Here is a 54,803-nt window from a genome sequence, read left to right as displayed (position 1 = left end):
CGGCGCGGGTCATGTGGGGGATGTATTCCGGGAACAGCGTGTGGATCAGCGACTCGCTGCTGTCGGCGTAGCGGCGGATCAGCGCGTAGAGGTCGGCCAGGTCCTGCTCGGTGCCCTGCGCGCCGCGCACCGCGGTGTCGCCGGCGCGCAGGTTGATGTTCTTGGACTTGCCGTCGGAATAGCGGGCGTCGAGGAAGCGCTCTTCGCCCGGCTGGAACTGGAACTTCAGGTTGGGGAAGTAGAGCACCGCGCCCTGCTCCAGTTCGCGGCGCAGCGTGGCGCGATCTTCGGTGCTGACCTCGGGCGCCCACTCCGTATAGGGCTGCGGACGGATCAGGTCGAGCTGGCCGGCGGCAGACGGCCGGGCGGCGGGCGACGGGGCAAGGACAGGCGCTTCGGACATGGCATCCTCTGGGAACGGTTACCCTTGTTCGGGGGTGGCCGCCGCGACGGCGGCTGGGGATGGCGGGATTTTACTCCGTGCGCCGGGCGTGGCGCCGGCGGCACGCGGCAGCCGGACCAGCATCAAACCCGCGTTAAAAAAACCCCGCGGGCCCTTGCGGACCGGCGGGGCTTGCCGTCAGGACGGCTGACGCGGGCGGCGGCGCTTACAGGCCGGCCGCGGCGCGCAGCGCAGCCGCCTTGTCGGTGGCTTCCCACGAGAATTCCGGCTCTTCGCGGCCGAAGTGGCCATAGGCCGCAGTCTTCTCGTAGATCGGACGCAGCAGGTCCAGCATCTGCACGATGCCCTTCGGGCGCAGGTCGAAATGCTCCTGCACCAGCTCCGCGATCTTGGCGTCCGGAATCTTGCCGGTGCCTTCGGTGTAGACCGTCACGTTGATCGGCCGCGCCACGCCGATGGCGTAGCTGACCTGCACCTGGCACTGCCGCGCCAGGCCCGAGGCCACCACGTTCTTGGCCACGTAGCGCGCCGCGTAGGCGGCCGAGCGGTCGACCTTGGACGGGTCCTTGCCCGAGAACGCGCCGCCGCCGTGCGGCGAGGCGCCGCCGTAGGTGTCGACGATGATCTTGCGCCCGGTCAGGCCGCAGTCGCCCTGCGGCCCGCCGATCACGAAGCGCCCGGTCGGGTTCACCAGGTACTTGGTTTCCTTGAGCATCTCGGCCGGCAGCACCGGCTTGATGATCTCCTCGATCACGGCCTCGCGGATCTGCGCCTGGGTGATGTCGGGCGAATGCTGGGTCGACAGCACCACGGTGTCCACGCTGTGCGGCTTGCCGTCGACATAGCGCACCGTGACCTGCGACTTGGCGTCCGGGCGCAGCCAGGGCAGGCGGCCGTCGCGGCGCAGCAGCGACTGGCGCTCGACCAGGCGGTGCGCGTAGTAGATCGGGAACGGCATCAGTTCCGGGGTTTCGTCGCAGGCGTAGCCGAACATCAGGCCCTGGTCGCCGGCACCCTGGTTCAGGTAATCGTCCGAGGCCCGGTCGACGCCCTGGGCGATATCCGGCGACTGCTTGTCATAGGCCACCAGCACGGCGCAGCCCTTGTAGTCGATGCCGTAATCGGTGTTGTCGTACCCGATGCGCTTGATGGTGTCGCGCGCGATCTGGATATAGTCGACGTTGGCGGTCGTGGTGATTTCCCCGGCGAGCACCACCAGACCGGTGTTGCAAAGCGTCTCAGCTGCCACACGCGCATACTTGTCCTGCGCCAGGATGGCGTCCAGGACGGCGTCGGAAATCTGGTCGGCGACCTTGTCGGGATGGCCTTCGGAGACGGATTCCGAAGTAAAAAGGAAGTCGTTTGCCACGAACTTATTCTCCAGGTTGGCTATTGCGTGCCAGCCTGTTCGGTTCATGGCGGCGACGCTTTAGCGGTATTTCAGGCAGCCCGGTTAGAGCCGCATCGCCCCGCAAGTTGTCAGTTAACTCGGCGATACACGCTATTATACGCGCCTGCAGGCGTCGTTGCAGCGCCACAGGCGTGCGGTACGACACCTTGCCGGCATGCCGGACCAACGCCTGCCTGCCCGTCTATCCCGGCACAGACCCGGCGGCGGACTTGCCTGGACCCTTCTTCCACGCCTGATGACTTTTTTATTCTGGCTGATCTCCCGTTTTCCGCTGCGGCTGCTGCAGGCCGCCGGCGGCGCGCTGGGCCTGCTGATCGCCCGTCTGCCGGGCCGCTATGGCCAGCGCCTGCGGGAAAACTTCAGGCTCGCCTTCCCCGACGCCACCGAGGCGATGGTCGACGAGGCCGCCCGCTCGGCCGGGCGCATGATCATCGAGATGCCCTACTTCTGGAGCCGCCGCAGGATCGGCGCGAAGCTGTTCGGCTTCGACGACCACCTGTGGCCTGAACTCGCCAGGCTGCAGGCACGCGGCAAGGGCATCATCATCCTGACCCCGCACCTGGGCTGCTTCGAGGTGCTGCCGCAATCCCACGCCCTGCACCGCCCGGTGACCGCGCTGTTCAAGCCGCCGCACCAGCCGTGGCTGCGCGACTGGATCGAGAAGATGCGCACCCGGCCCAACATGCACATGGCGCCAGCCACGCCGCGCGGCGTGCGCATGCTGGTGAAGGCGCTCAAGCGTGGCCAGGCGGTGGGCATCCTGCCCGACCAGGTGCCCAGCGGCGGCGAAGGCAACTGGGCGCCGTTCTTCGGCAAGCCCGCCTATACGATGGCGCTGGTGCACCGGCTGCAGCAGCTGACCGGCGCGCCGGTGGTGGCGATCTTTGCCGAGCGGCTGCCGCGCGGCGCCGGCTACCGCGGCCATCTGCGCGTGATCAACGAGGGCGGCATGCTGCCGGACGATCCGGCCGACGCCGCCGCGGTCATCAACCGCACCATCGAGGAACTGGTGCGCCTGTGCCCGACGCAATACCTGTGGGGCTACAACCGCTACAAGCAACCCGCCGGCGCGGGCACTCCCGGCACCCCGGACACGCCGGCTACCGAGGGCACGGATTCCGAGCCGGCGACGGATCGATCGATTTCATGAGCCGTGTGTTCACGTGGCTCGGCATTGGCCTGCTGACCGTGCTGGGCAAACTGCCCTACCCCTTCGTCGCGCGCTTCGGCGAGGCGCTGGGCAGCCTGCTGTACCGGATCCCCAGCGAGCGGCGCAAGGTGGTGCAGGCCAACCTGCGCCTGTGCTTCCCGGACCGCACCGAGGCCGAGATCGACGCGCTGTCGCGCCAGAGCTTCCGCCTGCTGTTCCGCAGCTTTGCCGAGCGCGGCATCTTCTGGACCGGCAGCGAGGCGCAGATGCGCCGCTGGGTGCAGATCGACGATCAGGCCGGCCTGGTCGCACTCGACGGCACGCCGCACATCCTGGTGACGCTGCACCTGGCGGGCGTCGAAGCCGGCGCGATCCGGCTCACCATCCACCTGCGCGAGCATGTCGGCCGCTCCGGCGCATCGCTCTACACGAAGCAGAAGAACGCGCTGTTCGACGGCTTTCTCAAGCAGGCGCGCGGGCGCTTCGGCGCCAACATGATCTCGCGCAACGACAGCGCGCGCGACATCCTGCGCTGCCTGAAGAAGGGCGAGGCACTGCAGCTGATCGCCGACATGGACTTCGGCGAGCGCGACTCGGAATTCGTGCCGTTCTTCGGCGTGCAGGCGCTGACGCTGACCTCGGTCTCGCGGCTGGCGCGCCTGACCGGCGCCAGGGTGGTGCCGATCTACACCGAGATGCTGCCCGACTACCAGGGCTATGTGCTGCGCGTGCTGCCGGCGTGGGGGCACTACCCGGGCGCCAGCGTGACCGACGACACGCGTCGCATGAATGCCTTCTTCGAGGACTGCATCCGCCCGCGCGTGCCTGAGTACTATTGGGTCCACAAGCGCTTCAAGCACCGCCTGCCGGGCGAGCCCGAGATTTACTGAGCGCTACTGAGCGCGCCGGCACATCCGGCGCCGCGCCGCTACAATCCCCACCATGAAACTCAAGTTCACCAAGATGCATGGCGCGGGCAACGACTTTGTCGTGCTCGACGGCATCCACCAGCAGATCGACCTGACCCCGGCCCAGTGGCGCGCGCTGGCCAGCCGGCATTTCGGCGTGGGCGCGGACCAGATCCTGATCGTCGAGAAGCCGACGCGCCCGGACGTCGATTTCCGCTACCGCATCGTCAATGCCGATGGCAGCGAGGTCGAGCACTGCGGCAATGGCGCGCGCTGCTTCGTGCGCTTTGTCACCGAGCAGGGCATGACCGACAAGCGTTCGGTGCGTGTCGAGGTGATGAACGGCGTGATCACGCTGACGCTGCAGGACGATGGCCAGGTCACGGTCGACATGGGCGCGCCCGAGCTGGAACCGGCGCGCGTGCCGTTCCTCGCCCAGGGCCTGCCGACGCGTGCCGAGGGCGTCGACACGCTGTACGGCCTCGAGGTCAACGGCCGCACCGAATGGATTTCGGCGGTGTCGATGGGCAACCCGCACGCGGTGCAGGTGGTGGACGATGTCGAGAACTTTCCGGTGCTGCAGGACGGCCCGGTGATCGAGCACCACCCGGCCTTCCCCAACCGCGTCAACGCCGGCTTCATGCAGGTCGAGGACCGCCAAGCCATCCGCCTGCGCGTCTTCGAGCGCGGTGCCGGCGAAACCCTGGCCTGCGGCACCGGCGCCTGCGCGGCGGTGGTGGCCGGCATCCGGCGCGGCCTGCTGGATTCGCCGGTGCGAGTCCACACCCATGGCGGCGAGCTGACCATTGCCTGGGACGGCGACGCCGAACCGGTGCGCATGACCGGCCCGGCCACCACTGTGTTCGAAGGCAGCATTGACCTGGCGGCCCTGCCGGCCTGACCATAGGGGCTGCGCGCCCCTTTTTCCCTCCCCTGCAGCGCAGTCCCCGGGGCGCCCGATTCCCTGATCCCGCAGATCATCGCGAATGGAGCGCCCATGCCGCTGGACGATTTCCGCATCACCTCGGGCAAGCGATTCCGCCTTGCCGACTTCGACCCGGGCAGCAAGCCGCTGTCATGCGGCAAGAAAGAGGAAGACCTGGCCCGCATCATCGAGTTGAGCAACGCCCTCGACGCGCAGCAGGACATCTTCTATGCCGAGCACCGCCGCAAGCTGCTGGTGGTGCTCCAGGGCATGGATACCAGCGGCAAGGACGGCACCGTGCGCGGCGTGTTCCGCAGCTTCGATCCGCTGGGCATCCGCGTGGTGGGCTTCAAGGCGCCATCGCCCGAGGAGCTGGCGCGCGATTTCCTGTGGCGCATCCACCTGCAGGTGCCGAAGTCGGGCGAGATCGTGGTGTTCAATCGCAGCCACTACGAAGACGTGCTGATCACGCGCGTGCACGACTGGATCGACGCCGCCGAATGCGAACGGCGCTACCGCCAGATCCGCGAATTCGAGTCGATGCTGACCGAAACCGGCACCACCATCGTCAAGTGCTTCCTGCATATTTCGCGCGACGAGCAGAAGTCGCGGCTCGAGGCGCGCCTGGCGGATCCCGAGAAGCACTGGAAGTTCGACACCCAGGACCTTGTCGAGCGCAAGCACTGGAAGGCCTACATGGATGCCTACGAGGCGGCCATCATGGCGACCAGCACGCCCGACTGCCCCTGGTACGTGGTGCCGGCCGATTCCAAGACGCACCGCAACCTGATGGTGGCCGAGATCATCACCAAGGTCTTCGAGGACCTGAAGCCGGCTTATCCGCCGGCGCGTCCGGAACTGGCCAAGATCAAGGTCGACTGAGCCGGCGCGCGCGGGCGTGCTCAGCCGCCGTTGCCGCGATGCACGTCGTGCGTGACGAAGGGCTGCTCGCGGCTGGGCATGGCCAGCCATTGCGGATGGCGCAGCGTCTGGCGGATATCCTCCAACCCGCTGGTCCAGTGCTCATGCATGGTCAGCGGGCCGAACTGGTAGTCCTTGGCCAGGTTCTCGAACGACTTGTCGCGGTAGATCAGCTGGATCACGTTGCGGCGCGCATCGCACGACTGCTCCGCGGCACGGCGGTACCAGTCGTTGTCGCGCTTTGACTGCGGCACCAGCGCCATCACCTCGTTGAGCATGCGGCGCAGGTTCTGCTGCTCGCGCATATAGTCGGTGATGGCCCGGGTGCGGCTGGAATACTGGATGTCCTTCTGGCGCTCGGCCACGTCGATCAGGTCGTGCGGCAGCTTGCCGCGCGCGCTCCACAGGTCGACCTGGAAGATCAGCGCATCGCGCCGCGGCTGCGCGGTCAGCACCTCGGCCAGCGGCGTGTTCGAGACCAGCCCGCCGTCCCAGTAGTATTCGCCATCGATCTCCACCGCCGGGAACCCCGGCGGCAGCGCGCCCGAGGCCATGAAATGCTCGGCGCAGAGCTTGTCGCGGGTATTGTCGAAGTAGGCGAAGTTGCCGGTGCGCACATTGACCGCGCCCACCGAGACCCGCATCAGGTCCGGGCGATGGTTGATCAGGTCGAAGTCGGCAAAGCGCTCCAGCGTGGCCTTCAGCGGCTTGGTGTCGTAGAAGCTGGCATGGGTCGGGTCCGAGTAGCGCGACATCAGCGCCGCCCAGCTGCGCGGCTGGAAGAAGCCGCGCTGGCCCTCCAGCATGGCGCGCGCCGCATGCAGGCCGTCGAACCAGATCCGCATGGGCTCGGGCCAGCTTGCCGCTTCATCGGCAAACCAGGTGTACGACAGGCTGGGCAGCCACGGCTGCGCGCAGATGTGCTCCCAGAACGCACGCAGCTGCTCGACCCGGCGCTGCGGCGGATTGCCGGCGATGATGGCCGCGTTCAAGGCACCGATCGAAATGCCGGCGACCCAGTTGGGAAAGATGCCTCCGTCGGCCAGGCCCTGGTACACGCCGGCCTGGTAGGCACCCAGCGCGCCGCCGCCCTGCAGCACCAATGCGCGCACGGCGTAGGACTCGTGCGCGGGCCGGTCGGGCGCCTTGGCCGCCTGGCGCACCGGCTTGCGCGGCCGCACCTGGGCGCCGCGCTCGGCCAGCGACTCGCCGTTGCCGGCGGACTCCGCCGTCGGGGACGGCCTTGCCGCCTGCCGCACTGCCCGTTCCTGCCGCTCCTTTGCCGCCACGCCGCGCTCCCTCCCAGTCTGCAAGTCAGCCGTGTGCCTACCGGCCACGCGTTGGGCGTTGCCTGGCAGCGCCCGTCCGCTCCAACGGTGTCAGACGCCGTAGCGCTGACGATAGGCCGCCACGGCCTCGCGCGAGGCGCCCAGCGCGGGATCCTGCGAGGCATCGAGATAGGCCAGCAGGTCCTTCAGGCTGGCGATGGCGATCACCGGGATGCCGAATTCGCGCTGCACGTCCTGCACCGCCGAATGCGTGCCAACCTGCTCGGCGGTGCCGCTTTTTTCCATGCGGTCCAGCGCGATCAGCACCGCGGCGGGCTCGGCGCCGGCCGCGCGGATCAGGTTGACCGATTCGCGCACCGAGGTGCCGGCGGAAATCACGTCGTCGACGATCACCACCTTGCCCTGCAGCTTGGCCCCGACCAGCGTGCCGCCTTCGCCGTGGTCCTTGGCTTCCTTGCGGTTGTAGGCGAAGCCGACATCACGTCCCATGCCGGCCAGCGCCACCGCCGTCGCCGACGCCAAGGTGATGCCCTTGTACGCCGGCCCGAACAGCACGTCGAACTGCACGCCCGAGGCCAGCAGGGTTTTCGCATAGAATTGCGCCACCTGGCCCAGCATGCCGCCCTGGTTGAACAGGCCGGCATTGAAGAAGTAAGGCGACTTGCGGCCGGCCTTGGTGACGAACTCGCCGAACGACAGCACGCCCGCGTCGAGCGCAAAGCGGATAAAGGTCTGGCTGAGGTCAGTACCGGCTGTCGCCGCGGGCGGATTCTGCTGCGTCATCATTTCTCTCTGAATTCAAAATTTCCCCGAATGTTACGGATTATCAGCGCCAACCTCAACGGCATCCGCTCCGCGTCGAAGAAGGGCTTTTTCGACTGGATGGGCAAGCAGGACGCAGACATGGTCTGTGTGCAGGAACTGAAGGCGCAGGCCGCCGACATGACGGAAGCGTTCCTGGCGCCACACGGTTACCACGGCTTTTTCCATTACGCCGAGAAGAAGGGCTATAGCGGCGTCGGCCTCTATACGCTCCACAAGCCCGAGCGGGTCATCACCGGCTTCGGCAACACCGAGTTCGACAGCGAGGGCCGCTATGTGGAAGTGCAGTATCCGCATCTGGCGGTGATTTCGGTGTACGTGCCGTCCGGCTCGAGCGGCGAGGAACGCCAGCTGGCCAAGTTCCGCTTCATGGAAGCGTTCCTGCCGCACCTGCTGCAACTGAAGGCGAGCGGCCGCGAAATCGTGCTGTGCGGCGACGTCAACATCGCGCACAAGGAAATCGACATCAAGAACTGGAAGGGCAACCTGAAGAATTCAGGGTTCCTGCCGGAGGAACGAGCCTGGATCGGCGAGCTGTTCGACGTGCACGGCTATGTCGACGTGTTCCGCAAGCTGGACCCGCGCCCGGACCAGTACACCTGGTGGAGCAACCGTGGCCAGGCCTATGCCAAGAACGTCGGTTGGCGCATCGACTACCACCTCGCCACGCCGAAGATCGCCGACACCGCGCAGCTGTGCTCGATCTACAAGGACGAGAAGTTCAGCGACCACGCGCCGCTGTCGATCGACTATAACTTTCCGCTATGACCATAGCTTCAGGCCGCCCGGACTTCCGCTAGCAGTTCGGGGTGGCGGTCCAGCACTTTCAGCAGCTTGATCAGCGCCAGCGGCGGCATGGTTCGCCCCGTCTCATACCGAGAAAATGCATTGACGCCCCCGCCAAATATTTCGGCTGCTTCGCGCTGATCAAGGCGGAGCTTTTTGCGAACCTCAGTGATGAAGGTGGGGTCCAGGTATTTGGCGTTGACTTGCTTGTTAAAGGCGAGCATCGCTTCGCCCAGTGAATCGTCATGCATGGGCATGACTCCTTCTCCGCACCTCGGGCACCAATCCCCCCTGACATCGCGAATTACCGTGGTCTCGCCACGATATGTATAGGGCACGTCTCGGAGTCCATCCACGAGTTCGGCGCCGCCACATTCCGGGCACTTCATCTGACCGCTCCTCCTTGCGCTGCGAACTACCTGAATTTGAATGAAACGACCAACACGCCATCGGTGACTATGAGCTTCACATACAAGGCGCCATTCGGTGTGATAGGCCGATAGACATCCTGCCACACCGTGTGATCCTCATAGGCTGTCGTGCTCTTGTAAAAGTCCCGGGGGGCAAGTTGCAGAAGTATGTCACGCACACTTCGCTTATTCAGCCCCATCTGGTTCGCTCCGTCGTAAGCAGTACGAGTCAGCCTCATTCGTCCCGCCTCGAGAAGTGCACGCACTTCCGCCAGGCTGTAATGCGCTGTTCCCTTCTCCATGCAAATTAACCCATTTGGTTAATGCCCGCAAGTTCTGAACTGTGCCAAATCGCAATAATCCGATCCGTACAAACCCCTGCGACCGGCCCCCATCCCCGCTACAATGCAGGTTCCCCACAGCGCCCGGCAGGGGAGATTTCTCATATCCAAAGCATTCCCCCGCACTTCATTGAGTGAGTCAGCCATGGTTTTCAAAGTGTTCGTCGATGGTCAGGAAGGCACCACCGGTCTCCGGCTGCTTGACTATCTTTCCGGTCGTGCCGACGTGGAACTGCTGCGCATTGCCGAAGACAAGCGCAAGGACCCGGCCGAACGAGCACGCTTCCTGAACGCCGCCGACGTCGCCTTCCTGTGCCTGCCCGACGTAGCCTCGCGCGAGGCGGTGTCGCTGGTGACCAACCCCAACACCTGCGTGATCGACGCCAGCACCGCGTTCCGCACCGCCGACAACTGGGCCTACGGCCTGCCCGAACTGGCGCGCGGCCAGCGCGACAAGATCCGCGCGAGCAAGCGCATCGCGGTGCCGGGCTGCCACGCCAGCGCCTTCGTGCTGGCGGTGCGCCCGCTGGTGGATGCCGGCGTGCTGCCGGCCGACTACCCGCTGTCGGCGTTCTCGCTGACCGGCTACAGCGGCGGCGGCAAGTCGATGATTGCCGAGTTCGAAGCCGGCGGTAACCCGAAGCTGAACAGCCCGCGTCCCTACGCGCTCGGCCTGGAGCACAAGCACCTGCCGGAAATGCGCGTGCAGGCCGGCCTGGCCCAGGCGCCGATCTTCAACCCCATCGTCGGCAACTTCCTGAAGGGCCTGGCGGTGACGGTGCCGGTGTTTGCCGAGCGGCTGGCGCGCAAGGTCAGCCCCGAGCAGATCGTCGAGATCTATCGCCAGCACTATGAAGGCGAGCAGTTCGTGCGCGTGATGCCGTACAACAGCGCCGACAACCTCGACGGCGGTTTCTTCGACGTGCAGGCCAACAACGACACCAACCGTGTCGACCTGTTCGTGTTCGGCAACGCCGAGCGCCTGAACCTGGTGGCGCGGCTGGACAACCTGGGCAAGGGCGCGGCCGGCGCCGCGGTGCAATGCATGAACGTGCATGTGGGCGCCGACGAGGCCAGCGGACTGCGCGCCTGAGGCCAGCCATTTCCGCACATCAAAAAGCCGGCACTGCCGGCTTTTTTGTTGCTCGCTGCGGCGTCGGGCTACACCCGCTGCAGCGCGCGCAGCGCGTCGACCAGCCCGGCGCCCTGGAAGGCGCGCTCGCGCCCCAGGTCCGTGGCGGCGGCGCACAGGATGCTCTTGACGGTCTCGGGCTGGCCCATCAGTTCATTGTTGCGCGACAGCAGCAGCGCCGCGACCCCGGACACATGGGGTGCCGCCATGCTGGTGCCATCCATCGACGCCAGCGTGCCGCCGGGCACGGTCGAGGTGATCTTTTCCCCCGGCGCGACCAGGTCGGGCTTGATGCGGCCATCGCCGGTGGGGCCATGGCTGGAAAAGTAGGAGATGCCGAAGCGGTAAGGATCGGTGCGGTGGGTCGCGCCCACCGTGATCACGGCCCGTGCGTTGCCGGGATCGGTAATGGTCTGGCCGCGGAAGCCGGCGCCCATGTGCTCGGCGGCGAAGGCCTCGTCGTAGCCATAGTTGCCGGCCGCGGCCACCACGATCACGCCACTGGCCACCAGGCGGTCGCACTCGACGCACACCGGGGTGCTGCCGCAGGCGTAGCTGCGCACGTCGTGGCGCAACGCCACGCTCAGGTTGATGCCATGCACAGACTGCCGGTCGCGGCTCTGGTTGAGCCAGCGCACATACTGCAGCGCGCCCAGGATGCCGAACTCGTCGCCCCTGCCCTGCGCATCGAAAATGCGCAGGTCGAGCAGTTCGATGCGCGGGCAGATGCCGCTGACATCGCCGGCCTCCATCAGCTCGGGCGGCAGCGGCATGGGGTCTGGCCGCGCCAGGTAGGCCGACGACGGCCAGCCGGCGCCGATGATGCCCGCCACATGCGTGCCGTGGCTGCCGCCCGGCGCCACGTACTGCGCCGGGTCATCGTGGCTGATTTCAAGCAGGGGCTCGATCACCGACCAGTCGATGATGCGGCCATGCGCCAGGTCCTCGGCAATCGCGGCGATGCGCTGCCGCAGTTCCGCCTCGCCGGGTCCGCGCTTGCCCTTGGGCATGGGTGGCAGGCGGCCGCTGGTGATGGCCGACAGACGCGTGAAATCCAGCGTCCTGACCACGCGCGACAGGCGCGGCGCGATCAGCCCGTCGCGCACCGACAGCGGCCCGTCGAGCTTGAGCGGATCGAAGAAGGCCGGATGGCGCGCGTCGATGCCGGAATCGATTACGGCCCAGCGCACGCCCTGCCCGCCGGTATCGAACACGCGGATGGCCGCATCGGCCTTGACGGTCTTGCGTGAGGCGAACACGGCGTGCTCGGCCGGCCGGTTGACCGAGATGCGCCATAGCGGCGAGATGGCGGCGGCAGCGGCGACGTCTCCGGCGGCCATGCCGGCTGTCGGCGTGGCTGGCCCCTCCACATGGTCCTCACGCAGGCACTCCCACAGCGTCTCCAGCACCTGTCGGCTGGCCTGCGTGACTCGCCGCGTCAGGCCCCCGGGCGGGAAGCTGTCGTCGCGCAGCCCCAGCAGCGTCAGCGCGACGTACTGCGCGGCCACATTGACCAGCCGCCCCAGCGCTTGCCCGGCCGGCGCGGCGAGACCGCCGAAGCGGGTACGCGCCGCGGTGTAGCCGATGTCCTTGAAGCGCGCCAGCGCCGCCTCGCTGCCGACATGGGCCAGCACCGATTCGCCCAGCCAGCGCACCAGCGCATCGCCGGTCAGGCTCAGCGCCAGCGCGCGGCGCGCGGCGGGCGTCCACCTGATGCCGGCCATCGGCGCGCGCACTTCGCGCTGCCACCAGGCGGTCAGAGGCAGCAGGCGCAGCATGTCGAAGAAATCGATCTGCGCCAGCAGATGGGATTCATTGGCGGCAAGGAAGCGCGGGCCGGCTTGGTCCGCTGCCGGCCCGGCCAGCGCGGGCAGGCGCCGCAGCACCGCGGCACGCAGCGCGGCGATGCCGGCGCCGTGGTGCGGGGTCAGCAGCAGGCCGCGCGGCACCTCGAACGATTCGCCGGACGCATACAGCAACCAGACTTCGGAGCTGACCGGCAGGTCGCTGGTGAAGCGGTCGGGCTCGGCCTCGCAGCCGGCGAAGATCAGCAGATACGCGGCCCGCCGTTCCGACGGGCTCATGCGGTTCAGGCTCATGCGGGTCCCCCTGCGGTTGACGCATTGTTCCCGGCGCCGGCTTCAGGCCATCAAGGCGCTGTGCGGAATGCGGCGCGGCGGGCCGCGGCGCCGTTCAGCGCTTCAGCGGCTTTTGCCGGTCCTCGTCGCCGGCATCCACCGGCGCATCGCCCAGCCCCGTCATATTGGGGCGGTAGGGCGGCAGCTTGTCCACCGTGGTGTGGATCGCGCGCGCGTACAGCGGCAGCACCTCGGGCAAGTGCTTTTCCAGGTCGGCGATGCGGCTGCGCCCGGACGGATGGGTCGACAGGAATTCGGCGCCGGACTGCGAGACCTTGCCCATCTTCTGCCACAGCGACACCGCCGCGCGCGGATCGTAGCCGGCGCGCGCGGCCACATCCATGCCGATCAGGTCGGCCTCGGACTCGTCGGAGCGGGAAAAGCGCAGCGTCAGCAGGTGCGCGCCCGTGCCCAGCGCCATATTGCCGAGGTTGCCGAAGCCGAACAGCTGCGAGATCACGTTGGCGCCGAGGTTGGTGATCTCGGACTTGGCGGCGCGCTCGCGCGCATGCTCCTGCAGCGCGTGCGCGATCTCGTGCCCCATCACCATGGCGACTTCGTCATCGGTCAGCTTGAGCTGGTCGAGCAGCCCGGTATAGACCGCGATCTTGCCGCCCGGCATGCAGAACGCATTGACCTGCTTCGAGCCGATCAGGTTGATCTCCCACTGCCATTGCCGCGCGCGCTCGTTCCAGCGCGCGGTCTGCGGCAGCAGCCGCTTGCCGATGGCGCGCAGGCGCACCAGCTGCGGATGGTTGTCGGGCGCCAGGGCGCGCTTGGCGATGGCCTCCTGCTTGAGCTGCTCGTACTCCTGCACGGCCTGCTGCTCGATCACCTCGGCAGGCACGATGTTGCGCACCGCGGAGCCGCCCGGGTTGAGCCGGATGCCGCCGGCACTGCCGTCCTGCGGCTGCGCCGGCGCCGGCACGCTCCAGCCGAGCGGCAGCACGGCCGCGGCCAGCGCCAGCGCACGGGCCAGCCGCAGTCGGAAGGGACGCTGAACACCTTGCAGGCGGCGATGCATGGGCGATTCCTTGGGCGCAATCGGAGAGTGGGCAAACAGGTGGTGCAATAATACACGGCGCCCGCGCAGCCGCACGGGCGGCACACGGCTGCCCCACCCATGAATTTCCAGACCTATCTCGACATCTTTCGCAACCGCCGCATCGGCGCCATGCTGATGCTGGGCTTCGCCTCCGGCCTGCCGCTGGCGCTGACCTCCGGCACCCTGCAGGCGTGGATGACGGTCGAAGGGCTGGACATCAAGACCATCGGCTTTTTCTCGCTGGTGGGCCAGGCCTATATCTTCAAGTTCCTGTGGGCGCCGCTGATGGACCGCTACACCCCGCCGCTGATGGGGCGCCGGCGCGGCTGGCTGCTGCTGACCCAGGTCGGGCTGGTGATGGGCATCGCCGGCATGGCGTTCTGCCCGCCGCAGCAGGCGCTGTGGATGCTGGCGGCGCTGGCCACGCTGGTGGCGTTCCTGTCGGCCTCGCAGGACATCGTCTTCGACGCCTACAGCACCGACGTGCTGCGCCCGGCGGAGCGCGGCGCCGGCGCGGCAGTCAAGGTGCTGGGCTACCGGCTGGCGATGCTGGTCTCGGGTGGTCTCGCGCTATGGCTGGCCGACCGCGTGCTGGGCTGGCAGCAGACCTACCTGCTGATGGCGGCGCTGATGGGCGTGGGCATCCTGACCTTGCTGTGGGCGCCGGAGCCCGACGTCCCCGCGCGCGCGCCGCGCTCGCTGGAAGAGGCGGTGGTGGGCCCGCTGCGCGACTTCTTCGCGCGCCCCGGGGCCTGGTGGCTGCTGCTGCTGATCGTGCTGTACAAGCTGGGCGACGCCTTCGCCGGCAGCCTGTCGACCACCTTCCTGATCCGCGGTGCCGGCTTCTCCGCCGGTGAGGTCGGCATCGTCAACAAGACCCTGGGGCTGGCCGCGACCATCCTCGGCGCGCTGTTCGGCGGCACGCTGATGGTGCGCCTGGGCCTGTACCGCTCGCTGATGCTGTTCGGCGTGCTGCAGGCGGTGTCGAACCTCGGTTACTGGATCCTGGCGGTGACCCCGCCGCACCTGTGGACCATGGGCGCCACCATCGCGGTCGAGAACCTGTGCGGCGGCATGGGCACGGCGGCCTTCGTCGCGCTGCTGATGACGCTGTGCAACCGCTCGTTCTCGGCCACGCAGTATGCGCTGCTGTCGGCGCTGGCGTCGGTGGGCCGGGTCTACGTGGGGCCGACGTCGGGCTATATGGTCGAGGCCTGGGGCTGGGCGCCGTTCTACCTGGGCACCGTGGCAGTGGCGCTGCCCGGCGTGATGCTGCTCTGGGCGATGCGCCACACCGTGCACCGCTACGAGGCTCAGGCGCGCGAAGCGGTGGCCTGAGCGGGCCGGGCCTATTCCTTGTAGTAGACGATCTGGTGCGACGTGGCGATCAGCTCGCCCGCGGCGCTCCACAGCTGCGCGCGCTGGTCGAAGAAGCCTTGCCGGAACACCTGCGCCTGCGCGCTGGCGAGCACATGGCTGTCGCCCAGCGCGGCCAGCGTGGCCGCGTCGGCATGGAAATACGTGGTCATCGACACCGTGCCGGCCGGCACGAAGCCCGCGCGCTTGAGGAAGATGCGCGGGTAGAAGCTGTCGGCCCAGGCCGCCACAGCGGCGAAATCCGGCGTGCGCGCCGGCGCGTCGCGCAGCCAGAACTGGGTCAGGCTGTCCGGGTGCTCGGTCCCGGCCTCCGCGGTTGGCTTGGCGCCGCGCACCGGCCGCATGTCGTAAGCCTTGAGCCAGCGCACCGGCGCAAACCCGCCCATGGTGGGCAGCACGTCGGCGGCCGGCACGTCCGGCATCACCGCTTCGCCGCAGGCCCAGGTGTCGCGCCGCACCGCGAACATCGCGGTGGCGGTGGTGGCCACGGCATCGCCCTGGCGCAGTTCCAGGGTCCAGTGCTGGGTCGAGCGATTGGTGCGGACCGGGCGCGCCTCGATCTCGAACGGGCCCTCGGCGATCGGGCCGGCAAAGTTGACGGTCAGTGAAACCGGCTCGCCCAGGCGCTGCGGATGGTCCAGCGCCGCCTGCAGCAGCGTGGCGGCCGTGATGCCGCCGAACGGCCCGATCATGTTCCAGTACGCCGGCGTGGTGCGGCCCTGGAAGCGGTGTTCGCCGGCCGGCGCCAGCGCCAGCGCGTCGTCGAAGGGATGGAGCTGGCTGGCGGCAGCGTCGGCGTGGATCTGGGGCGCAGTGGACATGGCGGAAGCAGGCTGGTCTCGTTGGAATAGAACGATCGTTCGCTTAGCTGCCTACACTAACCGTAGTCAGCGCTACGGTCAAGCGCGGCCTTCCGCTGGCCGTGTCCTGGGCCTCATCCCTGCGCCCGCCGCCGCAACGGCAGCGCCCAGCCGAGCTGGTTGGCAACCACCCCGAGCAGCACCAGCGCCATGCCGGCCACCTGCAACGGCCCCAGCACCACGCCGAACACCATTACGTCGATGACGATCGCGACCAGCGGATAGATGAACGACAGCGTGGCAATGGACACCACCGACAGCCGCTGGAAGGCGCCATACAGCAGCGTGTACATCACGCCGGTGTGCACCAGCCCCAGCGCCAGCAGCGCCGCCCAGGTGCCGCCGCCATAGCTGCCCGCCGCCGGATGCGCCAGCGGTGCCAGCATCAGCACGCCCAGCACCATCTGCAGGCCGGCGATCTGGCCCGGCGGGATCGCCTGCAGCCGCCGCGTGGCCAGCGTGGTCACGGCGTACAGCAGCGCCGCGAGCAGGCCCAGGCCGATGCCGGCCAGCATCGACGCGCCGCCCGCGCCGTGCTCCAGCCCGGTGATCAGCATGACGCCGGCAAAGGCCAGCAGCAGCCATGGCAGCCGCGCGAACGGGAACGGCTCGCGCTGCAGCACCGACGTCAGCAGCAGCAGGAAGAACGGCTGGGTGTGGTAGACCACCGTGGCGATGGCGATGCCGCTGTACGCGTACGCCGAGAACAGCGCCAGCCAGTTGAGCACCAGCGTGATCCCGCCCAGCACCAGCCAGCCGGCCTGGGCGCGGGTCATGCGCACCCAGCCGCGCTGCAAGGTCAGCACGCCCAGCAGCGCGGCGCCACCGAACAGGCAGCGGAAGAACACCACATCCAGCGGCGGCTGGCCGCTGGTTACCACGAACCAGCCGATGGTGCCCGACAGCATCATGGCTGCCACCATGCGCCAGGCGCCGCCGGGCTGGGGTTGTTGCGAAGGCATGAGGAACTCCGGTCTAGCTAATGCCAGCATTGTTTCACTCGTCGCCAAAGTCAACAATGCAGCCCGACCTCAATTAGTATTTGACTACAGGTCAAAGACAGGGGATTCAGCATGCTTGATGCGCCACTCAATGCGATGGCGGTGTTCGCGCGCGTGGTCGAGTGCGGCAGCTTCTCGGCCGCCGCACAGGACCTTGGCATGACGCCGTCGGCGGTCAGCCGCCATGTCTCCCGGCTCGAAGCCAGGCTCGGTGCAAGCCTGCTGCAGCGGACCACGCGCGCGTTCGCGCTGACCGAGCTGGGCCAGTCGGTCTACGCCGCGTGCGCGCGCATGACTGCCGCCGCGCGCGAGGTCACCGCGCTGGCCGGCGAGCACGGCGGCGCGCCGCACGGCGTGCTGCGCGTGAGCGCGCCGGTGTCGTTCGGGCAAGCCTGGCTGGCGCCGCGGCTGCCGCCGTTGCTGGCGAAGTATCCGGGACTGGACCTGCAACTGACGCTGGCCGACCGCATGGTCGATCTGGTGGAAGAGGGCCTGGACGTGGCCGTGCGCATCGCGCGCGAACTGGCCCCGGGCCTGGCGGCGCGGCCGCTGCGCGAGGTGCGCTACCGGCTGGTGGCCTCCCCCGCTTATCTGGAACGCCACGGCGCGCCGGCCACGCCGGCCGAGCTGCCGGCCGCCCGCTGCCTGTACCTGGGCTACGGCAATTTCGGCGAGCGCTGGACCCTGCGTCCCCAGTCCGGCGGCGACAAGGTGGAGGTCCGCATCCCGCCGCGGCTGACGCTCAACAACAGCCTGGCGATCATGAGCATGGTGGAGCGCGATGCCGGCATCGGTCTGGTGCCGGATTTCTCGCTGGGCGATGCGCTGGAGCGGGGGCGCGTGGTCACCGTGCTGGGCGACTGGGACATCCTGGAGCCCTACATCGGCACGGCGTACGCGGTGTACACGCCGACGCGGCATGTCCCGCCCAAGGTGCGGGCCTTCGTCGACCACCTGGCAGGCAGCGCCGGCGACGCGCCGCGTTGACGCTCCGCTGGGGCACGGGGGTGCTAGGCGCCGGTCTGCCCCAGCACCCGGCGCAGCAGCCACAGCATCGCGTCGCGCACGCGGCCGGCATCGGCGCCGGCTTCGATCTCCAGCGCGGCACGGTCGAACGCCGCCGACAGCAGCGGCGCCACGTCGCCTGCATCGACGCCCGCTGCCTCCAGCCCCACGCGCAGGGTGCGGGCGGCGTTGGCTTCGTCGAGGGCCAGCATCTCGCGCAATCCCAGCACTGCCGGCCCCTCCACCAGCAGCAGGCGGGTGCGTCCGGGTACCGTCATCGCCTGCAGGTAAGCTTGAGCACCATCGAGCAGGGCCTCGGCCGCGTCTTGCCCCGCCGGCGTGGCGGCTTCGATGTCGGCGGCGACGGCCGCGGCTTCTTCGGCCAGCACATGGCGGAACAGGTCGCGCTTGTCGGCAAAGTGGTGGTACAGCGCGCCGCGCGTGATGCCGGCGGCGGCACAGACGTCAGGCGTCGACGTGTCGCCGTAGCCACGGCTGACGAACAGGGCACGCGCGGCCTCCGTCAGCGCCTGGCGGGTGGCTTCGGTACGCTCGCGGTTGGTTCGGGACACGCTTCGGATTCCTTGCAAACAAGCAGCCTGTATCTTAATATCTATTTACATACAGACTGCATGTATTTCATGCCGAGGGGAAGCCATCATGAAAGTCACCAGTTATTACCCGGTCATCATGACCGCCGACGTGGCCGGGACGGCCGCGTTCTACCAGGATCATTTCGGCTTCACGGCGTTGTTCGCCAGCGACTGGTACGTGCACTTGCAGCTGGCGGACGAGCCATCGGTCAACCTCGCCGTGCTCGACGGCAGCCACGACACCATCCCCGTGCCGGCTCGCGGCCAGCGCGCGCAGGGCTTGCTGCTGAACTTCGAGGTGGAAGACGCGGATGCGGTCCATGACCGGCTGCGCGCGGCGGGCCTGCCGATCCTGCAGCCACTGCGCGACGAAGCCTTCGGCCAACGGCACTTCATTACCGCCGATCCCAACGGCGTGCTGATCGACATCATCAAGCCGATCCCGCCGTCGGCGGAATTCGCGGCGCAGTACCAGGCCGGCGCGCTGCCGGGCTAGGCGCTCACCCCGCGCACCCCGCGCACCCCGCTCGACCGGCTCAGGCCGCGCAGACCCGGTACACCGCCAGGCTGCCGCGCCAGTTGCCGCCCCAGTTGACGGTCACGCCCTCGTGCATCACCACGCGGTCGATCACGCGCAGGCCGACCTTGGGCGCCAGCGCCTCGAAGTCGCTGATGGTCAGCACGCGCACGTTGGGCGTGTTGTACCACTGGTAGGGCAGCGATTCCGACACCGGCATGCGGCCGCGAAACACCGACAGCCGGTGCGGCCAGTAGCCGAAGTTCGGGAACGAGACGATGCACTCGCGCCCAACCCGCAGCGTGTCGCGCAGCACCTGCGCGGTGTTGTGGATGGTCTGCAGCGTCTGCGACAGGATCACCGTGTCGAAGCTCTTGTCCTCGAACAGCGCCAGGCCGCCTTCCAGGTTCTGCTGGATGACATGCACGCCCTTCTGCGCGCACGCCAGCACGCCTTCGTCGCGGATCTCGATGCCGTAGGCCTGCACGTCGAGCTCGTCCTGCAGCACGCGCAACAGGCTGCCGTCGCCGCAGCCCAGGTCGAGCACGGTGGAATGGGGCTCGATCCAGCGCGCGATCGCGCGGAAGTCGGGGCGCAGCGCCAGGATATTGGGATTGGCCAGGGCGTTCATGCGCCGATCTCCTCTGCGATGCGGTCGTAGTAGGCGCGCATCAGGTTGTGATAGCGCGGGTCGTCGAGCAGGAAGGCATCGTGGCCGTGCGGCGCGTCGATCTCGGCGTACGAGACCGGGCGCTTGTTGTCCAGCAGCGCCTTGACCAGCTCGCGGCTGCGGCTGGGCGCGAAGCGCCAGTCGGTGCCGAAGCTGGCCACCAGGAAGCTGGCCTGGGTCTGCGCCATCGCGCGTGTCAGGTCGCCGCCGTAAGCCAGCGCCGGGTCGAAATAGTCGAGCGCGCGCGTGATCAGCAGGTAGGTGTTGGCGTCGAAGTACTCGGCGAACTTGTCGCCCTGGTAGCGCAGGTAGCTCTCCACCTGGAACTCGACATCGAACGAGAAGCGGATGTCGTCGGTCTTCAGCTCGCGGCCGAACTTCTCTGCCATGTCCTCGTCCGACAGGTAGGTGATATGGCCGATCATGCGCGCCACGCGCAGGCCGCGCTTGGGCTTGACGCCATGCGCGTAGTAGTTGCCGCCGTGGAAATCGGGGTCCGACAGGATGGCGCTGCGCGCGACCTCATTGAAGGCGATATTCTGCGCCGACAGCTTGGGCGTGGACGCGACCACGATGCAATGGCGCAGGCGCTCCGGATACATCAGGCTCCAGGCCACCGCCTGCATGCCGCCCAGGCTGCCGCCCATCACCGCGGCGAATTGCGTGATGCCGAACGCGTCGGCCACGCGCGCCTGCGCATTGACCCAGTCTTCCACCGTCACCACCGGGAATGCCGCGCCGTAGGGCGCCCCGGTGGCCGGGTTGAGGCTCATCGGCCCGGTCGAGCCGAAGCACGAACCCAGGTTGTTGACGCCGATGACGAAGAAGCGATTGGTATCGAGCGGCTTGCCGGGCCCGACCATGTTGTCCCACCAGCCCACGTTGCGCCGGTCTTCGGCATAGACGCCCGCGACATGGTGCGAGGCGTTCAGTGCGTGGCAGACCAGCACCGCGTTGGAGCGGTCCGCATTGAGCGTGCCGTAGGTCTCGACCATCAGGTCGTAGCCGGCGATGGACGAGCCGTTGCGCAGCTTCAGCGGCTCGGCAAAGTGCATGCGCTGCGGCGCGACCACGCCGACCGAATCCGGCGGCAGGTCGAACGCGGCGGGCGCGGCGGTCGGCAGGGCGACATCAGTCATGGAATCCGGCCCGTGGCGAACGGGCATAAAAAAACCCGACCGGCATTTGCGTATCAAGCGTCGCAGCCAAGTCGGGATTCGCTGGATTCCTTGCGGGATTCCGCGTGCCGGCGCCATCCACTGCCGTGGTGGCATGGGGCGCCGACCCAACCTCTTTAGCCGCATTTATAGTGGCGAGCCATCGGGACCCTGTCCGTGGCTGCCGCGCGCCCGCAAGCCAGTCATCAAATCGGCGCGACCGGGCAATTATAGAGCAATCGGCCCGGCTGGTTGCATTCAGCCCAGCAGCACGCGCAGATGCGCCTCGGCATGGTCCGACGGTGACTTGCGGAAACCGCTCTTGGCATAGCGGTGCCACTGGCCCTGCACCGCCGCCATGATCAGCGCGGCGCGCGCGGGAATATCGGCATCCGCCGGAAACGCGGCCTGGGTCACCGCGACCTTCAGGCACTGGCGCAGCGACGCCTCGATGCGGTCCACCACCTGGTTGATGCGCTCCTGCAGCCGTTCGTGCTCGCCCACCAAGGCCTCGCCGGTCAGCACGCGCGTCATGCCCGGGTTCTTTTCCGCGAACGACAGCAGCATGCGCACGATGGCGTGCGCCTGGCGCAGGCCGTGCTCTTCCTTGTCGGTGATCTGGTTGATCAGGCCGAACACGGTCTGCTCGATAAAGCCGATCAGCCCCTCGTACATCTGCGCCTTGCTGGCGAAATGCCGGTACAGCGCCGCCTCGGACACGCTCAGGCGCGCGGCCAGCGCCGCGGTGGTGATCTTCTCCCCGCGCGGGTGCTCCAGCATGGTCGCCAGCGTCTGCAGGATCTGCACGCGGCGCTCGCCGGGGCGCGGACGCTTGCGCGCCGGCAGCGCCGGCTGCTGGTCGGCGTCCGGCTCGCTGCCCGTGATGACCGCCTCTGGTTCGCGCCCGTTGCTTTGCGTCATGACCCGGTTCTCCGCATTCGTCGTTGGAGTTGATGCATCGATTGTACTTTTATGTCCACATAGGCCGGCCGGTTCGGCACGCGCGCGCGCACGCGCGGCACGTTGCCGGGCTGCGCCTGCGGCGCCTGGGTCTCGGCGGCCACCAGCGTCACCGAGCGCTCCTGCACGGCGTGGCCGGCATGGCGGCGGTCCTCGGCCTGCAGCGTCGAGCGCACCGCGGCGTCGCGGCGGCTGCCGTCGTCATGCGCGGCGGCGGGCGCGGCGGGCACCATGTGCGGTCGTGAAGGCGCGACCGTGCGCAGGTAGCCCGTCACCCACGCGGTGCGGATGCCGGTGCCGGCGTAGCGCTTGAGATGCGACACCGTGTCCTCGACCAGCACCGCGCGATGCGGCGCGATGCGGGCCTGCGCCAGCAGCCGGCGCAGCATGCGGCGGTCCGGCTTGGGCCGCAGATGCCCGTGCACCCACATCTGCTCGATCGCCACCACGCGCTCGAAGCAGTGCCGAATGCCGGCGATGTCCAGCACCGCGCGCGCATAGTCCTGCGGCGCGTTGGTGACCAGGATCTTGCGCCCGGGCAGGCGCCGCAGGTGCGCGGCCAGGCCGCGCCGGACCCGTACCATCTCGGCCAGCGCGGGGAACTCATGCGCGGCGCGCAGGAAGTCCGCCGGGTCGACGCCGTGGTGGCGGATCATGCCGAGCAGCGTGGCGCCGTAGCGCTGCCAGTAGTCCACGCGCACGCGGCTGGCGGTGGCTTCGTCGCAGCCGAGCACGCGCGCCACGTACGCGGTCATCAGCCGGTTGATCGCCGGGAAGATCGCGTGCGAGGCATCGTGCAGCGTGTTGTCGAGATCGAACAGCCAGACCGTGCCGCCCGAGGTATCGCCCGCGGGACGGCGGCGGAGGCGAGCGCGGACACGGCGCGGTGAGGAAAGACTGGAAGGCACGCCGGGCAACTCGGAAGGTGGTGGGATATGCCGGAGCGGCCGGCCGTGGCCGGCGCCGCTCCGGGGCTCCGCTCAGTGCGAGCGGATCATGGTGCCGAAGGCCTGCTCGGTCAGGATTTCCAGCAGCAGCGAATGCTCGATGCGGCCGTCGATGATGTGTACCGAATGCACGCCGCTCTTGGCCGCGTCCAGCGCCGACGAAATCTTCGGCAGCATGCCGCCCGAGATGGTGCCGTCGGCGAACAGTTCTTCGATCTCGCGCGCGGACAGGTCGGTCAGCAGGTTGCCCTTCTTGTCCATCACGCCCGGGATGTTGGTCATCATCACCAGCTTCTCGGCCTTGAGGATCTCGGCCATCTTGCCGGCGACCACGTCGGCGTTGATGTTGTAGGCCTGGCCGTCGTCGGAGAAGCCGATCGGCGAGATCACCGGGATGAAGGCGTCATCCTGCAGCGCCTTGACCACCGCCGGGTTGATCGCCTCGATGTCGCCGACGTAGCCGATGTCGATGAACGCGCCCGGGTTCTCGCGGTCGGGCATCTGCAGGCGCTTGGCGCGGATCAGGCCGCCGTCCTTGCCGGTCAGGCCGACGGCCTGGCCGCCGTACTGGTTGATCAGCATCACGATGTCCTGCTGGACTTCACCGCCCAGCACCCACTCGACCACTTCCATGGTCTCTTCGTCGGTGACACGCATGCCCTGCACGAAGGTGCCGACCTTGCCGACCTTCTTCAGCGCCTCGTCGATCTGCGGGCCGCCGCCGTGCACCACCACCGGGTTCATGCCGACCAGCTTGAGCAGGATCACGTCGCGCGCGAAGCCGTGCTTGAGCTTCTCTTCGGTCATGGCATTGCCGCCGTACTTGACCACGATGGTCTTGCCGTGGAACTTGCGGATATACGGCAGGGCCTCGGCGAGGATCTCGGCCTTCAGTGCGGGAGCGATGGCGGCCACCGCGGTCGCGGCAGGCCCAGGGTTGTCGGCGTTCATGGGGGACATCCGTGAGAATCAACAGGTATGATGGCTAAGCCGCCGCGTCCCCGGGGGGAAGCCCGACGGATCGCCCCCGGGGATCGCCCGAAAGTGCGCCATCCGGCCACGGCAGGCGCCGATTTTACAAGAAACCGCGCGGGGCGAAAGCGCGCCGGCCCAACCGGGCACGGCGAAGCGGCTGCAAGCGGCCTGCGGGGCACCGGCGCGTTCCGTCGATGCAACAAGCGCGGCCTTGCCGGCCGGCCTTCTCAGCCATTTGGCCTGCACCGCGGCGCAGTGTTCCCCGCAGTGTTCCCGAATCCTGACCCTCATGTCCGCAGCCATCTGCCGCTCGCCCGACCGAATCCCGTCCATGCCGCCAGCCCCGCGGAGGCAGCGATGAGCAACCCCGCCGCGGTGCTGACAGGCCAGCTGCGCCCGGTCGAATCCTGCAGCCGCTGCGGCGCCGGCTTCGTCTGCGGCTACGTGGCGGGGTTGCCCGAGTGCTGGTGCGCCAGCCAGCCGCTGCTGCCGGCACGGCACATCGTGCCGGGCCAGCACTGCCTGTGTCCGGCGTGCCTGGCGGCGCGGCGGGCTGGTCAGACGGCGGAATCCGCACCCGCTTCCGTACCCGGTCCAGCGGCCGGCTGACGCGCCGGCGCAACGGCCGCACCGCTGTCCCACTGCATCGCCAGCATCCCGGCCACGATCAGCGCAGCGCCGGCCATCCGCGCCGGGGTCAGCGCGCGCACCGCAAACCCGGCCAGGCCGAACTGGTCGACCAGCAGCGCGGCCAGCACCTGCCCGGCCACCACCGCGGCAATGAAGCCGGCGGCGCCCAGCCTGGGCGCCATGATCAGCGCGGCCGAGATATAGAACACCCCCAGCACCCCGCCGCTCCACAACCAGGCCGGCGCCTGCGCCAGCGCCGCCGGCGACGGCAGCGGCACCCGCATCAGCCACAGCACCGGCAGCAGCGCCACCAGGCTGACCAGCAGCGACACCAGCGTGGCCGACAGCGGATGCCCAAGCATGCGCCCGAGCGTGGCGTTGGCCCCGGCCTGGAACGGGATCGCGGCACCGGCCAGCACGGCGGTGCCAAGCGGCAGCCACAGCGATGACGGGATCGAAAACGACAGCTGGGTGCCTGACATGGCGCGCTCCATAGGGCAAGATGCGATGCCAGCAGTTTGAAATATCGCTTTGCGAATTTCCAATTCTGCTTTCGTACGTTTAATATTCGCCGAATGAATAGCCTACGCGGAATCGACCTCAACCTGCTGGTGGTGCTGGAAGCGCTGCTGGCGGAGCGCCATATCTCCCGCGCCGCGCTGCGGCTGCACTTGAGCCAGCCGGCGGTCAGCCATGCGCTCGGGCGGCTGCGGCAGCTGCTCGACGATCCCATCCTGGTGCGCGGCAAGGGCGGGCTGGTGCTGAGCGCGCGCGCGCACGAGCTGTCGGGGCCGCTGGCCGAGGCGCTGGCGCAGGTGCGCATCCTGCTGGGGCCGAGCGGCTTCCAGCCGGCCACCGCGCGGCGCAGCTTCCGGCTGGCGATGTCCGACTACGGCGCGCTGGTGGTGCTGCCGCGGCTGCTGCGCGCGGTGCGCAGGGCCGCGCCCAATATCGACCTTGTGGTGTCGCAGGCCAGCCGCGAGGGCATGACCGCGCAGGTGGCCGATGGCGAGATCGACATGGCGCTGGGGGTATTCAGCCACCAGCCCGAAGGCGTGCAGTCCGCCGAGCTGTTCCGCGAAAGCTATGCCTGCGCGGTCGATGCCGCCACCGTGCGCGATACCGGCCGGCTCGACCAGGTGGCCTACCTGGCGCGCTCGCACGTGCTGGTCGCCACGCACAGCGAACGCATGGATGCGATCGACACGGCCGTGGCCAAACTGGGGGGACGGCGCAAGATCGCCTGCGTGGTGCCGCACTGGAGCGTGGCGCCGGCGCTGATCGCCGGGACCAACCTGGTGCTGACCACCGCGCGGCGCAGCCTGGCCGCGCTGGAAGACGATCCGCGCTACGCCGTGTTTGCGCCGCCGTTCGCGCTGGACGACTTCACCTTCAGCATGATCTGGCACCAGCGCACCGAGGCCGATCCCGCCCACGCCTGGCTGCGCGAGCGCGTGCTGGCGGCGGCGTCGAGCCCGGAAGCGGACGAGCCGATCAGCCTGCGCGGCTGACGCCCCGGCGCGGGCCGGCCGCCGGTCAGTGCTTGTGCTCGCCGTGGCCGCCGCTGGCGGCGCCCGGCACCATGCTGCGCACCTCGGCCGTGACCTTCTGCTCGATCACCTTGCCGCCCTGCTCGATCTTCAGCGTGATGGGCACGGTATCGCCGGGCTTGAGCTGGGCCTTCAGGTCCATCAGCATCACGTGGTAGCCGCCCGGCTTCAGTTCGACGTTCTGCATCCTGGGCAGGTCCAGCGACTTGATCTGGCGCATGCGCATCACGTTGCCTTCCATCTTCATCTCGTGCAGCTCGGCCGACGCCACCGGCGACGAGACGCCGACCAGCTTTGCGTCCTGGTGCGCGTGCAGCACCATGAAGGCGCCCGAAGCGGTCTGGGTCGGCACCGTGCCGCGCACCCAGGCGCTGCTGACATCGACCTGCGCCAGCGCGGCGCCCGATGCCAGCGTGGCGGCCAGGGCAAAGGAAGCGGCCAGCGTGGCCGGGCGGAATTTGGCTTGCATCAAAGGCTCTCCTGAAAGCAGACATTAGACCATGCGGGGACCGCCCATGCCCGAGCCCGCCGTAGCCGCCCGGCACGCGCGATCGACAACGCAACCAGCCAGTCTGGCAGCCGGCGCGGCAACGCGCCAATGCGGCAAGGTGTCGCACGCGCCGGCGCCCCGCGGCGGCATTGATACACTCGCGCCATGCGCCCCGCCCCAGCCGTGACCCGCCTGCCTGACTTCCCGTTCCTGTCGCCCCTGCCGGCTGGCAGTTCGGCACGCCATGGCCAGGTGACGCTGCGCCGGCTGTTCTGGCTGCGCTGGGCGCTGCTGGGCGGACAGGCGCTGACCGTGCTGGTGTGCGAGCCGATTGCCGGCATCCGCCTGCCCTACACGCCGCTGCTGGTGGTGCTGGGGCTGCAGGCGCTGTTCAACCTGCTCACCGGCCTGCGCCTGCGCCAGCACACGCGGCGCAACAGCGCGCCCGGCGAGGCTGAGCTGATGGGCCAGCTGCTGGTCGACCTGACCGCGCTGTCGGCGATCCTGTTCTACACCGGCGGCGCCACCAACCCGTTCGTCTCGTTCTACCTGCCGGGGCTGGCCATCGCCGCGGCCATCCTGCCGTGGCGCCAGGTGATTGCGCTGGCGCTGTACGCGCTGGCCTGCTACACGGTGCTGCTGATCGAATACGTGCCGCTGGACCTGCACAACCCGGACAACGCGGTGACCTACCACCTGGCCGGCATGTGGCTGAACTTCGTCGCCAGCGCGGTGATGATCGCGCTGTTCGTGGCGCGCCTGTCGGGCGTGCTGCGCCAGCGCGAGGCGCAGCTGAACCTGGCGCGCGAGCAGCTGCTGCGCGAAGCGCGCGTCGAGGACCTGAACGGCCAGGCCGCCGCGGTGGCGCATGAAATCGGCACGCCGCTGGCGACGCTGGCGGTGATTGCCGGCGAGCTGCGCGCCGATGCCTCCGACGCCGGCCGCGGCGCCGCCGCCATCAGCGGCTATCTGCCCGACCTGCAGACCATGGAGCAGCAGCTGGCGCTGTGCCGCTCGACCCTGGCGCGGCTGCGCGAAGATCCGGCCACGCTGGCGCCGCAGCGCATCGACGGCTGGCTGCCGGCGTTTGCCGAGCGCTGGCAGCTGCGCCATCCCAATGCCAGCCTGCAGGCCGTGGCCACGCCGGGCGCCGGCGCGCAGGCAGTGGAAGCCGCGCGCGTGGGCCAGATCCTGACCATCCTGCTGGACAACGCCGCGCGCAGCCAGCAGGCCGCCAGCCGCGGCGCGCAGCCGTTGCAGCTGCAGATCGCCATGGCCCCCGGCAATACCGCGCCGTGGCTGTCGTTCCGCGTTGCCGACCACGGCGACGGCATCCCCGAAGCGCTGCGCGGCCAGCTCGGCGAAACCCCGGTGGCCAGCCAGCACGGCGGCCAGGGCATCGGCCTGTACCTGGCGCAAAGCGCCGCCCGCCAGATGGGCGGCGAACTCGCCTGGCATGACCGCCCTGGCGGCGGCACCGTCGCCGAACTGCGCCTGCCCGCGCTCTCCACGCTTTCCACGTCGGCGGCCGCCACCGCCACCATGCCTTCTGCGTTATGACCGAACCCCTTACCCCGGTACCCGAAGCCACCGCACCGGCCGGCACGCCCTTCCTGGTGATCGACGACGACGAAGTCTTTGCCGGCACGCTGGCGCGCGCGCTGACGCGCCGCGGCTATGCCGTGGCGGTGGCGCACGACGGCCGCACCGCGCTGGCGCTGGCGGCGCGCACCGACTTTGCCTACGTCACGCTGGACCTGCACCTGGAGCCGCCGCCCGAAGCCGGCAGCACCGCGCCCGCCGAGTCCGGGCTGCAGCTGGTGGCGCCGCTGCGCCAGGCCCTGCCCGATGCGCGCATCCTGATCCTGACCGGCTACGCCAGCATCGCCACCGCGGTGGCGGCGGTCAAGCAGGGCGCCGATGAATACCTGGCCAAGCCGGCCAATGTCGATTCGATCCTGACCGCGCTGATGGCGGGCGTGTCGGAAGACGCGGCGCAGGCCGCGCTGGAAGAACCGGTGCCGCTGTCGGTGGCACGGCTGGAGTGGGAGCATATCCAGCGCGTGCTGGCCGAGCATGGCGGCAATATCTCCGCCACCGCGCGCGCGCTGAACATGCACCGGCGCACCTTGCAGCGCAAGCTGGGCAAGCGGCCGGTATCACGCTGAAGGCGCTGAACGGGGTTCCCCAATGCAAAAGGCCGCGCACGTGCGCGGCCTTTTGCATGGCGTGGCATGGCGCCGCGTTACAGGCGCAACTGGACGTAGTCCCAGTCCAGGCCGTCGGCACCGTCCGGCGGCGCACCGCTGTCGGCGATGCGCATGGCATCGCCGGCATGGCGGTCCGCCAGCGTGAACAGCGCGCCCGAATCCAGCGCCAGCGTTGCCGCCGCGGCGGCGGCCGCGCCGAGGGTGCCCGATTGCGCGGCCTCGGCCGCCGGCATCGCCGGACGGATGCAAAGGAAGGCCGTGGCGGCGGCCAGCGCGGCCAGCAGGCCGCCCGTGGCGAGCACCACCCGGCGGGTCTTGTAATGGACCATGTGATTTCTCCTGCCAGTGGGTTGAGGGGGATGCGGTGGCTCCCGCACCGGTCAATCGACCGTCAAGGTGCGCAAGGGTCGCATCGCCCGGCCACGCCGGCCAGCGGGCTTACCATTGCTTACGAGCCTTACCGCGATGTGGCAGGTGGAAACGCACGGACATGAAAAAAGGCGCACCGCAGTGCGCCTTTCGTTTTGCCATGCCGCGCACTTTACAGCACGTAGCGCGACAGGTCCTCGTTGCCGGCGAGGTCGCCCAGGCGCTGGTCGACGTACGCGGCGTCGATGGTCACGGTCTCGCCGGACGACTTGCTGGCATGGAACGACAGGTCCTCCAGCAGCCGCTCCATCACCGTATAGAGCCGGCGCGCGCCGATGTTCTCGACCTTCTCGTTGACCGAGAACGCGATCTCGGCAAGACGGCGGATGCCGTCCGGCGCGAACACCAGATTGACCTCTTCGGTGTTCAGCAGCGCCTGGTACTGCTTGGTCAGGCTGGCATCGGTCTGCGTCAGGATGGCCTCGAAGTCCTGCACCGACAACGACTCCAGTTCCACGCGGATCGGGAAGCGGCCCTGCAGTTCGGGGATCAGGTCGCTCGGCTTGGACAGGTGGAACGCGCCCGAGGCGATGAACAGGATGTGGTCGGTCTTGATCATGCCGTACTTGGTGTTCACCGTGGTGCCTTCGACCAGCGGCAGCAGGTCGCGCTGCACGCCCTGGCGCGACACCTCGCCGCCGCCGATATCGCTGCGGCTGGCGATCTTGTCGATCTCGTCCAGGAACACGATGCCGTTCTGCTCGACGTTGGCGATGGCCTTGTGCTTCAGTTCCTCGTCATTGACCAGCTTGGCGGCCTCTTCGTCGATCAGCAGCTTGAAGGCTTCCTTGACCTTCATCTTGCGGCGCGCCTTCTTGCCCTGGCCCAGGCCGGCAAACATGGTGCGGATCTGCTCGGTCATGTCTTCCATGCCCGGCGGGCCCATGATGTCCATGCTCGGCATGCCGGCGGAGACCTCGAGCTCGATGTCCTTGTCGTCGAGCTGGCCTTCGCGCAGCTTCTTGCGGAACACCTGGCGCGTGTTGGAATCCTTCTCTTCCGGCTGCGAGAAGCCGATATCGCGCGGCGGCGGCAGCAGCACGTCGAGCAGGCGGTCCTCGGCGGCGTCCTCGGCCTTGGTGCGCACCTTCTTCATCTCGGATTCGCGCGTCTGCTTGATCGCCATCTCGGCGAGGTCGCGCACGATGGTGTCGACGTCGCGGCCGACATAGCCCACCTCGGTGAACTTGGTGGCTTCGATCTTGATGAACGGCGCATCGGCCAGCTTGGCCAGGCGCCGCGCGATCTCGGTCTTGCCGACGCCGGTCGGGCCGATCATCAGGATGTTCTTGGGGGTGATTTCCTGGCGCAGCGGCTCGGCCACCTGCTGGCGGCGCCAGCGGTTGCGCAGCGCCACCGCCACGGCCTTCTTGGCCTTGTTCTGGCCGATGATGTGCTTGTCGAGTTCGGAAACGATTTCCGACGGGGTCATGGTGTGCGACATGGTATCCGTTCAGTTGGGGCGCGGTGCGCGGGGGGCGTACGCCGGCCCCCGCTGGTGCCAGCGGCTTATTCCAGCGTCTCGATGACGAAATTGGTGTTGGTATAGATGCAGAGCTCGCCGGCGATGGTCAGCGCCTTCTCGACCACGTCCTTCGGCGCCATCTCGGTGTTCTCGATCAGCGCCTTGGCCGCCGACTGCGCATACGCGCCGCCCGAGCCGATCGCGGCGATGCCGCCTTCGGGATCCAGCACGTCGCCGTTGCCGGTGATGACCAGCGTGGTATCGCGGTCGGCGGTGATCAGCATGGCCTCGAGCCGGCGCAGCGCGCGGTCCGAGCGCCAGTCCTTGGCGAGGTCGACCGCGGCGCGCGTCAGGTTGCCCTGGTATTTCTCCAGCTTGGCCTCGAAGCGGTCCAGCAGCGAGAAGGCGTCGGCGGTGCTGCCGGCAAACCCGACCAGCACCTTGCCGTTGTAGATGCGGCGCACCTTGCGCGCGGTGCCCTTCATCACGATATTGCCGAGCGTGACCTGACCATCACCGCCCAGCGCGACCTGATTGCCGCGGCGGACGCTGACGATGGTAGTGCCGTGATACTGTTCCATGGTGGCTTCCGTGAATATGTCAGGACCGTAGTTGGCGACGCCCCGGCACGGTTTCAAGGCCTGTCGCGCACCTCGCCGGCGGCGGCAGTCTGACCAATATAGGATGCCCGCCACCGCTGGTTGCGCCGCCCCGCAAACAAAAAGGGCCATGCGCAAGGCATGGCCCTTCGGCACAACGCACCGGCCGGCAGGCCAGCGCGCCGCATGAATCACTCCATCGGCTTAGTCCGATCGATCAGTCCGCATAGACGCCGGCCTTCTTGATCACCGGGGTCCACTTGTTGATTTCGGCGCTCAGGTAGGTGCGCAGCGATTCAGGCGTGGCGCGCTGTGCCGTCACCGCTTCGGCGCCGAGCTCGGCCATCTTGGCGCGGAACGCCGGGTCGGCCACGGCCTTCTGCAGGGCGGCCGACAGCTTGTCGATCACCGGCTTGGGCGTGCCCTTGGGCGCGTACATGGCGTGCCAGACCTTCACTTCCACGTTCGGCATGCCCTGCTCGGCTGCCGTCGGGACGTCCTTGAACGCTTCCACGCGGCGCGCCTGCATGGCTGCGTACGGCTTGACCGAGTGGGCCTTCAGGTGGCCCGCCAGGTTGGTGGTCTGGTCGCACAGCAGGTTGACCTGGCCGCCCAGGATATCCGTCAGCGCCGGCGCCGCGCCCTTGTACGGCACGGTGGTCAGCTCGGTCTGGATCGCGCTCTGGAACAGCAGGCCGCACAGGTGCGAGGCCGAGCCGATGCCGGCGTTGGCCAGCGACAGCTTGGCGGCGTTGGCCTTGATGTACGGCAGCAGTTCCTTGAACGTGTTCGGAGGCAGCTGCTTGTTGCCAACCAGGATCATCGGCACGTCGGCGATCTCGCCGACCATCTCGAAGTCCTTCAGCGGATCGAAGCCCAGGTTGCGGTACAGCGCCGGGGCCGTGGCCATGCCGATATGGTGGATCAGCACGGTGTGGCCGTCGTTCTTGGCCTGGGCCACCTTCTTGGCGCCGATGGTGCCACCGGCGCCGCCCAGGTTTTCGATCACGATGGTCGAGCCCAGGTGCTTGGACATGATCGCGGTCAGCTCGCGCGACACCTTGTCGGTCGGGCCGCCGGCCGAGAACGGCACCACGGCCGAAATGGGCTTGCCGCCCGGGAATTCCTGCGCGTACGCGCCCGCCGCAACGCCCATCACGCCGACTGCCAGCGCGGCCGCGATCGTCTTTGCCACTCGTTTCATGCTCTTCTCCTGATTCCTTCGATACCCGTCATGCAATGCCTTGCCGCCGGCCGGGCCCCTGCTCGCGCGGGGCGCTCTGGCGCGGTCTCACTAGCCGCGTTTGGACCAAGGCCGGCTGGCGCCGCTGCCCCTGCCGTAAACCGCAAGGGCGGGGGATGATGTTAGCAACACCAGACAATGCACAGGTATAGGGGCTAACCCGCCTGCAATCCACGGCATATGGCGCAAGATAGGGCAGCAATCGCCCACAAACTCCGCGTTTCGCGACAGCCGCCGCCGGCTAGCGGAAGAAACCAAGCATTTCCTCCAGCAGCGGCTCAGGGGCTTCCTCGGGAATGTAATGGCCGCAGGGCAGCGCGCGCCCGCTCACGTCGGCGGCCACCTCCTGCCACAGCGCCAGCGGCTCGAAACAGCGCGCCACCACGCCGTGCTCGCCCCACAGCACGCACAGCGGCAGCGCCAGGCGGCGCCCGGCCTCGCGGTCGGCGCGGTCGTGCTCGAGGTCGATGGTAGCCGCCGCGCGGTAGTCCTCGCACATGGCGTGCACGCGCGCCGGGTCGCGCATTGCCGCGGTGTAGGCGGCCATCGCATCGGGCGCGAACGCGGCCAGGCCGGCGTGGCGCAGGCCCATCAGCTTCTGGATATAGAAATCGGGCTCGGCATTGATCAGGGTCTCGGGGAACGGCGCCGGCTGGATCAGGAAGAACCAGTGCCAGTAGGCCGCGGCAAATGCCATGCTGGTGCGTTCGTACATGGCCAGCGTGGGCGCGATGTCGAGCAGCATGGCACGGCTGACCGCGTCGGGATGGTCCAGGCACAGCCGGTGCGAGACGCGCGCGCCGCGGTCATGGCCGCACAGCGCAAAGCGATGGAATCCGAGGGCCGCCATCAGCGCCACCTGGTCCTGCGCCATGGTGCGCTTGCTGTAGCGCTCGTGGCCGGCATTGCCGGGCGGCGCCGCACTGCTGCCATAGCCGCGCAGGTCGGTGGCGATCACGGTAAAGTGGTCGGCCAGCGCGGGCGCCACCCGGTGCCAGATCAGGTGGCTTTGCGGGTGGCCGTGCAACAGCAGCAGCGGCGGCCCCGAGCCGCCCCGCACCCCGGCGATCTCGACCTCGCCGACCTGTTGCCGGAACGGTTCGAAATTCGGGAACAGCAGCGCGCTCGCGTCATTCAGCATGAGGGTCTCCGCTCAGGTGGTCCTGTGCCGATCATAGGCGCAATCCGCCGTCGCGGCTGACGCAACTGAATTGCAACAACCGTGGGGCTATGGTTAAATCCGGCCATGACCCGTCCCAGTCCGGACCGGCCGGCCCTGGCGCCGGAACCGGCAATCCCGACCCCGGCGGCCCTGGAGGCCGCCCATGAGCGCCTGCGCCGGCTCGGCGCGCGCGTGACCCAGCCGCGGCTGTGCATCCTGGCGTGCCTGATCGGCAGCGACGAGGCGCTGACCCACCAGGCCGTGATCGACCGGCTGCCCGAGGCCGGCGAAACCATCGACCGCGTCACCGTCTACCGCGTGCTGGACTGGCTGGTGGACCAGGGCGTGGCGCAGAAGCGCGCCGGCAACGACCGCGTGTTCCGCTTCAGCCTGGTCGAGCACGAAGCCGCGCGCGCCCAGGAGCATCGCCAGCACAGCCATTTCCACTGCACCCGCTGCGACCGCACCTTCTGCCTGGACGATGCCGCCGCCCCGGCGCAGCCGGCCGCGCCGCGCGTGCCCAGCGGCTTTGCCATCGAACATGTCGAGCTGACCGTGAACGGCGTCTGCGCCGAGTGCGGCAAGCGTTCGCGCACCGCCCACTGACCGGCACTCATTTCCCGGAGAAACAACAATGTCCAAACTGATTCCGGTCACGATCCTGACCGGCTTCCTCGGCAGCGGCAAGACCACCCTGCTCAAGCGCATCCTGAACGAGCAGCACGGCATGAAGATCGCCGTGATCGAGAACGAATTCGGCGAAGAGAACATCGACAACGAGATCCTGGTGCAGGACGGCCGCGAGCAGATCGTGCAAATGAGCAACGGTTGCATCTGCTGCACCATCCGCGGTGACCTGGTACAGGCGCTGTCGACGCTGCTGACGCGCCGCGACGCCGGCGAGATCGCCTTCGACCGCGTGGTGATCGAGACCACCGGCGTGGCCAACCCCGGCCCGGTGGCGCAGACCTTTTTCATGGACGAGGAAATCGCCTCGCGCTACCTGCTCGACGCAGTGATCACTCTGGTCGACGCCAAGCACGCCCACCTGCAGCTGGACCAGCAGGAAGAGGCGCAGCGCCAGGTCGGCTTTGCCGACGCCATCTTCATCACCAAGTCCGACCTGGTCAGCGAAGGCGACGTGGCCGAGCTGCGCCACCGCCTGCTGCATATGAACCCGCGCGCGCCGATCCGCCTGGTCAATTTCGGCGAGGCCCCGATCGACACCATCTTCGACCTGCGCGGCTTCAACCTGAACGCCAAGCTCGAGATCGACCCCGAATTCCTGCGCGCCGAGGACCACGACCACGACCATGACCACGAACACGGCGAGCATTGCGGCGCCGACTGCGGCCATGATCACGGCCACGACCATGGGCACGCCCACGGCCATGCGCACGACCACCATCACCACCATCATCACACCGACCGCATCGCCTCGTTCGTGTTCCGCAGCGACAAGCCGTTCCACTACGGCAAGCTGGAAGAATTCCTGTCCGGAATCCTCGCGGTCTACGGGGAAAAACTGTTGCGCTACAAGGGCGTACTATATATGGAGGGGGTGGACCGCAAAGTGGTGTTCCAGGGCGTTCACCAGCTGATGGGCAGCGACATCGGTGCCAAGTGGGAAGACGAAACCCCGGGCACGCGCATGGTGTTCATCGGCGTGGACCTGCCCCGCGACGCCATCCTCAAGGGCCTGGAGAACTGCCTGGCCTGAGTGCGCCTGCCGTCCCATGGGCGGCATCCCTTCCGACACCGCCGCGCGGCTGCCCCCCGTTCGGGGTACCGGGGAAATACCGAAGCGCCAGCCGGTTTTCCCCATATCTCCGAAAAATTTGTTCAAGTACAATAGGCCGGATTTGATACCGGTGGCGCACCTTTTTCCCGCCGCCGGTGTCCGGTCCACCGCTTGCCGGTGGACTTGCAGGGCGGCGGTTGTCGTCAGCATGAGGCAGGCCGCCAGCAGGTGCGGTCGCAGTGCTTCGTGCGGAGACCGCCTGTTCCGCTTGGGGTGCCCCGACGCGCGCCGTCACTGACTGACGCGAGAGAGAGGTGTCCCCATGACAGCCGCAACGAAGACCAAAGAAAGCCGCAGCAAGACTGGTAGTGCAGCGGCAGAGACGCTCAAGGCGCAGCCTGTGAAGGCCGCGCCCGCTCCCCGCGGCAGTACGGCGAACGCCGAAGCGGGCGCAAGGAAGGGAGGCCCGCGAAGCAGCAAGACTGCAGCCAGCCAGAGTGAAACAACCGTGGCGCGCAAGCGCGCGGACAGCGCACCCGCGCGGACTGAGACGCCGCCGGCCGCATCAACAAGAGAATCAGCAGCAACCATGAGCAGCAACAAACTTCTGACTGAAGCTGAAATCCTGAAGATGAGCGACAAGGATTACATGAACGAAGCGCAGCTCGCCTTCTTCAAGCACCGCCTTGAACAGCTGCGCGACGAAATCCTGAAGAACGCTGACCAGACCACGGAGCACCTGCGCGAAACCGTGATCGTGCCGGATCCGGCCGACCGCGCCACCATCGAGGAAGAACACGCGCTGGAACTGCGCACGCGCGACCGCGAGCGCAAGCTGCTGAAGAAGGTCGAACAGTCGCTGCAGCGCATCGAGTCCGGCGACTACGGCTGGTGCGAGGAAACCGGCGAGCCGATCGGCGTGCCGCGCCTGCTGGCGCGCCCCACCGCGACGCTGTCGCTGGAAGCGCAGCAACGCCGCGAACTGCGCCAGAAGCTGTTCGGCGACTGAAGCACGGCGCGCCGGCCAGCCGGCGCAGCCTGCGCAACATGACGGCCCGGGTATCCGGGCCGTTTGTTTTTGGGCCGCGCACCAGCCCTTGTCGCGCCAGGGCCACGGCCTGACATTGAGAATCATCCGGCTGTTGCCGCCGCGGCCTTTCTGGTAAATTCGCAACCTTGTTGCAACAACGCGCCCGCGACCTTTGCGCGCTGCGTTGCCTCCTCCACATTCCCTGCTGCTGCCATGGCTGATCGCCTGCCCGTCACCGTGCTGTCCGGTTTTGCCGGCGCCGGCAAGACCTCACTGCTGAACCACCTGCTCGCGCATGGCGCCGGCGGGCGTGTCGGCGTGCTGGTCTGCGGCGCGCAGGACGGGCAAGCACTGGCGCCCGTGCCGCCCGGTTGCGAGGCCACGCTGCTGCCGTCGGGCGAGCCGCTGCTCGCCGAAGCCGCAAGGCTGGCCGCCACGGGCCGTTTCGACGCGCTGCTGGTCGAGGCCGACGGCCTGGACGAGCCGCTGGCGATCGCCGAAGGCTTCCTGTTCGAGGCCGAGCATGGCGCGGGGCCCGACGCGGCCGTGCAGCCCGACACGCTGGTGACCGTGGTCGATGCCGCCACCGTGCTGCGCGACCTCAACGAAGCCGAATTCCTCGCCGACCGTGGCCTGGCGCAGGGCCAGGACGACGACCGCACCGTGGCCGAAGTGCTGGTGGCGCAGATCGAAGGCTGCGACGTGATCGTGCTGAACAAGGCCGACCTCGTCGGCGCCGCGGACCTGGCGCGGCTGCGCGCGGCGCTGCAGGCGCTGAACCCGCGCGCCGACATCGTCGAAGCCAGCTTCGGCAAGGTGCCGCCCGGGCGCGCGCAGGGTACCGGCCGCTTTGATTTCGAAGCCACCGCCGATGGCGCCGGCTGGCTCGCCGCGCTGCGTGGCGAAGTATCCGCGGCGGACGCGGCCAGCGGGGTTTCCACGCTGGTCTACCGCCGCCGCCGCCCGTTCCACCCGCAACGTTTCGCCGACCTGATCCATACCGAATGGCTGCGCGAGCACGGCAGCGTGCTGCGCTCCAAAGGACTGTTCTGGCTGGCCAGCCGCATGGAGACCGCGGGCGACTGGAACCAGTCCGGCGGCGTCTGCCGCCATGGCGGGGCCGGCGCCTGGTGGGCCGCGCTGGATCCGGCCGAATGGCCGGCCGACGCCGACGAGCGCGCGGAAGTCGAAGCCGACATGCACGACGGCGGCGCCCCGGCGCCGTTCGGCGACCGCCGCCAGGAACTGGTGCTGATCGGCCTGGACCTGGACCACGCCGCGCTGCAGGCGCGTCTCGATGCCTGCCTGCTGAGCGATGCCGAGATCGCCGCAGGGGTGGAGGCCTGGGCCGCCTATCCGGATCCGTTCCCGGCCTGGGTCGATGATTTCGACGACGACCACGATCACGGCCACGATCACAGCCATGGCGATGACTGCGGTTGCGGCGATCCCGCCGACGATCACGGCCACCCGGGCGGCCACCCCCATGCGCACTGACTGGTTCGCCCGCCTGCGCGCGCACGGCCCGGGCCTCTGGTCCGCGCTGTGGCTGGCGCTGTGCCTGCTGCTGGCGCAGCATGCCGGACTGACCCACCGCATCGTCCACGGCGGCCTGCTGGCACCGGCTGGCGCCCCGGCGGTTGCCGACACCACCGCCGCGTCCGACACTGACCCGCACACGCTGGCGCAGGCCTTCAGCGGGCACTCGTGCGTGCTGTTCGATGGCGCCACCGTCGCCGACACGCATTGCGGCAAGCTGCCGCCATTGCAGCTTGCCTTCGGCAAGCCGGTCAAGCCGGCCAGCCTGGCCTGGCGCTGGCCCGACCTGCCCTCGTCCCATCCGTTCCAATCGCGCGCCCCGCCGGCGCCGGCCATCGCCCTCGCCTGATCCGGGACGCGGCCAGCGCCGCGCACCCGCCGTCTTACGCATTCCGAGCTGAACACGCGCCCTTCCGGCCGCGCCGCCACGCCCCTCGCGGGCGCGCCGTGCCTGGCCGGACGCCGCCGTGCCAGCCGGGCCGATCGCCACTGCATTGCTCCGCGCGCCATGTCGAAGAACCGTTACACCGCCCGCCGTTACACCCAGCCTGCCGCCCCGCGCCTGACCCCGCTGGCGGCGCTTGCCGCCTCCCTGACCGCCACGCTGGCCGCCGCTTTCGCAGCCCCCGCCGCGCTCGCGCAAACCGCCGCGGCGCCGGCCGCCGATGCCGCTCCCGCCGCCGCTCCAGCCACCCCGGCCGGGGCCACGCTGCGCGAAGTCGTGGTCACCGCCAACCCGCTGGGCAGCGACCTGAACGACATGGTAGCGCCGGTCTCCACACTGGGCGGCGACGCGCTGGCGGTGCGCCAGGCCAGCACGCTGGGCGAGACCCTCGACAAGCTGCCCGGGGTATCGTCGACCTACTTCGGCCCCAACGCCAGCCGGCCGGTCATCCGTGGCCTCGACGGCGACCGCATCAAGGTGCTGCAGAACGGCGGCACCACGGTCGACGCGTCCACGCTGTCTTACGACCACGCCGTGCCGGTGGATCCGCTGGTGGCCGAGCGCATCGAAGTCGTGCGCGGCCCGGCGGCGCTGATGTACGGCGGCAATGCCATCGGCGGCGTGGTCAACGTGATCGACAACCGCATCCCCAAGGAGCCCATCGAAGGCGTAGGTGGCGCGGTCGATGCCAGCGCCACCGCCGGCGGCGACCAGGCCCGCAACGCCAGCGCGTTGATCGAGGCCGGCAACGGCAAGTTTGCCGTCCACGCCGACGCCTTCGCGCGCAAGACCAGCGACCTGCGCATCCCCGGTTACGCGCGCAGCGAACGGCTGCGCAACACCGAGCCGCTGCCCGAAGGCGAGGCTGAGCCCTACGGCCGCCTCCCCAACACCAGCGCCGACCAGCAGGGCGGCTCGCTGGGCGGCTCCTACACCTGGGCCGATGGCTTCCTCGGCGCCAACTACAGCGCCTACCGCAACGACTACGGCACGCCCGCCGAGGACGCGGTGCGGCTGAAGATGAAGCAGGACCGCTTCGCGCTGGAAGGCGAGGCACGCAACCTGGCCGGCAACACCGGCGGCTGGCTCGAGTCGGTCAAGGGCAAGGTCAGCTTCACCGACTACGAGCACCGCGAAATCGAGGACGGCGAAACCGGCACGATCTTCAAGAACCGCGGCTGGGATGCGCGCTTCGAGGCCCGGCACGCCAAGATCGGCAACCTGACCGGCGTGGTCGGCACGCAGTTTGGCCACACCAACTTCTCGGCGCTGGGCGAGGAGGCCTTCGTGCCCAGCACCAACACCGACAATGCGGCGCTGTTCGTATTCGAGGAACTGCCCCTGACCGCCGGCGGCGACCTGAAGCTGAACTTCGGCGGCCGGCTCGACCACAGCAGCGTCAAGGCCAGCGCCAACGGCAACGACCGCTTCGCCGACGCCAGCCGCAGCTTCAACGCCACCAGCGCCTCGGCCGGCCTGCTGTACAAGATGAACACGGCGTGGTCGCTGACCAGCAACCTGTCCTACACAGAACGCGCGCCGACCTTCTACGAGCTGTACGCCAACGGCCCCCACGTCGCCACCGGCGCCTGGGAAGTCGGCGATCCCAATGCCAACAAGGAGCGCGCGACCTCGATCGACCTGGGCGTGCGCTTCAAGTCAGGCGCGCACAGCGCCGGCGTGTCGGGCTACTACAGCCGCTTTGCCAACTACCTCGCGCTCAGCGCCACCGGCCGCGCGCGCGACGAGGCCGGCGACGTGGTCGCGGTCGGCAGCCCGGATGCGCTGCCCGAATTCCAGTACCTGGGCGTGCCCGCCACGCTGTACGGCTTCGAGGCCGAAGGCAAGACGCGCCTGCTGCAGAAGATGCTGACCAGCAGCGACACGCTGGACTTCGAGGCACGCGCCGACTACGTGCGCGGGGAAAACCGCGACACCGGCGAGCCGCTGCCGCGGCTGGCGCCGCTGCGCCTGGGCGGCGCGCTGGTGTATGGCGCCGGGCCCTGGGGCGCGCGCGTCGATGTCACCTACGCGGCCAAGCAGACGCGCGTGCCGTCCAACGACACGCCGACCGATGCCTACACGCTGCTGAGCCTGGCGCTGACCTACAAGTTCAAGGTGGCGGGCACGCAGACGCTGGTGTACCTGCGCGGCGACAACCTGACCAACCAGGACGCGCGCAACTCGGCGTCGATCCTGCGGGATATCGCGCCGCTGGCGGGAAGAAGTGTGAAGGTGGGGTTCAGGACGTCCTTCTGACCGGCCTGCCGCCGGGCGACGCATCCCGATTGCGTGCTCCCTCTCCCGCTTGCGGGAGCGGGGAGCAAACCACCATGGGCGACGGCTTCCTCGCCATTAGGCGCGGCGTCGGGGGCAATCAATCCCGATTCACCACCCACTCCCCCTCGACCTGCGCCGCCCCCACCCGCGCCAGCGCTCCCACCGTCTGCGCGCAGATCTCCGCCATCTGCTGCTCCGGCATAAAGCGCTCGCGCATGTGCGCCATCAGCGGCGCCGCCTCCATCCACGCGGCCAATGCGGCCAGCGTCATCCGCTGCGCCTCGAGCAGCTTGAATTTCACCAGCACCTTGACCGCATGCGCGGCATTGCGCGCAGGGTCGGCGCTCAGGTACGCCAGGCGCCCCTGCGCGCGTTCGACCGCCGCGGCGACGTCGGTGAACACGCTGCCGTGGCCGGGAATCACCACGCGCACGTCGAGCTGCTCGATGCGCGCCAGCACGGCCGCCTGTTCGGCGAAGCCGCTCTCGCCCTCCAGTTCCGGAAAGATCACGCCGAAACCGTTCTGCCACAGCGCATCGCCAGAAATCAGGATGCGCTCGGCGGGCGCGAACAGCATCACCGCGTGCGGGTCATGGCCGGGGGCCGCCACCACCTGCCAGTCGATGCCGCCCAGGCGCAGCGTGTCGCCGTCGTTGAGCACGCTGTCGAAGGTAAAGCGGTCGCACTGCTGGCCGGTGGCCTTGTAGCTGAGCGCATCGGTATCCCACGCCGCCACGGCCCCGGCCTCGGCCGCGGGGATCGCGGTGCGCGGCTGCCAGCGTGCCTGCAGCGCGGCATTGCCGCCGCAGTGGTCCGAGTGCAGATGGGTATTGATCACGCGCGCCAGCGGCCGGCCCTGCAGCGCCGAGGCCACCAGCGCCACCGTCTGCGGCGCGTGGGTGACGTAGCCGGTGTCGACCAGCGCGGTATCGTCGCCGTCCGCAAACAGGATGTTGTTGGCCGACAGCCAGCCACGCTCGAACACGCGCATGGTGGCCGGCAAGCGCGGCACGGTGCTTTCGCTCACGACGATGTCTCCTCGCCCGCCAGCCATGCGGCGCGCCGCGGCAGCTGCGCCCAGGTGCGGCGCTTGTCCTCGTCGCCGGCCGACGACCAGCCGGCAATCTCTTCGATGGTGCGCAGGCAGCCCTCGCAATAGCCGCTCGACGGGTCCATGCGGCAGACGTTGCGGCACGGCGACGGCACCGGGGTGGCTTGCATCGCGGCGTCGGCCTGCCTGGCCAATTCCGCGGCGAGCGCACCGGGCGAGCGGGGCATCGTAGCCATGGCGTTGCGCGCGCTCGCCACTCAGGCCGCCGCGCGCGCGGCCTTGGCCGCGACCTTCTGGTTGAAGCGGCCGGCGTCGATCAGGTGGCGCTCGTGCACGCCCTCGGAGATCTTGTCCTCGCCGTCCCACGCGCTCAGCTGGAAACGCAGGCGGCGCCCGTCCACCTCGACCAGCTCGCCCCTGACCGTTACCGTCATGCCCGGCGGCGTCGGCGCCAGGTGCGAGAAACTGACCAGCGTGCCGAGCGACTGCTCGCGCGGCCAGTCCAGGTGCTCGCGCAGCATCTGCAGACAGGCGCACTCCATGATGCCGACCAGGTAGCCGGTGGCCAGCACGTCGGGCATCTCGGCGCAGCCCGGGATATCGTCATACAGGCGCGGCACCGTGGCCTTGGGCGGCACCGTGTATTGCCAGGTGAAGGCCAGGCCGGGGCGCAGGTCCGGGCTCATGCCGCGGCTCCGGGCATGGCCGCGAGCGCGACATCGGCCACTTCGGCCCCGGTCATCTGTTGCAGCTGGTGCGGGGTCAGGTTGAACACCGCGTGCGGATGGCCGGCCGCGGCCCACAGGCTGTCATAGCGGAACAGGTCCTGGTCCAGCAGCATCACCGGCGCCACCGCATGGCCGATCGGACAGACGCCGCCGATGGCATAGCCGGTCTTCTCGCGCACGAAGCGCGCGTCGGCCTTGCCCAACGCGCCCACGCGCGCGGCCACCTTGGCCTCGTCGACGCGGTTGCTGCCGCTGGCGATCACCAGCACCGGCGCATCGTCGGCAACGCGGCGGAAGATGATGGACTTGGCGATTTCGGCCACGCTGCAGCCCAGCCCGGCGGCAGCCTCGGCCGAGGTCTTGCCGGTCGCGGGCAGCATCACCACGGGCCGGTCGTGGCCGAGTCCGGCCAGCAGCCCGGCCACGCGCTGCGCGGACTCAGGCAGCGCTTCATCAGGCATGGTCATGCGTTCTCCTGTTTGCCGCCGCGCTTTACACGCAGGCCGGCGCCGCGTCGCTGGCGGCGGCCCATTTGGTCAGCAGGGCGCGGCCCACGCGCGAACTGTTGGCGCGGCCGATCGCCTGCGAGATGTAGTCGCCGGCGCGCACCACCGCTTCCAGGTCGATGCCGGTGTGGATGCCCATGCCATGCAGCATGTAGAGCACGTCTTCGGTGGCGACGTTGCCGGTGGCGCCCTTGGCATAGGGGCAGCCGCCCAGGCCCGCCACCGAGGCGTGGAAGATCGCGACGCCCACTTCCAGGCTGGCCAGGATGTTGGACAGGGCCTGGCCGTAGGTGTCGTGGAAATGGCCGGAGATCCGGTCCAGCGCAAACTCCGCCGCCGCGGCGCGCATCACTTCCTGCACGCGCACCGGCGTGCCCACGCCGATGGTGTCGGCGATGTCGATCTCGTCGCAGCCCAGTTCGCGCATGCGCCGCACCACGTCGACCACCGAACTGACCGGCACCTCGCCCTGGTAGGGGCAGCCGAGCGCGCACGAGATGCTGCCGCGCAGGCGCACGCCCTGCTCCTTGGCCGCCGCCGCCACCGGCGCGAAGCGCGCGATCGACTCGGCGATGGAGCAATTGATGTTCTTCTGCGAGAACGCCTCGCTGGCGGCGCCGAAGATCACCACCTCGTCGGCCCCGGCCGCGATCGCGCCCTCGAAGCCCTTCATGTTGGGCGTCAGCGCCGAATACAGCGTGCCGGCGCGACGCTGGATGCGCGCCATCACATCGGCGCCGTCGGCCATCTGCGGCACCCATTTGGGCGACACGAACGAGGCGGCCTCGATATTGACGAAGCCGGCGTCGGTCAGCTGGTTGATCAGCGTGACCTTCACGTCCGTCGGCACCATTGCCTTCTCGTTCTGCAGGCCGTCGCGCGGGCCCACTTCAACGATCTTCACGTAGTTGGGCATGGTCATGGCTGTCTCCTGTCGTTTATCCGGTGGGGTATGGGGCGGGTATGGCGGGTCAGTAGCCGCGCTGCAGGTCGACCACGCCCGCGATCGGCTGGCCGGCGCGCAGCGCGCGGATCTTGCCGGCAATCTGCGCGATGCTGTCCTCGCGCAGCGTCAGCGCCGAGATATGCGGCGTAATGGTGATGCGCGGCTCCTGCCAGAACGGGTGGTCGGATGGCAGCGGCTCGGTGCGGAACACGTCCAGCGTGGCACCCGCGACCTGGCCGGCCTGCACCGCCGCGAGCAGGTCGGCTTCGACCAGGTGCTGGCCGCGCGCGACGTTGATCACGTAGGCGCCCTGCGCCAGCTTGCCGAACAGTTCGCCGTTCAGGATGTTTTCGGTCTGCGGCGTCAGCGGCAGCACATTGACCAGCACGCGCAGGCCGTCCAGGAACGGCGCGTGGCCGGCATCGCCGTGGAAGCCCACCACGCCCTCGATAGCGCGCGCGGTGCGGCTCCAGCCGCGCACCGGGAAGCCGAAGCCGGCCAGCGTGCGGGCGATATGCGTGCCGAGCGTGCCGACCCCCATCACGCCGATGGTGAAGTCCGCGCGGCTGTGCGGCTTGAGGAATTTCCACTTGCCGGCCTGCGCCTGGGCGGCGTAGTCGTCCAGCCGGCGGAAATAGCGCAGCACGGCCGAGGTGACGTATTCGGCCATCTGCGCCGCCATGCCGGCGTCGTCCAGCCGCACGATCGGCACGCCGGCCGGCAGCGCCTGCGGATCTTCGTCGCGCAGGCGCAGGATGCCATCGACCCCGGCACCCAGGTTGAACACCGCCTTCAGGTCGGTGCGGCCGCGCAGCATCTCGACCGGCGGGCGCCAGACCACGGCGTAATCGGCGGATTCGCCGCGGCTGTCGTCCCAGGTCACGCAGGTGGCTTCGGGCAGCGCCTCGGCGAAACCTTCGATCCAGGGATCGTAACGGCCATCGGGAACGTACAACTGCAACTTCATGATGTCTCCAGCGACTCTGGTGGTGCAAAGGGCTATTTTGGCAGAGGAATGCGCTGCGGGGGCGCATGGCGGAGCACGGCGTTCGCGCGAGCGAGACCGCACCGGCGGATGCCTTGCCTGCGCACCGCCCAAAGTCATGAGCGGTGCCGCGCCGTGACGCGGCGCGCGCCGCCGGATGCCGTTGGCTGCCTGCCTAGTTCCGTTCGAACGCCAGCAACTGGGCCCCTTCCGCCACCTGTTCGCCCACGTCGTAGAGGATTTCGCTGACCACCCCGTCGGCCGGCGCGCTGATGGTGTGCTCCATCTTCATCGCCTCCATCACCAGCAGCGGCGCGCCGCGCGTAACCGTGCTGCCGGCCTCGACCAGCACGGCGATGACCTTGCCCGGCATCGGCGCGGTCAGCTTGCCGCCCTCGCTCTCGGCTTCCCCCGCGTGGGCGAGCGGGTCGAGCCACGCCAGGCTCACATGCCGCCCGGCGTAGAAGACGTGGAAGGTATCGCCATCGGCATGCACCTGCCCGTGCGTGCGCCGCGTGCCGAGGTTGACGCGAAGATCGTCGGCCTGGCAGGTATAGGCAAAGGGCGCGGCCTGGTCGGCGTAGATCAGGGTGCTGCCACGCGCATTGCTGTCCAGCTTCACGTCGAGCACCTGCTCGCCATAGCCGAAACGCAGCGTGCGCGACACGCCGCCATTGAGCCGCCACGCGCCGGCGTGGGTCCACGGCGAGTGCGGATCGGCGGCATCGATGCGCAATTCGCGCGCCTCGCGATGCAGCAGCGCCGCCACCGCCAGCGCGATCAGCTCCATGCCGACCGGCGCGGGCGGCGGGAACAGGACCGCCTCGTTGCGCGCGATCAGTCCGGTGTCGAGATCGGCGGTGCGGAACGCCTCCGACTTCACCAGCCGCTGCAGGAACGCCACGTTGGTCGACAGCCCGACCACGTGGTACGCCGCCAGCGCCTGGCGCATGCGCGCCAGCGCTTCGTCGCGGTCCTTGCCCCAGACGATCAGCTTGGCGATCATCGGATCGTAGAACGGGCTGATGGTGTCGCCCTCGCGCACGCCGGCATCGATACGCACGCCGGCCGGGCCGTGGGCATCCTCGCCGCGCATGAACTGCACCGCCGGCGGCGTGCGCAGGAAGCGCAGCGTGCCGGTGGACGGCAGGAACTGCTTGTCGGGATTCTCGGCGTAGATGCGTGCTTCCAGCGCATGGCCGTCGATGCGCAGTTGCTCCTGCGCCAGCGGCAGCGGCTCGCCCGCGGCGACGCGCAGCTGCCATTCGACCAGATCCTGGCCGGTGATCATCTCGGTCACCGGGTGTTCGACCTGCAGGCGGGTGTTCATCTCCATGAAGTAGAACGATCCATCCTGGTTGGCGATGAACTCCACCGTGCCGGCGCCGACATAGCCAACCGCCTTGGCCGCGGCCACCGCCGCCTCGCCCATGGCGCGGCGGCGCTCCTCGGTCATGCCCGGCGCCGGCGCTTCCTCCAGCACCTTCTGGTGGCGGCGCTGCACCGAGCAGTCGCGCTCGAACAGGTAGACGCAGTTGCCGTGGGTATCGGCAAACACCTGGATCTCGATATGGCGCGGACGGGTCAGGTACTTCTCCACCAGCACCTTGTCGTCGCCGAAGCTGGCGCTGGCCTCGCGCTTGACCGACGCCAGCGCGGCCTCGAAACCGTCGCCCGACTCGACCACGCGCATGCCCTTGCCGCCGCCGCCCGCGCTGGCCTTGAGCAGCACCGGGTAGCCGATGCGGTCGGCCTCGCGCCGCAGCAGCGCCGGGTCCTGGTCCTCGCCGTGGTAGCCCGGCACCAGCGGCACCGCCGCCTTCTCCATCAGCTGCTTGGCCGCGCTCTTGCTGCCCATCGCGTGGATGGCGGACGCTGGCGGGCCGATGAAGACCAGCCCCGCCGCGGCGCAGGCCTCGGCGAACGCTTCGTTCTCGGACAGGAAGCCGTAGCCCGGGTGGATGGCCTGGGCGCCGGTCTCCTTCGCCATCTCGATGATATGGTCGGCGCGCAGGTAGCTGTCGCGCGCGGCGGCGCCGCCGATATGCACGGCCTCGTCGCAGAAGGCGACGTGGCGCGCCTCGGCGTCGGCATCGGAATACACCGCGACGGTGCGGATGCCCAGCCGGCGGCAGGTGGCGGCCACGCGGCAGGCGATCTCGCCGCGGTTGGCGATCAGGATCTTGTTGAACATGCGCCCTCCTTGTTATCCCCTAACCGGGATATTACGGCGGCGCGCCGTCCAGCGGGCACTTTCCTGTCACATCATCCCGCGTAGCCCTCGGCGCGGATGTCGAGGCGGGCCAGCAGCGCGCGGTCGCGGTCGGCCTGCGGGTTGCCGGTGGTCAGCAGCTTTTCGCCGTAGAAGATCGAATTGGCGCCGGCCATGAAGCACAGCGCCTGCAGCGCTTCGTCCATGGCCTCGCGGCCGGCGGACAGGCGCACCATCGCCTGCGGCATGGTGATGCGCGCCACCGCGATGGTGCGGACGAACTCGAACGGATCCAGCGCCTCGGTGCCGGCCAGCGGCGTGCCCTCGACCTGCACCAGGTTGTTGATCGGCACCGATTCCGGATACGGGTCCATATTGGCCAGCTGCGCGATCAGGCCGGCACGCGCCTCGCGCGACTCGCCCATGCCGACGATGCCGCCGCAGCAGACGTTGATGCCGGCGTCGCGCACGTGGCCGATGGTGTCGAGCCGGTCCTGGTAGGTGCGCGTGGTGATGATCTTGCCGTAGAACTCGGGCGAGGTGTCGAGGTTGTGGTTGTAGTAGTCCAGCCCCGCCTCCTTGAGCTGCTGCGCCTGCTCGGCCTTGAGCATGCCCAGCGTGACGCAGGTCTCCAGCCCCATCGCCTTGACTTCGCGCACCATGTCCATCACCGGCTCCAGGTGGCGGTCCTTGGGGCTGCGCCAGGCGGCGCCCATGCAGAAGCGGGTGGCGCCATTGGCCTTGGCCGCGCGCGCGGCGTCCAGCACTTCTTCCAGCGCCATCAGCTTCTCGGCCTTGACGCCGGCGTCGTGGTGCGCGCTCTGCGGGCAGTAGCCGCAGTCCTCTTCGCAGCCGCCAGTCTTGATCGACAGCAGCGTCGACAGCTGCACGGTGTTGGCGTCGAAGTGTTCGCGGTGCACCTGCTGGGCGCGGAACAGCAGGTCGTTGAACGGCAGCGCGAACAGCGCGGCGACGTCATCGACGCGCCACTTGGCGTCGTCGGGCAAGGCATGCTGGCGCGCGGTCTGGCGCAGCGATTCGGCGGAGATGGTGGTAACGGTGTGGGCTTGGGTCATGATCAATGGAATTTTTGTTCAGGCAGCCAGGCCGGCGGCCTCGGCCTGGTATCGAGTGGCGGCGGCCAACAGCGGCGCGAGGTCGAGCCGGTCCGCGGCGGAGGCGGGCGCCAGTTGCCAGGGCAGCTCGCCCAGGCAGGGCGCATCGAGCGACGCGTGCAGCGTGGCGATGTTCTCGTCGGCCAGCAGCATGTCCGGGTCGACCCGGTTGGCGATCCAGCCGGCCAGCGGCAGGCCGCGCGCGCGGATGGCTTCGGCGGTCAGCACGGCATGGTTCAGGCAGCCAAGCCGGATGCCGACCACCATCACCACCGGCACGCTCAGCATCACGGCGAGGTCGGCGGTGTTCCAGCGCACCGCGCCAGCGTCGAGCGGCACGTTGAAGCCGCCCACGCCCTCCACCACCACGGCGTCGGCCTGCCGGCGCAGCGCGTCGAAGGCGGCGCGGATCGGTGCGCGCGTGATGCGCACGCCTTCCTGCGCGGCGGCCAGGTGCGGCGAGCATGGCGTGCGCAGCAGGAACGGGCAGGTCTGGCCCAGCGGCACCGCGACCGAACTGGCGGCGCGCAGCTGCGCCACGTCGTCGTTATGCCAGTGGCCGTCGCGCCATTCGCTGCCGCTGGCCACCGGCTTCATGCCGGCGGTGCGGTAGCCGGCGGCATGGAGCGCATGCAGCAGCGTGGCGCTGGCGTGGGTCTTGCCGATGCCGGTATCGGTGCCGGTAACAAAGCAGGCGAACGGTGCAATGGGCGGGACGGGCGCGTGCGGGCTCATGCGGCCTCCCGCTGCGCCACCGCGGCAGCCAGCGCATCGAGCAGGCGCTGCACGTCGGCTTCAGTGTGCGCCGCCGACAGCGTGATGCGCAGCCGCGCGGTGCCCTCCGGCACCGTCGGCGGACGGATCGCGCCGACGCGAATGCCGTCGGCCTCCAGCGTGGCCGACAGCGCCAGCGCGGCCCCGTTGTCGCCGACGATCAGCGGCTGCACCGCGGTCTCGCTGTCGCCCAGGGTCCAGCCCGCAATGGCGGCCAGCTGGGCCAGGCCCTCGCGCAGCAGCGCGATGCAGCGCGCCAGTTGGGCCCGGCGCTGCCGGCCCTCGTCGCCTTCGATGATGGCCAGGCTGGCCAGCAGCGCATGCGCGACGGCGGGCGGCGCGGCGGTGGTGTAGATATACGGCCGCGCGGTGTTGACCAGGTGCTCGATGATGGTTTCGTGCGCGGCGACAAAGGCGCCCGCCACGCCGGCCGCCTTGCCGAGCGTGCCGATGTAGATGAAGCGTTCGGACGACAGGCCGAGCGCCTCCAGCACGCCATGTCCCTGCTCGCCGAGCACGCCGAAGCCGTGCGCATCGTCGACGACGATCCACGCGTCATAACGCTCGGCCAGCGCCAGCAGCTGGCGCAGCGGCGCGACGTTGCCGTCCATGCTGAATACGCTGTCGGTGACGATCAGCTTGCGGGCGCTGGTGCTGGCCGCGAGCAGCGCCTCGAGCGCAGCGGTGTCGCAATGCGGATAGCGCTGCACGTCGGCACGCGCGAGCCGTGCGCCGTCGATCAGCGACGCGTGGTTGAGCGACTCGCAGAACAGCGTGGCCCCGGCCGCGCCGAGCGCGGTCAGCACCGCCATGTTGGCCATGTAGCCGGTGCAGAAGTACAGCGTGCGCGCCTGCGCGATGTACGGCGCGAACCAGCGTGCCAGTTCGGCTTCCAGCTGCGCGTGCGCGAGCGAATGGCCGCTGACCAGGTGCGAGGCGCCGCTGCCGGCGCCATAGCGCCGCGCGCCTTCCACCAGCGCGGCGATGACCTGCGGGTGGCTGGCCAGGCCGAGGTAGTCGTTGCTGCAGAAGGTCAGCAGCGACTCCGGCCCGGTCCCGTCCTCGCCCACGGCCTGGTGCGGCGCGCAGGCGGTGTGGGCGATGCGGCGGCGGCGCGTCAGTGCCAGCGCGTGGCGCTGTTCGGCGGCCTGCTTCAGTTGTTCAAGCAGCATGGCGTACCTCCTTGCCCGCGGTCACGTCGTCGAGCGTGGCCAGCATCTGTTCGCCCAGCCAGCGTGCCTGCGCGGCGTCGAAGACGTAGGGCGGCATCACGTAGAGCGTATTGCCGATCGGGCGCACCAGCAGCTCGCGCGCACGCGCGGCATGGTGGAAGCGCGCGGCAAAGTCGGCGCCGGCAACGTCGTCGCAAACATCGGCGGCCCAGATCAGGCCACGCTGGCGCACATGGCGCACGCGCGCGTCGGCGGCCAGCGCGGCCATGCCGTCGGCCAGCCACTGCGCGCGCTCCCGGTTGCGCGCCAGCACATCGTCCTGCGCGAACAGGTCCAGCGTGGCCAGCGCCGCGCGGCAGGCAAGCGGGTTGCCGGTGTACGAGTGCGAATGCAGGAAGCTGCGCGCCAGCTCGTCGGCGACGAAGGCGCGCTGGATCTCCGGGCGCGACAGCACCAGCGACAGCGGCAGGTAGCCGCCGCTGATGCCCTTGGACAGGCACAGGAAATCGGGCCAGGCATGCGCGGGCAGCGGCGCCTCGGTGCCGCGCGACTGCTCCCACGCGAAGAAGGTGCCGGTGCGCCCGCAGCCCACCGCGATCTCGTCGGCGATCAGGTGGACGCGGTAGCGGTCGCACAGCGCGCGCACGCCATCCAGGTAGGACGGGTCATGCATCGCCATGCCGGCGGCGCCCTGCACCAGCGGCTCGACGATCAGCGCGGCAATGGCGCCGGCGCGCTCGCGCAGCAGCGCCTCCAGCTCCGCCAGCGCGCGCGCCGCCACGTCGGCGGCGGACTCGCCGCGCCGGGCCTGCCGCGCATCGGGCGACATCACCACATGCGCGCGGCGGATCAGCGCGTCGTAGGCGTCGCGGAAAATCTCCACGTCGGTCACGGCGAGCGCGCCCACGGTTTCGCCGTGGTAGCCGTGGCGCAGGCAGACGAACTCGCGCTTGGCGGGCAGGCCGGTGTTGCGCCAGTAGTGGAAGCTCATCTTCAGCGCGATCTCGACCGCCGAGGCGCCGTCCGAGGCGTAGAAGACATGGCCCAGCGCGCCGCCGGTCAGCGCCGACAGGCGCTCGGCCAGCTCCACCGCGGGCGCGTGCGTGCAGCCCGCGAGCATCACGTGCTCGAGCGTCTCCAGCTGGCTCGCCAGCGCGGCGTTGATGCGCGGGTTGGCATGGCCGAACAGGTTGACCCACCAGGAACTGGTGGCGTCGAAGTAGCGCTGGCCGTCGGCATCGTGCAGCCACGGGCCTTCGCCGCGCACGATCGCCAGCGGCACCGCGTCGTCGTCAGGACGAAGGCGCGTGCACGGGTGCCAGACAGCGGCGCGGCTGCGCTGGCCGAGGCCGGCCGCGCCGCTGCCTGGGGAAAGGGACAGGTGGTCCAAGATTGCCCTCCTTGGTTGGCCGGCCGCGCCGGCGCGGCCGGCAGGGCCGGTCGGCGCGAGGGTCGCGGGCGGATTGGGAGGGTCATGGTAGGGACGACTTCCGCGGCTTGGCAATGCCGCAGGATTTTCCCCGTTAGCGCAGCGTTGGCAGGATTTGGCGAATGTTGCCGGCAAGAAGCGCTGCGCTTGGGGCTAGCGTGCCGCCATCTTCACGCAATCGCGCGTCGCCTTTATTTGAACTCAAGCCGGCCGCCACGACGGCGTGCGCTTCTCCAGGAACGACTTCACCCCTTCGCGCCCCTCTTCCGACGCCCGGATCCTCGCGATGCGGTCGGCCGTATCCGCCAGCAGGTCGTTGTCGATCACGCGCCCGGCGATGTCCTGCACCAGCCGCTTGCTCTCGCGCACGGCGTTGGGGCTGTTGGCCACCAGCGCGGCCGTCAGTTCGGCGACCTTGGCATCGAGCGCCTCGGCCGGCACCACCGCATGCAGCAGGCCCAGGCGCAGCGCCTCGGCCGCGTCGAAGCGCTCGGCCGTGATGAAATAGCGGCGCGCGGCCTGCTCGCCCATGGCGCGGATCACGTACGGGCTGATGGTGGCGGGCAGCAGGCCCAGGCGCGCCTCGGACAGGCAGAAATGCGCGTGCTCGGCCGCCACCGCGATATCGCACGCGGCCACCAGGCCCATGCCGCCGGCATAGGTGTCGCCCTGGATGCGCGCGATCACCGGGCGCGGACAGGACCAGATGGTGTGCAGCATCTGCGCCAGCGTCAGCGCGTCGGCGCGGTTCTGGTCGTCGGAGTAGCCCGCCATCTTCTTCATCCAGTTCAGGTCGGCGCCGGCGCAGAAGGCCGGGCCGTTGCCGGCCAGCACGATGGCGCGCACCTCGTCCATGTCGCCCAGCGCGCGGAAGGCGCCGGTCAGTTCGGCGATCACGGTCTCGTTGAAGGCGTTGCGCACGTCGGGCCGGTTCAGCGTGACGGTGGCGACGTGGTTGGCGATATTGACGGTCAGGGCAGTGAATTCCATGGTTCGCTCCGTTGGCGGATATGGCGCATATAGCGGATAGGGATGATGCGGCTCAGGTGCCCGGATCGAAGGGCAGCCCCAGCGAGCGGAAGAAGTCGCCCACCTCCGGCAGCCACACCGGGATGCCTTCGCGCGCGCTGAACAGGCGGTGCGAGTCGGCGCCGAACTCGCCCACGTCGACCAGCCGGGCCTGCGCGGCCGGCCCGCTGGCGCGCGCCTTGAAGGCGTTGAACATGCGGCCGGGCAAGGGCACCGGCCAGTAGCTGTCGTTCTCGCCATAGACCCACAGCGAGGGGTAGCGCGCCACGCTGCCATAGGCGGCGAAGGCATCGACCAGGCGCTCTTCCCAGTCGGGGCAGTTCAGGTTGCGCAGCCCGCCGGCAAAGTTGACCACGCCGCGCACGCCGGGATAGGCGATGGTGCTGAAGGCCATGGTGGTCAGCCCGCCGTGCGACTGGCCGATCACGACGATACGTTCCATGTCGACATAGGGCTGCGTCGCCATGTAGTCGAGCGTGGCGACGACGTCGTCGGCCTGCATCATGCCGTTGGTCTCGATGTCGCAGCTGCCGCCGATATAGGCACCGCCCGAGCGCGCAAAGCCCTGCCGCATCGGCAGCACCACCACGTAGCCGCGGCGCAGGAACTCCACGCTCTGCGCCGGGAAGCGCGCGCGCCCCTGCATGCCGGGCCGGCCCGGCGCCTTGCCGTGGTTGATCACCACCAGCGGGAACGGCCCCGCGCCGGCCGGCTTGAACACCGTCGCTTCCAGGTCGATGCGCGACGGGATCGCGGCCTTGGGCAGCATCACCACCTGCTCCTGGAAGCGCACGCGCGCCGCCGACTGGCCGTTGCCGTCCGCCATCTGCGCATGGCCGCACAGCGGCGCCAGCACGGCAAGCGCCGTGGCCAGGACAAGGCGGTGAAACAGGCGGGCGGTGCAGCGCATCAGCAGTCAGGCAATATCAGGTCGGCGCAGATTGACATGCTTACATGCGGAACACGCCGAACTTCATCTCGTCGATCGGCGCGTTGAGGCTGGCCGACAGCCCCAGCCCCAGCACCGTGCGCGTCTGCGCCGGATCGATCACGCCGTCGTCCCACAGCCGCGCGCTGGCGTAGTACGGGTGGCCCTGGTGCTCGTACTGGTCGCGGATCGGCTGCTTGAAGGCGTCTTCCTCCTGCGCGCTCCACTGGCCGCCCTTCGCTTCGATGCCGTCCCGGCGCACCGTCGCCAGCACGCTCGCGGCCTGCTCGCCGCCCATCACCGAGATGCGCGCGTTCGGCCACATCCACAAAAAGCGCGGCGAATACGCGCGCCCGCACATGCCGTAGTTGCCCGCGCCGAACGAGCCGCCGATGATCACCGTGAACTTGGGCACCTGCGCGGTCGCCACCGCCGTCACCATCTTGGCGCCGTTGCGGGCGATGCCCTCGTTCTCGTACTTGCGCCCCACCATGAAGCCGGTGATGTTCTGCAGGAACACCAGCGGGATCTTGCGCTGGCAGCACAGCTCGATAAAGTGCGCGCCCTTGAGCGCCGACTCCGAGAACAGGATGCCGTTGTTGGCGACGATCCCCACCGGATAGCCCCAGATGCGGGCGAAGCCGCACACCAGCGTGGTGCCGTAGCGGGCCTTGAACTCGTCGAACTCGGAGCCGTCGACCAGGCGCGCGATCACCTCGCGCACGTCGTACGGCTTGCGCGTATCGGTCGGGATCACGCCATACAGCTCTTCCACCGGATACAGCGGCTCGACCGGCTCGTGCAGACGGATCTGGTCCGGCTTGCGCCGGTTCAGGTGCTGCACGATGTTGCGCGCCAGGCTCAGCGCATGATGGTCGTTCTGCGCGAAATAGTCGGCCACGCCGGACAGCCGCGTATGCACGTCGGCGCCGCCCAGGTCCTCGGCGCTGACTTCCTCGCCGGTGGCGGCCTTCACCAGCGGCGGGCCGCCCAGGAAGATGGTGCCCTGGTTCTTGACGATGATCGACTCGTCGCTCATCGCCGGCACGTAGGCGCCGCCCGCGGTGCACGAGCCCATCACCACCGCGATCTGCGGGATGCCGCGCTTGGACAGGTTGGCCTGGTTGTAGAAGATGCGGCCGAAGTGGTCGCGGTCGGGGAAGACCTCGTCCTGGTTGGGCAGGTTGGCGCCGCCCGAGTCGACCAGGTAGATGCACGGCAGGTGGTTTTCCTCGGCGATCTCCTGCGCCCGCACATGCTTCTTGACCGTCATCGGGTAATACGTGCCGCCCTTGACGGTGGCGTCGTTGCAGACGATCACGCATTCCTGCCCGGCCACGCGGCCGATGCCGGTGATGATGCCGGCGCCGGG

The 54,803-nt window shown here is 69.1% G+C and carries 56 protein-coding genes (1 of these 56 running past the window's edge); 19 read left to right on the top strand and 37 right to left on the bottom strand.

What is annotated here, in order from left to right:
- A protein-coding gene (gene kdoO, locus AC3FMM_RS29205) for a Kdo hydroxylase KdoO (RefSeq protein WP_473703578.1) crosses the window boundary here: on the bottom strand, positions 1-403 show its start. It extends 539 nt beyond the left edge of the window; only the first 403 of its 942 coding nucleotides appear in the window; its start codon is at positions 401-403; its stop codon lies off the left edge, out of view.
- 205 nt (positions 404-608) lie between these two features.
- Positions 609-1,772: a methionine adenosyltransferase gene (gene metK, locus AC3FMM_RS29200; protein ID WP_010813318.1), complete on the bottom strand. Its 1,164-nt coding sequence runs from the start codon at positions 1,770-1,772 to the stop codon at positions 609-611.
- 277 nt (positions 1,773-2,049) lie between these two features.
- Here metK and AC3FMM_RS29195 point away from each other — a divergent pair, with 277 nt between their 5' ends.
- The 4 genes from AC3FMM_RS29195 (at position 2,050) to AC3FMM_RS29180 (ending at position 5,679) form a co-directional block, all read left to right on the top strand.
- The gene (locus AC3FMM_RS29195; RefSeq protein WP_115707848.1) at positions 2,050-2,964 is read left to right on the top strand and encodes a lysophospholipid acyltransferase family protein; all 915 of its coding nucleotides are present in this window, start codon (positions 2,050-2,052) and stop codon (positions 2,962-2,964) included.
- Positions 2,961-3,854 carry a lipid A biosynthesis lauroyl acyltransferase gene (locus AC3FMM_RS29190; protein ID WP_116312055.1) on the top strand — a complete coding sequence of 298 codons (894 nt, stop codon included), beginning with the start codon at positions 2,961-2,963 and terminating at the stop codon, positions 3,852-3,854. Before AC3FMM_RS29195 ends, AC3FMM_RS29190 begins: the two co-directional genes overlap by 4 nt.
- A gap of 52 nt (positions 3,855-3,906) precedes the next feature.
- Positions 3,907-4,773: a diaminopimelate epimerase gene (gene dapF, locus AC3FMM_RS29185; RefSeq protein ID WP_115707845.1), complete on the top strand. Its 867-nt coding sequence runs from the start codon at positions 3,907-3,909 to the stop codon at positions 4,771-4,773.
- A gap of 96 nt (positions 4,774-4,869) precedes the next feature.
- The gene (locus tag AC3FMM_RS29180) at positions 4,870-5,679 is read left to right on the top strand and encodes a polyphosphate kinase 2 family protein (protein WP_115707843.1); all 810 of its coding nucleotides are present in this window, start codon (positions 4,870-4,872) and stop codon (positions 5,677-5,679) included.
- 20 nt (positions 5,680-5,699) lie between these two features.
- Here AC3FMM_RS29180 and AC3FMM_RS29175 read toward each other — a convergent pair whose 3' ends face one another.
- Positions 5,700-7,007 (bottom strand): patatin-like phospholipase family protein, encoded by a 1,308-nt coding sequence (locus tag AC3FMM_RS29175; RefSeq protein ID WP_115707842.1) that lies wholly within the window; start codon positions 7,005-7,007, stop codon positions 5,700-5,702.
- Positions 7,008-7,097: 90 nt separating this feature from the next.
- Positions 7,098-7,793 (bottom strand): orotate phosphoribosyltransferase, encoded by a 696-nt coding sequence (gene pyrE, locus AC3FMM_RS29170; RefSeq protein WP_172582592.1) that lies wholly within the window; start codon positions 7,791-7,793, stop codon positions 7,098-7,100.
- A 27-nt stretch (positions 7,794-7,820) separates the two neighbouring features.
- Here pyrE and AC3FMM_RS29165 point away from each other — a divergent pair, with 27 nt between their 5' ends.
- Entirely contained in the window at positions 7,821-8,597 is a 777-nt protein-coding gene (locus AC3FMM_RS29165) for an exodeoxyribonuclease III (RefSeq protein WP_488687872.1), read from the top strand.
- An 8-nt stretch (positions 8,598-8,605) separates the two neighbouring features.
- Here AC3FMM_RS29165 and AC3FMM_RS29160 read toward each other — a convergent pair whose 3' ends face one another.
- Positions 8,606-9,004 (bottom strand): type II toxin-antitoxin system MqsA family antitoxin, encoded by a 399-nt coding sequence (locus AC3FMM_RS29160; protein ID WP_115679170.1) that lies wholly within the window; start codon positions 9,002-9,004, stop codon positions 8,606-8,608.
- Positions 9,005-9,030: 26 nt separating this feature from the next.
- On the bottom strand, positions 9,031-9,264 hold the full coding sequence (locus tag AC3FMM_RS29155; RefSeq protein WP_488687909.1) for a type II toxin-antitoxin system MqsR family toxin: 234 nt from the start codon (positions 9,262-9,264) through the stop codon (positions 9,031-9,033).
- A 247-nt stretch (positions 9,265-9,511) separates the two neighbouring features.
- Between AC3FMM_RS29155 and argC the strand changes: the two genes are divergently transcribed.
- Entirely contained in the window at positions 9,512-10,459 is a 948-nt protein-coding gene (argC, locus tag AC3FMM_RS29150; RefSeq protein ID WP_115679169.1) for an N-acetyl-gamma-glutamyl-phosphate reductase, read from the top strand.
- 68 nt (positions 10,460-10,527) lie between these two features.
- Here the strand turns inward: argC and AC3FMM_RS29145 are convergent, their stop codons facing one another.
- Positions 10,528-12,597, bottom strand: a complete 2,070-nt coding sequence (locus AC3FMM_RS29145; protein ID WP_326348683.1) for a S8 family peptidase — start codon at positions 12,595-12,597, stop codon at positions 10,528-10,530.
- Positions 12,598-12,691: 94 nt separating this feature from the next.
- A complete protein-coding gene (locus AC3FMM_RS29140; protein WP_115707836.1) occupies positions 12,692-13,660 on the bottom strand; it encodes a M48 family metallopeptidase in 969 nt (322 codons plus the stop codon).
- Positions 13,661-13,759: 99 nt separating this feature from the next.
- Between AC3FMM_RS29140 and AC3FMM_RS29135 the strand changes: the two genes are divergently transcribed.
- Positions 13,760-15,019 (top strand): muropeptide transporter, encoded by a 1,260-nt coding sequence (locus tag AC3FMM_RS29135; RefSeq protein WP_115705500.1) that lies wholly within the window; start codon positions 13,760-13,762, stop codon positions 15,017-15,019.
- An 11-nt stretch (positions 15,020-15,030) separates the two neighbouring features.
- Here the strand turns inward: AC3FMM_RS29135 and AC3FMM_RS29130 are convergent, their stop codons facing one another.
- Together AC3FMM_RS29130 and AC3FMM_RS29125 are read right to left on the bottom strand one after the other, a co-directional pair.
- A complete protein-coding gene (locus AC3FMM_RS29130) occupies positions 15,031-15,879 on the bottom strand; it encodes an acyl-CoA thioesterase (protein ID WP_115707834.1) in 849 nt (282 codons plus the stop codon).
- Between the two features lie 113 nt (positions 15,880-15,992).
- Positions 15,993-16,880: a DMT family transporter gene (locus AC3FMM_RS29125; RefSeq protein ID WP_116312053.1), complete on the bottom strand. Its 888-nt coding sequence runs from the start codon at positions 16,878-16,880 to the stop codon at positions 15,993-15,995.
- A gap of 111 nt (positions 16,881-16,991) precedes the next feature.
- Here AC3FMM_RS29125 and AC3FMM_RS29120 point away from each other — a divergent pair, with 111 nt between their 5' ends.
- Positions 16,992-17,906 (top strand): LysR family transcriptional regulator, encoded by a 915-nt coding sequence (locus tag AC3FMM_RS29120; RefSeq protein ID WP_115707830.1) that lies wholly within the window; start codon positions 16,992-16,994, stop codon positions 17,904-17,906.
- 23 nt (positions 17,907-17,929) lie between these two features.
- On the opposite strand, the gene AC3FMM_RS29115 is transcribed toward AC3FMM_RS29120, so the two are convergent.
- Positions 17,930-18,496, bottom strand: a complete 567-nt coding sequence (locus AC3FMM_RS29115; protein WP_488687867.1) for a TetR/AcrR family transcriptional regulator — start codon at positions 18,494-18,496, stop codon at positions 17,930-17,932.
- 88 nt (positions 18,497-18,584) lie between these two features.
- Between AC3FMM_RS29115 and AC3FMM_RS29110 the strand changes: the two genes are divergently transcribed.
- On the top strand, positions 18,585-19,013 hold the full coding sequence (locus AC3FMM_RS29110; protein WP_115707826.1) for a VOC family protein: 429 nt from the start codon (positions 18,585-18,587) through the stop codon (positions 19,011-19,013).
- A gap of 40 nt (positions 19,014-19,053) precedes the next feature.
- Here the strand turns inward: AC3FMM_RS29110 and metW are convergent, their stop codons facing one another.
- From metW to argB, 5 genes are all read right to left on the bottom strand, one after another.
- Positions 19,054-19,665, bottom strand: coding sequence for a methionine biosynthesis protein MetW (gene metW, locus AC3FMM_RS29105; RefSeq protein ID WP_010813300.1), 612 nt, complete (start codon positions 19,663-19,665; stop codon positions 19,054-19,056).
- A complete protein-coding gene (gene metX, locus AC3FMM_RS29100) occupies positions 19,662-20,843 on the bottom strand; it encodes a homoserine O-succinyltransferase MetX (RefSeq protein WP_488687864.1) in 1,182 nt (393 codons plus the stop codon). Before metX ends, metW begins: the two co-directional genes overlap by 4 nt.
- Before the next feature lie 276 nt (positions 20,844-21,119).
- Positions 21,120-21,782 carry a nucleoid occlusion factor SlmA gene (gene slmA, locus AC3FMM_RS29095; protein ID WP_115707820.1) on the bottom strand — a complete coding sequence of 221 codons (663 nt, stop codon included), beginning with the start codon at positions 21,780-21,782 and terminating at the stop codon, positions 21,120-21,122.
- Positions 21,779-22,729, bottom strand: a complete 951-nt coding sequence (locus tag AC3FMM_RS29090; RefSeq protein ID WP_116313216.1) for a pyrimidine 5'-nucleotidase — start codon at positions 22,727-22,729, stop codon at positions 21,779-21,781. The genes slmA and AC3FMM_RS29090 overlap by 4 nt, the downstream gene beginning before the upstream one ends.
- Positions 22,730-22,801: 72 nt before the next feature.
- On the bottom strand, positions 22,802-23,719 hold the full coding sequence (gene argB, locus AC3FMM_RS29085) for an acetylglutamate kinase (RefSeq protein ID WP_039008462.1): 918 nt from the start codon (positions 23,717-23,719) through the stop codon (positions 22,802-22,804).
- Between the two features lie 381 nt (positions 23,720-24,100).
- Between argB and AC3FMM_RS29080 the strand changes: the two genes are divergently transcribed.
- A complete protein-coding gene (locus AC3FMM_RS29080; protein ID WP_116312049.1) occupies positions 24,101-24,352 on the top strand; it encodes a cysteine-rich CWC family protein in 252 nt (83 codons plus the stop codon).
- Here AC3FMM_RS29080 and AC3FMM_RS29075 read toward each other — a convergent pair.
- The gene (locus AC3FMM_RS29075; RefSeq protein ID WP_488687860.1) at positions 24,301-24,855 is read right to left on the bottom strand and encodes a DMT family transporter; all 555 of its coding nucleotides are present in this window, start codon (positions 24,853-24,855) and stop codon (positions 24,301-24,303) included. The two genes, AC3FMM_RS29080 and AC3FMM_RS29075, sit on opposite strands and share 52 nt — an antisense overlap.
- Positions 24,856-24,948: 93 nt before the next feature.
- Between AC3FMM_RS29075 and AC3FMM_RS29070 the strand changes: the two genes are divergently transcribed.
- Positions 24,949-25,884, top strand: coding sequence for a LysR family transcriptional regulator (locus tag AC3FMM_RS29070; RefSeq protein WP_115707817.1), 936 nt, complete (start codon positions 24,949-24,951; stop codon positions 25,882-25,884).
- Between the two features lie 25 nt (positions 25,885-25,909).
- Here AC3FMM_RS29070 and AC3FMM_RS29065 read toward each other — a convergent pair whose 3' ends face one another.
- Positions 25,910-26,392, bottom strand: coding sequence for a copper chaperone PCu(A)C (locus AC3FMM_RS29065; RefSeq protein ID WP_115707815.1), 483 nt, complete (start codon positions 26,390-26,392; stop codon positions 25,910-25,912).
- A gap of 186 nt (positions 26,393-26,578) precedes the next feature.
- Between AC3FMM_RS29065 and AC3FMM_RS29060 the strand changes: the two genes are divergently transcribed.
- Positions 26,579-27,973, top strand: coding sequence for an ATP-binding protein (locus AC3FMM_RS29060; protein ID WP_115707813.1), 1,395 nt, complete (start codon positions 26,579-26,581; stop codon positions 27,971-27,973).
- On the top strand, positions 27,970-28,581 hold the full coding sequence (locus tag AC3FMM_RS29055) for a response regulator transcription factor (RefSeq protein ID WP_115679153.1): 612 nt from the start codon (positions 27,970-27,972) through the stop codon (positions 28,579-28,581). The genes AC3FMM_RS29060 and AC3FMM_RS29055 overlap by 4 nt, the downstream gene beginning before the upstream one ends.
- 77 nt (positions 28,582-28,658) lie before the next feature.
- Here the strand turns inward: AC3FMM_RS29055 and AC3FMM_RS29050 are convergent, their stop codons facing one another.
- The 5 genes from AC3FMM_RS29050 to AC3FMM_RS29030 form a co-directional block, all read right to left on the bottom strand.
- Positions 28,659-28,952 (bottom strand): hypothetical protein, encoded by a 294-nt coding sequence (locus AC3FMM_RS29050; RefSeq protein ID WP_115679152.1) that lies wholly within the window; start codon positions 28,950-28,952, stop codon positions 28,659-28,661.
- Between the two features lie 212 nt (positions 28,953-29,164).
- Positions 29,165-30,496 carry an ATP-dependent protease ATPase subunit HslU gene (gene hslU, locus AC3FMM_RS29045; protein ID WP_115707809.1) on the bottom strand — a complete coding sequence of 444 codons (1,332 nt, stop codon included), beginning with the start codon at positions 30,494-30,496 and terminating at the stop codon, positions 29,165-29,167.
- A gap of 65 nt (positions 30,497-30,561) precedes the next feature.
- Entirely contained in the window at positions 30,562-31,098 is a 537-nt protein-coding gene (gene hslV / locus AC3FMM_RS29040) for an ATP-dependent protease subunit HslV (RefSeq protein WP_115707807.1), read from the bottom strand.
- A 235-nt stretch (positions 31,099-31,333) separates the two neighbouring features.
- Positions 31,334-32,320 (bottom strand): tripartite tricarboxylate transporter substrate-binding protein, encoded by a 987-nt coding sequence (locus AC3FMM_RS29035; RefSeq protein WP_115707806.1) that lies wholly within the window; start codon positions 32,318-32,320, stop codon positions 31,334-31,336.
- A 280-nt stretch (positions 32,321-32,600) separates the two neighbouring features.
- Positions 32,601-33,500, bottom strand: coding sequence for an alpha/beta fold hydrolase (locus AC3FMM_RS29030; RefSeq protein ID WP_488687855.1), 900 nt, complete (start codon positions 33,498-33,500; stop codon positions 32,601-32,603).
- Between the two features lie 105 nt (positions 33,501-33,605).
- On the opposite strand from AC3FMM_RS29030, the gene AC3FMM_RS29025 reads away from it, so the two are divergent.
- The 6 genes from AC3FMM_RS29025 to AC3FMM_RS29000 all read left to right on the top strand — a co-directional run bounded on the left by AC3FMM_RS29025 (position 33,606) and on the right by AC3FMM_RS29000 (position 40,535).
- On the top strand, positions 33,606-34,127 hold the full coding sequence (locus tag AC3FMM_RS29025) for a Fur family transcriptional regulator (RefSeq protein ID WP_115707802.1): 522 nt from the start codon (positions 33,606-33,608) through the stop codon (positions 34,125-34,127).
- A 28-nt stretch (positions 34,128-34,155) separates the two neighbouring features.
- Positions 34,156-35,241, top strand: coding sequence for a CobW family GTP-binding protein (locus tag AC3FMM_RS29020; RefSeq protein ID WP_414249433.1), 1,086 nt, complete (start codon positions 34,156-34,158; stop codon positions 35,239-35,241).
- Positions 35,242-35,851: 610 nt separating this feature from the next.
- The gene (gene dksA, locus AC3FMM_RS29015; protein WP_010813282.1) at positions 35,852-36,271 is read left to right on the top strand and encodes an RNA polymerase-binding protein DksA; all 420 of its coding nucleotides are present in this window, start codon (positions 35,852-35,854) and stop codon (positions 36,269-36,271) included.
- 234 nt (positions 36,272-36,505) lie between these two features.
- Complete coding sequence (locus AC3FMM_RS29010) at positions 36,506-37,789, top strand: GTP-binding protein (protein WP_116312046.1); 1,284 nt, start codon at positions 36,506-36,508, stop codon at positions 37,787-37,789.
- Positions 37,779-38,180 (top strand): hypothetical protein, encoded by a 402-nt coding sequence (locus tag AC3FMM_RS29005; RefSeq protein WP_326348689.1) that lies wholly within the window; start codon positions 37,779-37,781, stop codon positions 38,178-38,180. The genes AC3FMM_RS29010 and AC3FMM_RS29005 overlap by 11 nt, the downstream gene beginning before the upstream one ends.
- A gap of 159 nt (positions 38,181-38,339) precedes the next feature.
- Complete coding sequence (locus tag AC3FMM_RS29000; protein ID WP_488687851.1) at positions 38,340-40,535, top strand: TonB-dependent receptor; 2,196 nt, start codon at positions 38,340-38,342, stop codon at positions 40,533-40,535.
- Between the two features lie 118 nt (positions 40,536-40,653).
- Here AC3FMM_RS29000 and AC3FMM_RS28995 read toward each other — a convergent pair whose 3' ends face one another.
- The 14 genes from AC3FMM_RS28995 to AC3FMM_RS28930 all read right to left on the bottom strand — a co-directional run.
- Positions 40,654-41,610 carry an MBL fold metallo-hydrolase gene (locus AC3FMM_RS28995; protein WP_414249431.1) on the bottom strand — a complete coding sequence of 319 codons (957 nt, stop codon included), beginning with the start codon at positions 41,608-41,610 and terminating at the stop codon, positions 40,654-40,656.
- Positions 41,580-41,843, bottom strand: coding sequence for a DUF1289 domain-containing protein (locus AC3FMM_RS28990; RefSeq protein WP_414249430.1), 264 nt, complete (start codon positions 41,841-41,843; stop codon positions 41,580-41,582). Before AC3FMM_RS28990 ends, AC3FMM_RS28995 begins: the two co-directional genes overlap by 31 nt.
- A gap of 21 nt (positions 41,844-41,864) precedes the next feature.
- Positions 41,865-42,293 carry a thioesterase family protein gene (locus AC3FMM_RS28985; protein ID WP_115705466.1) on the bottom strand — a complete coding sequence of 143 codons (429 nt, stop codon included), beginning with the start codon at positions 42,291-42,293 and terminating at the stop codon, positions 41,865-41,867.
- Complete coding sequence (locus AC3FMM_RS28980; RefSeq protein WP_326348692.1) at positions 42,290-42,802, bottom strand: YbaK/EbsC family protein; 513 nt, start codon at positions 42,800-42,802, stop codon at positions 42,290-42,292. The genes AC3FMM_RS28985 and AC3FMM_RS28980 overlap by 4 nt, the downstream gene beginning before the upstream one ends.
- Before the next feature lie 25 nt (positions 42,803-42,827).
- A complete protein-coding gene (locus tag AC3FMM_RS28975; RefSeq protein ID WP_488687848.1) occupies positions 42,828-43,763 on the bottom strand; it encodes a hydroxymethylglutaryl-CoA lyase in 936 nt (311 codons plus the stop codon).
- A gap of 49 nt (positions 43,764-43,812) precedes the next feature.
- The gene (locus AC3FMM_RS28970; protein WP_488687846.1) at positions 43,813-44,754 is read right to left on the bottom strand and encodes a 2-hydroxyacid dehydrogenase; all 942 of its coding nucleotides are present in this window, start codon (positions 44,752-44,754) and stop codon (positions 43,813-43,815) included.
- Positions 44,755-44,947: 193 nt separating this feature from the next.
- A complete protein-coding gene (locus AC3FMM_RS28965) occupies positions 44,948-46,966 on the bottom strand; it encodes an acetyl/propionyl/methylcrotonyl-CoA carboxylase subunit alpha (protein WP_488687844.1) in 2,019 nt (672 codons plus the stop codon).
- 71 nt (positions 46,967-47,037) lie between these two features.
- Positions 47,038-48,060, bottom strand: coding sequence for a biotin synthase BioB (gene bioB, locus AC3FMM_RS28960; protein WP_092318330.1), 1,023 nt, complete (start codon positions 48,058-48,060; stop codon positions 47,038-47,040).
- Between the two features lie 18 nt (positions 48,061-48,078).
- Positions 48,079-48,834, bottom strand: coding sequence for a dethiobiotin synthase (bioD, locus tag AC3FMM_RS28955; RefSeq protein WP_115707785.1), 756 nt, complete (start codon positions 48,832-48,834; stop codon positions 48,079-48,081).
- Positions 48,831-50,045: an 8-amino-7-oxononanoate synthase gene (bioF, locus tag AC3FMM_RS28950; protein ID WP_115707784.1), complete on the bottom strand. Its 1,215-nt coding sequence runs from the start codon at positions 50,043-50,045 to the stop codon at positions 48,831-48,833. The genes bioD and bioF overlap by 4 nt, the downstream gene beginning before the upstream one ends.
- Positions 50,035-51,435, bottom strand: a complete 1,401-nt coding sequence (gene bioA, locus AC3FMM_RS28945) for an adenosylmethionine--8-amino-7-oxononanoate transaminase (protein ID WP_116378001.1) — start codon at positions 51,433-51,435, stop codon at positions 50,035-50,037. Before bioA ends, bioF begins: the two co-directional genes overlap by 11 nt.
- 240 nt (positions 51,436-51,675) lie before the next feature.
- Complete coding sequence (locus AC3FMM_RS28940) at positions 51,676-52,464, bottom strand: enoyl-CoA hydratase/isomerase family protein (protein ID WP_116312036.1); 789 nt, start codon at positions 52,462-52,464, stop codon at positions 51,676-51,678.
- A 52-nt stretch (positions 52,465-52,516) separates the two neighbouring features.
- Positions 52,517-53,413 carry a dienelactone hydrolase family protein gene (locus AC3FMM_RS28935; RefSeq protein WP_488687841.1) on the bottom strand — a complete coding sequence of 299 codons (897 nt, stop codon included), beginning with the start codon at positions 53,411-53,413 and terminating at the stop codon, positions 52,517-52,519.
- A gap of 40 nt (positions 53,414-53,453) precedes the next feature.
- A partial coding sequence (locus AC3FMM_RS28930) for a carboxyl transferase domain-containing protein (protein ID WP_488687839.1) occupies positions 53,454-54,803 on the bottom strand: 1,350 nt, incomplete at its 5' end.

This window comes from Cupriavidus sp. 207A1, assembly GCF_057798955.1.
This window is presented reverse-complemented; position numbering and strand designations above follow the sequence as displayed.

What these genes read in the sequence shown, in the direction of transcription:
- AC3FMM_RS29195 (WP_115707848.1), top strand. Translation starts at nt 2,050, where the DNA reads ATGACTTTTTTATTCTGGCTGATCTCCCGTTTTCCGCTGCGGCTGCTG.
- AC3FMM_RS29190 (WP_116312055.1), top strand. Translation starts at nt 2,961, where the DNA reads ATGAGCCGTGTGTTCACGTGGCTCGGCATTGGCCTGCTGACCGTGCTG.
- dapF (WP_115707845.1), top strand. Translation starts at nt 3,907, where the DNA reads ATGAAACTCAAGTTCACCAAGATGCATGGCGCGGGCAACGACTTTGTC.
- AC3FMM_RS29180 (WP_115707843.1), top strand. Translation starts at nt 4,870, where the DNA reads ATGCCGCTGGACGATTTCCGCATCACCTCGGGCAAGCGATTCCGCCTT.
- pyrE (WP_172582592.1), bottom strand. Translation starts at nt 7,793, where the DNA reads ATGATGACGCAGCAGAATCCGCCCGCGGCGACAGCCGGTACTGACCTC.
- AC3FMM_RS29165 (WP_488687872.1), top strand. Translation starts at nt 7,821, where the DNA reads ATGTTACGGATTATCAGCGCCAACCTCAACGGCATCCGCTCCGCGTCG.
- AC3FMM_RS29160 (WP_115679170.1), bottom strand. Translation starts at nt 9,004, where the DNA reads ATGAAGTGCCCGGAATGTGGCGGCGCCGAACTCGTGGATGGACTCCGA.
- AC3FMM_RS29155 (WP_488687909.1), bottom strand. Translation starts at nt 9,264, where the DNA reads ATGAGGCTGACTCGTACTGCTTACGACGGAGCGAACCAGATGGGGCTG.
- argC (WP_115679169.1), top strand. Translation starts at nt 9,512, where the DNA reads ATGGTTTTCAAAGTGTTCGTCGATGGTCAGGAAGGCACCACCGGTCTC.
- AC3FMM_RS29145 (WP_326348683.1), bottom strand. Translation starts at nt 12,597, where the DNA reads ATGAGCCTGAACCGCATGAGCCCGTCGGAACGGCGGGCCGCGTATCTG.
- AC3FMM_RS29140 (WP_115707836.1), bottom strand. Translation starts at nt 13,660, where the DNA reads ATGCATCGCCGCCTGCAAGGTGTTCAGCGTCCCTTCCGACTGCGGCTG.
- AC3FMM_RS29135 (WP_115705500.1), top strand. Translation starts at nt 13,760, where the DNA reads ATGAATTTCCAGACCTATCTCGACATCTTTCGCAACCGCCGCATCGGC.
- AC3FMM_RS29130 (WP_115707834.1), bottom strand. Translation starts at nt 15,879, where the DNA reads ATGTCCACTGCGCCCCAGATCCACGCCGACGCTGCCGCCAGCCAGCTC.
- AC3FMM_RS29125 (WP_116312053.1), bottom strand. Translation starts at nt 16,880, where the DNA reads ATGCCTTCGCAACAACCCCAGCCCGGCGGCGCCTGGCGCATGGTGGCA.
- AC3FMM_RS29120 (WP_115707830.1), top strand. Translation starts at nt 16,992, where the DNA reads ATGCTTGATGCGCCACTCAATGCGATGGCGGTGTTCGCGCGCGTGGTC.
- AC3FMM_RS29110 (WP_115707826.1), top strand. Translation starts at nt 18,585, where the DNA reads ATGAAAGTCACCAGTTATTACCCGGTCATCATGACCGCCGACGTGGCC.
- metW (WP_010813300.1), bottom strand. Translation starts at nt 19,665, where the DNA reads ATGAACGCCCTGGCCAATCCCAATATCCTGGCGCTGCGCCCCGACTTC.
- metX (WP_488687864.1), bottom strand. Translation starts at nt 20,843, where the DNA reads ATGACTGATGTCGCCCTGCCGACCGCCGCGCCCGCCGCGTTCGACCTG.
- slmA (WP_115707820.1), bottom strand. Translation starts at nt 21,782, where the DNA reads ATGACGCAAAGCAACGGGCGCGAACCAGAGGCGGTCATCACGGGCAGC.
- argB (WP_039008462.1), bottom strand. Translation starts at nt 23,719, where the DNA reads ATGAACGCCGACAACCCTGGGCCTGCCGCGACCGCGGTGGCCGCCATC.
- AC3FMM_RS29080 (WP_116312049.1), top strand. Translation starts at nt 24,101, where the DNA reads ATGAGCAACCCCGCCGCGGTGCTGACAGGCCAGCTGCGCCCGGTCGAA.
- AC3FMM_RS29075 (WP_488687860.1), bottom strand. Translation starts at nt 24,855, where the DNA reads ATGTCAGGCACCCAGCTGTCGTTTTCGATCCCGTCATCGCTGTGGCTG.
- AC3FMM_RS29070 (WP_115707817.1), top strand. Translation starts at nt 24,949, where the DNA reads ATGAATAGCCTACGCGGAATCGACCTCAACCTGCTGGTGGTGCTGGAA.
- AC3FMM_RS29065 (WP_115707815.1), bottom strand. Translation starts at nt 26,392, where the DNA reads ATGCAAGCCAAATTCCGCCCGGCCACGCTGGCCGCTTCCTTTGCCCTG.
- AC3FMM_RS29060 (WP_115707813.1), top strand. Translation starts at nt 26,579, where the DNA reads ATGCGCCCCGCCCCAGCCGTGACCCGCCTGCCTGACTTCCCGTTCCTG.
- AC3FMM_RS29055 (WP_115679153.1), top strand. Translation starts at nt 27,970, where the DNA reads ATGACCGAACCCCTTACCCCGGTACCCGAAGCCACCGCACCGGCCGGC.
- AC3FMM_RS29050 (WP_115679152.1), bottom strand. Translation starts at nt 28,952, where the DNA reads ATGGTCCATTACAAGACCCGCCGGGTGGTGCTCGCCACGGGCGGCCTG.
- hslU (WP_115707809.1), bottom strand. Translation starts at nt 30,496, where the DNA reads ATGTCGCACACCATGACCCCGTCGGAAATCGTTTCCGAACTCGACAAG.
- hslV (WP_115707807.1), bottom strand. Translation starts at nt 31,098, where the DNA reads ATGGAACAGTATCACGGCACTACCATCGTCAGCGTCCGCCGCGGCAAT.
- AC3FMM_RS29035 (WP_115707806.1), bottom strand. Translation starts at nt 32,320, where the DNA reads ATGAAACGAGTGGCAAAGACGATCGCGGCCGCGCTGGCAGTCGGCGTG.
- AC3FMM_RS29030 (WP_488687855.1), bottom strand. Translation starts at nt 33,500, where the DNA reads ATGCTGAATGACGCGAGCGCGCTGCTGTTCCCGAATTTCGAACCGTTC.
- AC3FMM_RS29025 (WP_115707802.1), top strand. Translation starts at nt 33,606, where the DNA reads ATGACCCGTCCCAGTCCGGACCGGCCGGCCCTGGCGCCGGAACCGGCA.
- AC3FMM_RS29020 (WP_414249433.1), top strand. Translation starts at nt 34,156, where the DNA reads ATGTCCAAACTGATTCCGGTCACGATCCTGACCGGCTTCCTCGGCAGC.
- dksA (WP_010813282.1), top strand. Translation starts at nt 35,852, where the DNA reads ATGAGCAGCAACAAACTTCTGACTGAAGCTGAAATCCTGAAGATGAGC.
- AC3FMM_RS29010 (WP_116312046.1), top strand. Translation starts at nt 36,506, where the DNA reads ATGGCTGATCGCCTGCCCGTCACCGTGCTGTCCGGTTTTGCCGGCGCC.
- AC3FMM_RS29005 (WP_326348689.1), top strand. Translation starts at nt 37,779, where the DNA reads ATGCGCACTGACTGGTTCGCCCGCCTGCGCGCGCACGGCCCGGGCCTC.
- AC3FMM_RS29000 (WP_488687851.1), top strand. Translation starts at nt 38,340, where the DNA reads ATGTCGAAGAACCGTTACACCGCCCGCCGTTACACCCAGCCTGCCGCC.
- AC3FMM_RS28995 (WP_414249431.1), bottom strand. Translation starts at nt 41,610, where the DNA reads ATGGCTGGCGGGCGAGGAGACATCGTCGTGAGCGAAAGCACCGTGCCG.
- AC3FMM_RS28990 (WP_414249430.1), bottom strand. Translation starts at nt 41,843, where the DNA reads ATGGCTACGATGCCCCGCTCGCCCGGTGCGCTCGCCGCGGAATTGGCC.
- AC3FMM_RS28985 (WP_115705466.1), bottom strand. Translation starts at nt 42,293, where the DNA reads ATGAGCCCGGACCTGCGCCCCGGCCTGGCCTTCACCTGGCAATACACG.
- AC3FMM_RS28980 (WP_326348692.1), bottom strand. Translation starts at nt 42,802, where the DNA reads ATGACCATGCCTGATGAAGCGCTGCCTGAGTCCGCGCAGCGCGTGGCC.
- AC3FMM_RS28975 (WP_488687848.1), bottom strand. Translation starts at nt 43,763, where the DNA reads ATGACCATGCCCAACTACGTGAAGATCGTTGAAGTGGGCCCGCGCGAC.
- AC3FMM_RS28970 (WP_488687846.1), bottom strand. Translation starts at nt 44,754, where the DNA reads ATGAAGTTGCAGTTGTACGTTCCCGATGGCCGTTACGATCCCTGGATC.
- AC3FMM_RS28965 (WP_488687844.1), bottom strand. Translation starts at nt 46,966, where the DNA reads ATGTTCAACAAGATCCTGATCGCCAACCGCGGCGAGATCGCCTGCCGC.
- bioB (WP_092318330.1), bottom strand. Translation starts at nt 48,060, where the DNA reads ATGACCCAAGCCCACACCGTTACCACCATCTCCGCCGAATCGCTGCGC.
- bioD (WP_115707785.1), bottom strand. Translation starts at nt 48,834, where the DNA reads ATGAGCCCGCACGCGCCCGTCCCGCCCATTGCACCGTTCGCCTGCTTT.
- bioF (WP_115707784.1), bottom strand. Translation starts at nt 50,045, where the DNA reads ATGCTGCTTGAACAACTGAAGCAGGCCGCCGAACAGCGCCACGCGCTG.
- AC3FMM_RS28940 (WP_116312036.1), bottom strand. Translation starts at nt 52,464, where the DNA reads ATGGAATTCACTGCCCTGACCGTCAATATCGCCAACCACGTCGCCACC.
- AC3FMM_RS28935 (WP_488687841.1), bottom strand. Translation starts at nt 53,413, where the DNA reads ATGCGCTGCACCGCCCGCCTGTTTCACCGCCTTGTCCTGGCCACGGCG.